The sequence below is a fragment of the Kribbella sp. VKM Ac-2569 genome (genome assembly GCF_004216905.1).
In the GTDB taxonomy this organism is placed as follows: Bacteria; Actinomycetota; Actinomycetes; order Propionibacteriales; family Kribbellaceae; genus Kribbella.
Map to the genome: position 1 here is coordinate 1,202,142 of NZ_SGXJ01000001.1, position 57,160 is coordinate 1,259,301.

General features: G+C 68.0%; 51 protein-coding genes and 2 tRNA genes (2 of these 53 only partly in view). 29 read left to right on the forward strand and 24 right to left on the reverse strand.

The window, feature by feature from the left end:
* Positions 1 to 766 carry the end of a valine--tRNA ligase gene (valS, locus tag EV649_RS05505; protein ID WP_130381124.1) on the forward strand. It extends 1,775 nt beyond the left edge of the window, so 766 of the gene's 2,541 nt are visible here — the last part of the coding sequence; its start codon lies off the left edge, out of view; it ends in the stop codon at positions 764 to 766.
* Positions 767 to 907: 141 nt separating this feature from the next.
* Complete coding sequence (locus EV649_RS05510; protein ID WP_241997726.1) at positions 908 to 1,627, forward strand: hypothetical protein; 720 nt, start codon at positions 908 to 910, stop codon at positions 1,625 to 1,627.
* A gap of 625 nt (positions 1,628 to 2,252) precedes the next feature.
* On the opposite strand, the gene EV649_RS05515 is transcribed toward EV649_RS05510, so the two are convergent.
* Positions 2,253 to 3,179: an AEC family transporter gene (locus tag EV649_RS05515; protein ID WP_130381126.1), complete on the reverse strand. Its 927-nt coding sequence runs from the start codon at positions 3,177 to 3,179 to the stop codon at positions 2,253 to 2,255.
* A 68-nt stretch (positions 3,180 to 3,247) separates the two neighbouring features.
* A complete protein-coding gene (locus EV649_RS05520; protein WP_198682314.1) occupies positions 3,248 to 3,775 on the reverse strand; it encodes a MarR family transcriptional regulator in 528 nt (175 codons plus the stop codon).
* A gap of 50 nt (positions 3,776 to 3,825) precedes the next feature.
* On the opposite strand from EV649_RS05520, the gene EV649_RS05525 reads away from it, so the two are divergent.
* The 8 genes from EV649_RS05525 (at position 3,826) to EV649_RS05560 (ending at position 12,600) form a co-directional block, all read left to right on the forward strand.
* Complete coding sequence (locus tag EV649_RS05525) at positions 3,826 to 4,278, forward strand: PPOX class F420-dependent oxidoreductase (protein WP_241997728.1); 453 nt, start codon at positions 3,826 to 3,828, stop codon at positions 4,276 to 4,278.
* Positions 4,275 to 4,736, forward strand: coding sequence for a nitroreductase/quinone reductase family protein (locus EV649_RS05530; protein WP_130381130.1), 462 nt, complete (start codon positions 4,275 to 4,277; stop codon positions 4,734 to 4,736). The genes EV649_RS05525 and EV649_RS05530 overlap by 4 nt, the downstream gene beginning before the upstream one ends.
* A gap of 76 nt (positions 4,737 to 4,812) precedes the next feature.
* Positions 4,813 to 6,090: a phosphodiester glycosidase family protein gene (locus tag EV649_RS05535; RefSeq protein ID WP_130381132.1), complete on the forward strand. Its 1,278-nt coding sequence runs from the start codon at positions 4,813 to 4,815 to the stop codon at positions 6,088 to 6,090.
* A 125-nt stretch (positions 6,091 to 6,215) separates the two neighbouring features.
* Entirely contained in the window at positions 6,216 to 7,271 is a 1,056-nt protein-coding gene (locus tag EV649_RS05540; RefSeq protein ID WP_130381134.1) for a LacI family DNA-binding transcriptional regulator, read from the forward strand.
* A 93-nt stretch (positions 7,272 to 7,364) separates the two neighbouring features.
* The gene (locus EV649_RS05545) at positions 7,365 to 8,744 is read left to right on the forward strand and encodes an extracellular solute-binding protein (RefSeq protein WP_198682315.1); all 1,380 of its coding nucleotides are present in this window, start codon (positions 7,365 to 7,367) and stop codon (positions 8,742 to 8,744) included.
* The gene (locus tag EV649_RS05550; RefSeq protein WP_130381136.1) at positions 8,741 to 9,682 is read left to right on the forward strand and encodes a sugar ABC transporter permease; all 942 of its coding nucleotides are present in this window, start codon (positions 8,741 to 8,743) and stop codon (positions 9,680 to 9,682) included. Before EV649_RS05545 ends, EV649_RS05550 begins: the two co-directional genes overlap by 4 nt.
* Positions 9,679 to 10,530 (forward strand): carbohydrate ABC transporter permease, encoded by an 852-nt coding sequence (locus tag EV649_RS05555; RefSeq protein WP_198682316.1) that lies wholly within the window; start codon positions 9,679 to 9,681, stop codon positions 10,528 to 10,530. The genes EV649_RS05550 and EV649_RS05555 overlap by 4 nt, the downstream gene beginning before the upstream one ends.
* Before the next feature lie 27 nt (positions 10,531 to 10,557).
* The gene (locus EV649_RS05560) at positions 10,558 to 12,600 is read left to right on the forward strand and encodes a beta-galactosidase (protein WP_198682317.1); all 2,043 of its coding nucleotides are present in this window, start codon (positions 10,558 to 10,560) and stop codon (positions 12,598 to 12,600) included.
* Here the strand turns inward: EV649_RS05560 and EV649_RS05565 are convergent.
* Positions 12,594 to 13,091: a hypothetical protein gene (locus tag EV649_RS05565; RefSeq protein WP_130381138.1), complete on the reverse strand. Its 498-nt coding sequence runs from the start codon at positions 13,089 to 13,091 to the stop codon at positions 12,594 to 12,596. The genes EV649_RS05560 and EV649_RS05565 overlap by 7 nt on opposite strands.
* Before the next feature lie 86 nt (positions 13,092 to 13,177).
* On the opposite strand from EV649_RS05565, the gene EV649_RS05570 reads away from it, so the two are divergent.
* Complete coding sequence (locus tag EV649_RS05570; protein WP_130381139.1) at positions 13,178 to 13,678, forward strand: sigma-70 family RNA polymerase sigma factor; 501 nt, start codon at positions 13,178 to 13,180, stop codon at positions 13,676 to 13,678.
* Entirely contained in the window at positions 13,675 to 14,277 is a 603-nt protein-coding gene (locus EV649_RS05575) for a zf-HC2 domain-containing protein (protein ID WP_130381141.1), read from the forward strand. The genes EV649_RS05570 and EV649_RS05575 overlap by 4 nt, the downstream gene beginning before the upstream one ends.
* A 1-nt stretch (position 14,278) precedes the next feature.
* Here EV649_RS05575 and EV649_RS05580 read toward each other — a convergent pair whose 3' ends face one another.
* The 4 genes from EV649_RS05580 to EV649_RS05595 form a co-directional block, all read right to left on the reverse strand.
* On the reverse strand, positions 14,279 to 15,520 hold the full coding sequence (locus EV649_RS05580; protein WP_130381143.1) for a hypothetical protein: 1,242 nt from the start codon (positions 15,518 to 15,520) through the stop codon (positions 14,279 to 14,281).
* A 2-nt stretch (positions 15,521 to 15,522) separates the two neighbouring features.
* Entirely contained in the window at positions 15,523 to 17,070 is a 1,548-nt protein-coding gene (locus tag EV649_RS05585) for an alkaline phosphatase D family protein (RefSeq protein ID WP_130381145.1), read from the reverse strand.
* A gap of 127 nt (positions 17,071 to 17,197) precedes the next feature.
* Positions 17,198 to 17,572 carry a DUF1304 family protein gene (locus tag EV649_RS05590; RefSeq protein WP_130381147.1) on the reverse strand — a complete coding sequence of 125 codons (375 nt, stop codon included), beginning with the start codon at positions 17,570 to 17,572 and terminating at the stop codon, positions 17,198 to 17,200.
* Complete coding sequence (locus tag EV649_RS05595) at positions 17,569 to 18,006, reverse strand: cupin domain-containing protein (RefSeq protein ID WP_130381149.1); 438 nt, start codon at positions 18,004 to 18,006, stop codon at positions 17,569 to 17,571. Before EV649_RS05595 ends, EV649_RS05590 begins: the two co-directional genes overlap by 4 nt.
* Positions 18,007 to 18,128: 122 nt before the next feature.
* On the opposite strand from EV649_RS05595, the gene EV649_RS05600 reads away from it, so the two are divergent.
* The gene (locus EV649_RS05600; protein ID WP_130381151.1) at positions 18,129 to 19,154 is read left to right on the forward strand and encodes a helix-turn-helix transcriptional regulator; all 1,026 of its coding nucleotides are present in this window, start codon (positions 18,129 to 18,131) and stop codon (positions 19,152 to 19,154) included.
* On the opposite strand, the gene EV649_RS05605 is transcribed toward EV649_RS05600, so the two are convergent.
* On the reverse strand, positions 19,141 to 20,040 hold the full coding sequence (locus tag EV649_RS05605) for an AraC family transcriptional regulator (protein WP_130381153.1): 900 nt from the start codon (positions 20,038 to 20,040) through the stop codon (positions 19,141 to 19,143). The two genes, EV649_RS05600 and EV649_RS05605, sit on opposite strands and share 14 nt — an antisense overlap.
* Before the next feature lie 121 nt (positions 20,041 to 20,161).
* Here EV649_RS05605 and EV649_RS05610 point away from each other — a divergent pair, with 121 nt between their 5' ends.
* The gene (locus tag EV649_RS05610) at positions 20,162 to 21,013 is read left to right on the forward strand and encodes an NAD(P)H-binding protein (protein ID WP_130381155.1); all 852 of its coding nucleotides are present in this window, start codon (positions 20,162 to 20,164) and stop codon (positions 21,011 to 21,013) included.
* On the opposite strand, the gene EV649_RS05615 is transcribed toward EV649_RS05610, so the two are convergent.
* From EV649_RS05615 to EV649_RS05630, 4 genes are read right to left on the reverse strand one after another with little or no spacing between them, the layout of a single operon-like run.
* Positions 21,010 to 21,837, reverse strand: coding sequence for a fumarylacetoacetate hydrolase family protein (locus EV649_RS05615; RefSeq protein ID WP_130381157.1), 828 nt, complete (start codon positions 21,835 to 21,837; stop codon positions 21,010 to 21,012). The two genes, EV649_RS05610 and EV649_RS05615, sit on opposite strands and share 4 nt — an antisense overlap.
* Positions 21,834 to 23,351, reverse strand: coding sequence for a hypothetical protein (locus EV649_RS05620; RefSeq protein WP_130381159.1), 1,518 nt, complete (start codon positions 23,349 to 23,351; stop codon positions 21,834 to 21,836). The genes EV649_RS05615 and EV649_RS05620 overlap by 4 nt, the downstream gene beginning before the upstream one ends.
* 30 nt (positions 23,352 to 23,381) lie before the next feature.
* The gene (locus EV649_RS05625; RefSeq protein WP_130381161.1) at positions 23,382 to 24,230 is read right to left on the reverse strand and encodes a carbohydrate ABC transporter permease; all 849 of its coding nucleotides are present in this window, start codon (positions 24,228 to 24,230) and stop codon (positions 23,382 to 23,384) included.
* Positions 24,230 to 25,111, reverse strand: a complete 882-nt coding sequence (locus tag EV649_RS05630; protein ID WP_130381163.1) for a sugar ABC transporter permease — start codon at positions 25,109 to 25,111, stop codon at positions 24,230 to 24,232. Before EV649_RS05630 ends, EV649_RS05625 begins: the two co-directional genes overlap by 1 nt.
* Positions 25,112 to 25,302: 191 nt before the next feature.
* Between EV649_RS05630 and EV649_RS05635 the strand changes: the two genes are divergently transcribed.
* From EV649_RS05635 to EV649_RS05665, 7 genes are read left to right on the forward strand one after another with little or no spacing between them, the layout of a single operon-like run.
* Positions 25,303 to 26,610 (forward strand): sugar ABC transporter substrate-binding protein, encoded by a 1,308-nt coding sequence (locus tag EV649_RS05635; protein ID WP_130381165.1) that lies wholly within the window; start codon positions 25,303 to 25,305, stop codon positions 26,608 to 26,610.
* A gap of 1 nt (position 26,611) precedes the next feature.
* Entirely contained in the window at positions 26,612 to 27,646 is a 1,035-nt protein-coding gene (locus EV649_RS05640) for a Gfo/Idh/MocA family oxidoreductase (RefSeq protein ID WP_241997730.1), read from the forward strand.
* Entirely contained in the window at positions 27,643 to 29,763 is a 2,121-nt protein-coding gene (locus EV649_RS05645; protein ID WP_130381169.1) for a heparinase II/III family protein, read from the forward strand. The genes EV649_RS05640 and EV649_RS05645 overlap by 4 nt, the downstream gene beginning before the upstream one ends.
* Positions 29,756 to 30,514 (forward strand): amidohydrolase family protein, encoded by a 759-nt coding sequence (locus tag EV649_RS05650; RefSeq protein WP_130381171.1) that lies wholly within the window; start codon positions 29,756 to 29,758, stop codon positions 30,512 to 30,514. Before EV649_RS05645 ends, EV649_RS05650 begins: the two co-directional genes overlap by 8 nt.
* Positions 30,511 to 31,308, forward strand: a complete 798-nt coding sequence (locus tag EV649_RS05655) for an amidohydrolase family protein (RefSeq protein ID WP_157996181.1) — start codon at positions 30,511 to 30,513, stop codon at positions 31,306 to 31,308. The genes EV649_RS05650 and EV649_RS05655 overlap by 4 nt, the downstream gene beginning before the upstream one ends.
* Complete coding sequence (locus EV649_RS05660; protein ID WP_130381175.1) at positions 31,305 to 32,672, forward strand: hypothetical protein; 1,368 nt, start codon at positions 31,305 to 31,307, stop codon at positions 32,670 to 32,672. The genes EV649_RS05655 and EV649_RS05660 overlap by 4 nt, the downstream gene beginning before the upstream one ends.
* A 42-nt stretch (positions 32,673 to 32,714) precedes the next feature.
* Positions 32,715 to 34,016 carry a glutamate-1-semialdehyde 2,1-aminomutase gene (locus tag EV649_RS05665; RefSeq protein WP_157996182.1) on the forward strand — a complete coding sequence of 434 codons (1,302 nt, stop codon included), beginning with the start codon at positions 32,715 to 32,717 and terminating at the stop codon, positions 34,014 to 34,016.
* A gap of 170 nt (positions 34,017 to 34,186) precedes the next feature.
* On the opposite strand, the gene clpX is transcribed toward EV649_RS05665, so the two are convergent.
* The 5 genes from clpX to EV649_RS05690 all read right to left on the reverse strand — a co-directional run bounded on the left by clpX (position 34,187) and on the right by EV649_RS05690 (position 38,898).
* Positions 34,187 to 35,485 carry an ATP-dependent Clp protease ATP-binding subunit ClpX gene (gene clpX / locus EV649_RS05670; RefSeq protein ID WP_130381179.1) on the reverse strand — a complete coding sequence of 433 codons (1,299 nt, stop codon included), beginning with the start codon at positions 35,483 to 35,485 and terminating at the stop codon, positions 34,187 to 34,189.
* 230 nt (positions 35,486 to 35,715) lie between these two features.
* Positions 35,716 to 36,327: an ATP-dependent Clp protease proteolytic subunit gene (locus tag EV649_RS05675; protein WP_130381181.1), complete on the reverse strand. Its 612-nt coding sequence runs from the start codon at positions 36,325 to 36,327 to the stop codon at positions 35,716 to 35,718.
* Between the two features lie 28 nt (positions 36,328 to 36,355).
* On the reverse strand, positions 36,356 to 36,979 hold the full coding sequence (locus tag EV649_RS05680) for an ATP-dependent Clp protease proteolytic subunit (protein WP_130381183.1): 624 nt from the start codon (positions 36,977 to 36,979) through the stop codon (positions 36,356 to 36,358).
* A 376-nt stretch (positions 36,980 to 37,355) separates the two neighbouring features.
* A complete protein-coding gene (gene tig, locus EV649_RS05685) occupies positions 37,356 to 38,747 on the reverse strand; it encodes a trigger factor (protein ID WP_130381185.1) in 1,392 nt (463 codons plus the stop codon).
* A 78-nt stretch (positions 38,748 to 38,825) separates the two neighbouring features.
* A tRNA-Pro gene (locus tag EV649_RS05690) sits at positions 38,826 to 38,898 on the reverse strand.
* A gap of 107 nt (positions 38,899 to 39,005) precedes the next feature.
* Between EV649_RS05690 and EV649_RS05695 the strand changes: the two genes are divergently transcribed.
* Positions 39,006 to 39,076, forward strand: a tRNA-Gly gene (locus tag EV649_RS05695).
* A gap of 197 nt (positions 39,077 to 39,273) precedes the next feature.
* Here EV649_RS05695 and EV649_RS05700 read toward each other — a convergent pair.
* The 4 genes from EV649_RS05700 to EV649_RS05715 all read right to left on the reverse strand — a co-directional run bounded on the left by EV649_RS05700 (position 39,274) and on the right by EV649_RS05715 (position 44,764).
* Complete coding sequence (locus EV649_RS05700) at positions 39,274 to 40,695, reverse strand: nitric oxide synthase oxygenase (RefSeq protein ID WP_241997732.1); 1,422 nt, start codon at positions 40,693 to 40,695, stop codon at positions 39,274 to 39,276.
* Positions 40,696 to 40,818: 123 nt separating this feature from the next.
* Positions 40,819 to 41,496, reverse strand: coding sequence for a DivIVA domain-containing protein (locus tag EV649_RS05705; protein WP_130381187.1), 678 nt, complete (start codon positions 41,494 to 41,496; stop codon positions 40,819 to 40,821).
* Positions 41,493 to 42,668, reverse strand: coding sequence for a globin domain-containing protein (locus tag EV649_RS05710; RefSeq protein WP_130381189.1), 1,176 nt, complete (start codon positions 42,666 to 42,668; stop codon positions 41,493 to 41,495). The genes EV649_RS05705 and EV649_RS05710 overlap by 4 nt, the downstream gene beginning before the upstream one ends.
* Positions 42,669 to 42,898: 230 nt before the next feature.
* A complete protein-coding gene (locus EV649_RS05715; protein ID WP_130381191.1) occupies positions 42,899 to 44,764 on the reverse strand; it encodes a hypothetical protein in 1,866 nt (621 codons plus the stop codon).
* Between the two features lie 141 nt (positions 44,765 to 44,905).
* On the opposite strand from EV649_RS05715, the gene EV649_RS05720 reads away from it, so the two are divergent.
* From EV649_RS05720 to EV649_RS05730, 3 genes are all read left to right on the forward strand, one after another.
* Positions 44,906 to 45,967 (forward strand): MoxR family ATPase, encoded by a 1,062-nt coding sequence (locus tag EV649_RS05720; RefSeq protein WP_130381193.1) that lies wholly within the window; start codon positions 44,906 to 44,908, stop codon positions 45,965 to 45,967.
* On the forward strand, positions 45,960 to 47,744 hold the full coding sequence (locus tag EV649_RS05725) for a hypothetical protein (RefSeq protein ID WP_241997734.1): 1,785 nt from the start codon (positions 45,960 to 45,962) through the stop codon (positions 47,742 to 47,744). Before EV649_RS05720 ends, EV649_RS05725 begins: the two co-directional genes overlap by 8 nt.
* Positions 47,745 to 48,091: 347 nt before the next feature.
* Positions 48,092 to 49,315, forward strand: a complete 1,224-nt coding sequence (locus EV649_RS05730) for a DDE-type integrase/transposase/recombinase (protein ID WP_130381195.1) — start codon at positions 48,092 to 48,094, stop codon at positions 49,313 to 49,315.
* Between the two features lie 233 nt (positions 49,316 to 49,548).
* Here EV649_RS05730 and EV649_RS05735 read toward each other — a convergent pair whose 3' ends face one another.
* Entirely contained in the window at positions 49,549 to 50,169 is a 621-nt protein-coding gene (locus EV649_RS05735) for a hypothetical protein (protein ID WP_130381197.1), read from the reverse strand.
* Positions 50,170 to 50,386: 217 nt separating this feature from the next.
* On the opposite strand from EV649_RS05735, the gene EV649_RS05740 reads away from it, so the two are divergent.
* From EV649_RS05740 to EV649_RS05750, 3 genes are all read left to right on the forward strand, one after another.
* Complete coding sequence (locus EV649_RS05740) at positions 50,387 to 51,610, forward strand: MFS transporter (RefSeq protein WP_157996183.1); 1,224 nt, start codon at positions 50,387 to 50,389, stop codon at positions 51,608 to 51,610.
* A 286-nt stretch (positions 51,611 to 51,896) separates the two neighbouring features.
* Positions 51,897 to 53,591 carry an ABC transporter ATP-binding protein gene (locus EV649_RS05745; protein WP_241997735.1) on the forward strand — a complete coding sequence of 565 codons (1,695 nt, stop codon included), beginning with the start codon at positions 51,897 to 51,899 and terminating at the stop codon, positions 53,589 to 53,591.
* Positions 53,588 to 55,462 (forward strand): ABC transporter ATP-binding protein, encoded by a 1,875-nt coding sequence (locus tag EV649_RS05750; RefSeq protein WP_130381203.1) that lies wholly within the window; start codon positions 53,588 to 53,590, stop codon positions 55,460 to 55,462. The genes EV649_RS05745 and EV649_RS05750 overlap by 4 nt, the downstream gene beginning before the upstream one ends.
* On the opposite strand, the gene EV649_RS05755 is transcribed toward EV649_RS05750, so the two are convergent.
* Together EV649_RS05755 and EV649_RS05760 are read right to left on the reverse strand one after the other, a co-directional pair.
* A complete protein-coding gene (locus EV649_RS05755) occupies positions 55,451 to 56,125 on the reverse strand; it encodes a hypothetical protein (RefSeq protein WP_198682319.1) in 675 nt (224 codons plus the stop codon). The genes EV649_RS05750 and EV649_RS05755 overlap by 12 nt on opposite strands.
* Positions 56,125 to 56,409 carry a hypothetical protein gene (locus EV649_RS05760; protein WP_241997737.1) on the reverse strand — a complete coding sequence of 95 codons (285 nt, stop codon included), beginning with the start codon at positions 56,407 to 56,409 and terminating at the stop codon, positions 56,125 to 56,127. The genes EV649_RS05755 and EV649_RS05760 overlap by 1 nt, the downstream gene beginning before the upstream one ends.
* Positions 56,410 to 57,013: 604 nt before the next feature.
* Between EV649_RS05760 and EV649_RS41075 the strand changes: the two genes are divergently transcribed.
* Positions 57,014 to 57,160, forward strand: partial view of a hypothetical protein gene (locus EV649_RS41075; protein ID WP_198682321.1) — the 5' portion only. The gene runs 99 nt beyond the window's last position; the window shows 147 of its 246 coding nt (coding positions 1-147); the start codon lies at positions 57,014 to 57,016; its stop codon lies beyond the right edge, outside the window.

Sequence of the window (57,160 nt, forward strand, 5' to 3'; positions counted from 1 at the left end):
GGAGAAGTTCGGATCGGACGCGGTGCGCTGGCGCGCCGCGATGGCGCGCCCAGGAATGGACTCGCCGTTCGACGAGTCACAGATGAAGGTCGGGCGCCGGCTCGCGATCAAGGTCCTGAACGCGTCGAAGTTCGTTCTCGGGTTCGGGGCGACCACGGTCGACCCGTCGGCGGTCACCGAGCCGGTCGACCTGGCGATGTTGCAGCGGTTGCGGGCGGTCGTGACCGACGCCACGGCGGCCTTCGAGCGGTACGACTACACCGGGGCGCTGGAGATCGGCGAGCGGTTCTTCTGGACGTTCTGCGACGACTACGTCGAGCTGGTCAAGGAGCGCGCGTACGGCGGTCAGGGTGACGCCGCTGCCGCCTCTGCGAAGGCGGCACTCGCGGTTGCGTTGTCGGTGCAGCTCCGGCTGCTGGCGCCGTACCTGCCGTTCGCGACCGAAGAGGTCTGGTCGTGGTGGCAGGAGGGCTCGATCCACCTGTCGTCGTGGCCGACTCCGGACGGGGATCTCGCGGTCGCGGAGCAGGAGCCCGAGGTGCTGGACGCGGTCTCCGAGGTGCTCGCGGGCATTCGCGGCGCGAAGTCCGAGGAGAAGGTCTCGATGAAGACCGAGGTCTCCAAGGTCGAGGTCACCGGGCCGGCCGCGCGGCTGGAGCTCGCCGAGCGCGCCGAGCCGGACCTGCGCGCCGCCGGGCGGATCACCGGCGAGATCGTCTGGCATGCGGACGACTCCGACACGGTCAAGGTCGTCGCGACGCTCTGAACACATGCCCAGGTGCCCGTCTCCTGCTGGGAGGCGGGCACTTGTGCGTTCGGAGGTTCGACTACGGTTTGTCATGATGTGGAACCATCGGGACGAGCCGACCGCTGCACCCCGTGACCCTGACGTCCGAGGAGCCAATCGATGAGCGACCCCACCAACCCGGCAGATCCCAAGAACCAGAGCGACGACGCCGGCGCGGACACCACCGAACTGGCCCCCGTCCCAGCGGTCCACCCGAACGCAGCCGAGACGGCGAAGGATGCCGGGGGGGCGGCTGTCGCGGCAAAGGATGCGCCGGCCGACGCGGGTGAAGAGCCGAAGAAGAAGGGGTCGCGGCGGTTCAAGGTTCGTGGGCCTTGGGTGACTGTTGGCAGTGCGGTTGTCGTGCTGATCGTGTTGGCGGTGCTCGGGTATTTGTGGGGTCTCGGGCCGCTCAGCCGACTGAACGCGGAGCGTGCGATCACCCCACCCGCCAACGTCGCGGGCCTGGACCGGATCACCGACCCCGAGATCCGCAGTCAGGCACAGCTCGATCAGACCCGAGACGCGTTGAGCAGGATCAACGACGGCAAGAAGGTGATGGTCGAGGCGTACGGCAGCCTCGAGGGCGACCGGTTCTACGTGCTGATCGCGCTCCGCGGCCGGGTCGACATCGACAAGGTCGTCGCGGACTCCGGCGCTAGCGCGGACAAGGTCAAGAAGATCGGCAACTCCACCTGCATCGAAGCCGCCGGCAACCTCCCGACCCAGTGCTACCGCGGCTCCAACACCCTCACCGTCATAGCCCAATCCGCCAACGAAGGCGTAGCAGTAGACCAGGTAGAACCCATAGCCGAAGAAGCCTTCAAAGCGATGAGGTAGCGGGTACGTCCTATTTGCGCCAGCGGCGAAATAGGACTCTCCTGTCCGATGTGTGGGTGGTGATCAGGCCGATCTGGTGACTGGGGACACGCAATGGTGAGTCGGCACCTGATATTGCCTGTCCCCAGTCACCAGCGCATGTCCCCGCTCCCCGCCGTCGTTCGCCGGTCAGGCTGCCGTCGTCCCACCGGTCGGTCAATAACCCGTCGAGCAGACGACGGGTTATCCCCTCGAATTATGGGTTCTCTACTGGTACGCGAGGGGAGAACCCCGCAAACGAGAGGATAACCCTCTGCTGATGGCGCTCCTCGGGCTCCGGTGTGGGCGGGTCGGTGCGGCTGTCGCGCGGAACGCCTGCCTTGTCCAGGATCGCGCCGAGTCGTGGCGTTTGGTTGGCCACTGGAACGTCGAGTCGTGAATCGAGGCTGCTGCTGGCCGCCAAGGTCCACGACTCGAGAACCACGGGTGCCTGCGGCACGGCGGTCGAGAGGTCGCCAGCAGCCCAAACCACCCACACATGCATCACAAGAGCCGGAAATAACCCGCCAGCGGCAACAGGGACAACCAAACTTGGTGCGTTCAATTTTGATTGTCTCCTGCGTGGGACCCTTCGCGCGGTTCTCGCTCAGGTGAGTAGGCCGGCTATGAGGATCATTACGGGGATTGAGAGCAGGGTGCTGAGGAGTACGGCGCTGCGGGCCAGGGTGCGGCTGGCTCGGTAGTGGACGGCGTAGACGTAGACGTTTTGGGCTGTGGGTAGGGCGGCTAGGAGCGTTGGGGCCAGTAGGGCCGTGCCGTGTAGGTCCAGGGCCCAGCGGGCGATGGCGTAGGCCGCGAGCGGTTGTACGAACGTCTTCAGTGCAACGGCTAGTACGACGTCCCGCCGTACGGTGATCGAGTCCTTGGTGCCTGCGCTCAAGCTGAGGCCGTATGCGACCAACGCGACCGGGACCGCCGCAGCCGCGACCAGGTCGATCGGTCGCATCACCATCTCCGGCAACCGCACGCCGAGCAACGACACCAGCAGCCCGAGCAGCGATGCCACCGTCAACGGATTGCGGAACGGCCGCGTAATGACGGTCCGCAGGGACACCCGCCGCCCGCTCCCCTGCCGGTCACCGTCCAGTACGGCGAAGGCCACCGGCGCCATGATCAGCACCTGGAACAACACGATTGGCGCGACCAACGCACCGTCCCCCAGCACGTACGCCGCCACCGGTACGCCGAGATTGCCCGCGTTGACGTACGACGACGCGAGCACACCGATCGTCGCCTGGGACCGCGTCCGTCGCCAGATCACCGCGGCGATCAACAGGAACAGCGCCTGCACCACGAACAGGCTGACGAGGTTGGTGACGAGCACCACCGAGAAGATCGTCCGCAGGTCCGCCCGCGCGACGGTCGTGAACAGCAGCGCCGGGGTCGCCACGAAGAACGCCAGCCGGGAGAGGACGAGCTCGTCGTCCTTCCGCAGTACGCCGAAGACGCCGACGACGTACCCGAGCACGGCCACAGCGACCAGTGCGCCGAAGGCACCGACGACGGCGGACATCTCAGCTTCTCAGCGGGGTGGACACCCGTCGATCGTAGGGGTAAGCGCTGTCCGAAACGCCTGGCGGCTCAGGAGCTGGACGGTGATGTGCGGCACCTCGTGATGATGCCGGCCATGACGACCCGGAAGTGTTCCCGATCGGCCGGGCTGAGCTGCCCGATCAGCTCGTCCAGCGCCTCGCCGACGTCCGCGTGAAAGGCCTTGGCTGCGCGACGGCCAGGCTCGGTCAGCGTCACCTGCACGGCCCGCCGGTCGCCAGGGACCGGCGAGCGCTCGGCCAGGCCGCGCTTCTCGGCGCGATCCATCAGACCGGTGAGAGCGGCCTTCTCGACGCCGAAACACTGCGCGAGCTCGGCCATGCCCTTGGGTCCGTCGAGCAGGACACACAGCAGTTTGGCCTGCACCGGCGTCAGATCGTGCCGCTCGGAGATGCCGGCGTACATGGCCTGCACCAGACCGGTGAGCTGCACCAGCCCGGTAGCGACGTCCAGGTCCGCGGGATCCAGGCCGGCGCCGTGCACCTGGGCGAACCCGGCGAACCGCCCGCCGCCCCGCCGGGCGCGGGCCGGTCCCGGGGGCGTCTGCGTCTCACTCACCTCTCCACGGTACATGGGATGTATAGTTAATGACGCATACAGTAAATGTCATGAACTATCGAGGAGATTCGATGTCCTTCAGCGACGAGGAGCTCGACTACCTGCGGTCCCAGCGCATCGCCCGGTTCGCCACGGTCGGGTCTGATGGGCAGCCGGACGCGGTACCGGTCGGGTTCGAGTACGACGGGGCCCACCTCTACATCGGCGGCGGCATGGACCCGCTGAAGACCCGCAAGTTCCGCAACGTCGAGGCGGGCAACACCAAGGTCGCCGTGATCCTCGACGACCTGCTCTCGGTCGACCCGTGGACCCCGCGCTACCTGCGGATCTACGGCACCGCCGAGCTCGTCGAGCGGACCGGCCAGTTCGGTGCCAGCAGCTATCTGCGGATCACGCCGGCGATCTCGTGGAGCTTCAACCTCGAAGGCCGGCCGTTCACGTACGACGACAAGGTCACTACGACCCGCACCGTGCACACCCCTGAGGCGGTGGAGGCCCGATGAGCTTCGACACTCGTCCTGGCACCCGAGGCGCGCGGCAGCCCGGCGGCCGGATCCTGCACTGGTTCAACAAGTTCAACGCCCGGCGCATCCGGCGGCGAGGCGGCGGCAAGTTCAGGGGCGGCGACGCGCTGGTACTGCGGACGATCGGGCGGAAGTCCGGTGCCGAGCGAGCGACGCCGGTCGCCTGGTTCACGGACGCTGACGGCAACCGGCTGATCGTCGCCTCCGCGGCGGGCGCGGCCGGCAACCCGGCGTGGTACTACAACCTGGCCGCGAACCCTGACCAGGTCCGCATCGAGGTCGGCGGCGAGGCGATCGAGGTCCGCGCCGAGCAGTTGCACGGAGCGGAGCGTGCGGACGCGTGGGAACGCATCACCAAGGCATCGCCCGGTTTCGCGGAGTACCAGAAGCAGACCGATCGCGAACTCCCGGTCATCCGGCTCGTCGAGCGGCGCTGAACCGTCACCTGGAAGATGCTGACAAGTCAGAGGGAGGTCTAGAAAGATTCCACCGCCTGCTCGGAGGATAGGCGGCATGACTACTTCCGCTCGAGTGTTCAAGGCCGCCCTCAGCACGGCCGCGGTGTTCGGCGTATTGGCAACCGGGTTGTCGACCGCCGGCGCCGCGCCGGCGCGCGAACAAGTGCAGGGCCTGCCGATCGGGGACGCTGACCTGGCCGAGACCCGCACCGTCCAGACGCTGGCGCGCGGCGTGACGCTGACCCGGATCGTCCGCGGCACCGACCCGGCGCCGGCCGACCAGATCAACACCACGCCGCGCGGCCCGTGGGTCGTCAATGTGCTCACGATCGATCCGCGGACGGCCGACGGCCAACTGAAGGCGACGTACGGCCCTGACCTGGCCCGCGTCGAGAAGACCTCGGACCTGGTGAAGTCCTCCGGCGCACTGGCCGGCGTGAACGCGTCGTTCTTCACCTTCACCGCGAACCCGCAGTACCCGGGCGACCCCGTCGGGCTCGGCCTCTTCGATGGCAAGCTGCTCAGCGAACCGCTCGCCGATCCGACCGAGGCCAACCTGGTGATCGATGCCAAGAGCAACAGAGTGGTGACCGGCCACCTGCGCTGGACAGGCACCGTCCGCAACCTCTTCACCGGCGTCGGGCTCCCGCTCGAGTTCCTCAACCACCCGCCTGTGGTCCCGACCGCGTGCGCGACGCTGCCCGACCAGACCACGTGCACAGTGCCGGGCGACGTCGTCCGGTTCACGCCCGAGTTCGCCGCGGCGACACCGGCCGGCGCCGGAGTCGAGGTCGTGCTCGACCGCCGCGGTTGCGTCGTCCGTACGTCGACCACACGCGGTACGGCGCTCAGCCCGAGCCAGACCTCGTTGCAGGCGACCGGCCAGGACACCGTCGCGCTTCTCAAGCTGGCAAAGGGCTGCCTGGGCACGGACCTCGCGGTATCGGACGAGGACGGCCGCACGGTCCCGTTGCGCAGCGGCCTGTACGGCGTGACGGGTCGCTACCAATTGACGAAGAACGGCGAGATCGTCGTACCGGACGGCACCGGCAGTTTCTTCGATCGCAACCCGCGCACGATCGCCGGTACGACGCGCGGCGGCAAGATCGTCCTCGCCACCATCGACGGCCGCCAGACCACGAGTGTCGGCACCACGATGGACGAGACCGCCGCGGTCGCCAACGCACTCGGCCTGTACGACGCCATCAACCTCGACGGCGGCGGCTCCACCGCGATGGCGCTCGGCGACGGCACCGTCGTCAACCACCCGAGCAGCACCGGCGGCGCCGAACGCGCGGTCGGCGACGCAGTCGTGTTCGTCCCCAACCACTGAACCGATCAATGATGTGACTCAGGTCACACGGGACGAGCCATTGACGTTCTGACTACGTAGACAGAGTCTGACTGCGTAGTCAGAACAGTCAGAAGCACGGCACAAACGTCCCGAGATGAGGCCCGATGACCGTGGCGAAACCGGGCTCCGAGGACGGTCGGGCGCGCCGTCGTCCCGGGAGTACGGACGTCGCCCGGCTGGCGGGTGTGTCGCAGAAGACCGTGTCCCGCGTCATCAACGGCGAGCCGTACGTCAAGGACGAGGTCCGGCTCCGGGTCCAGGCCGCGATGCGAGAGCTCGGGTACCGCCGCAACGACGCGGCGCGAGCGCTCAACTCCGGCCGCACGCAACGGATCGGCGTCGTCTGCCTCGGTACGGCGCTGTTCGGCCCGGCGACGCAGTTGGTGGCGATCGAACGCGCCCTCCGCACCACCGGCTACTCGGTCAGCATCGTCAACACCCTCGAAGGCGACACCGTCGCCGACGCGATCGAGCACCTGCTCGTGCAGGGGGTGGACGGCATCATCCTGTCCGAACCGATCGACGAGGGCGACGGCGCCCGGCCGATCGACGTCGACCTCCCGGTGCTGAGTTTCGGCCGCTTCCCAGGTCTCACCGCGAAGCCGAGCCTGGACACCGGCGCCGGCAACGTGGAGGCCGGCCGGACCGCGACCGAGCATCTGCTCGGTCTCGGGCACCGGACGGTCTGGCACGTCGCCGGCCCGCAACGCTGGTGGGCCGCCCGGGAACGGATGACCGGCTGGCGTCAGGCCCTCGCCGAGGCCGGCGCCCCGGAACCACCTGTACTGGAAGGTGATTGGCTCCCCACTTCCGGCTATGCCGCCGGCCGGGAGCTGGCCGCCGACGACGACGTCACCGCGATCTTCGTCGCCAACGACGACATGGCCATCGGCGTCCTGCGCGCGCTCACCGAGGCCGGCCGATCGGTCCCCGGCGACGTCAGCATCGTCGGATTCGACGACATCCCGACGGCGGCGTACCTGACTCCCCCACTGACCACCGTCCCGCAGGACTTCGACGTCCATGTCGCCCGCGGGATCGAAAGCCTCGTCAAGGAGATCGAGTCGCCTACCGGCGACCGGTCCCCCGCGCCGCAGCCGCCACCGCTCCGGCTGGTCATCCGTCACTCCACCGCCGCTCCACCCGAGCGGCACCGCTGAACGCACACGTCCGCCCTGAGGGGTGGTCCGCGCCGGCCGGCCGAGGCCGCGATCCCGGGTGAAGTCTGCTCAGATCCCAAGGAGTTGTTCCACGTGTTCCGTTTCCAGCACACATCCCTGCGGCGCCGGGTCGCGCTCGCCGCGGCACTCGTCCTGAGCGGCAGTCTCGCCCTGGCCGCCTGCGGCGGTGGCGGTGACAGCTCCAGCGACCAGCCCGCGGCCAAGACCGTCAGCCAGGCCGACATCGACAAGGCCATGTCCACACCCACCGATCTGACGTTCTGGACCTGGGTGCCGAACATCCAGAAGGAAGTCGACCTGTTCCAGAAGAAGTACCCCGCGATCAAGGTCAAGGTGGTCAACGCCGGCCAGGGCGGACCGCAGTACACCAAGCTGCGCACGGCTCTGAAGGCCAAGGCCGGCTTCCCGGACGCCGTTCAGATCGAGTTCCAGTACATCCCGACGTTCTCACTCACCAAGAGCCTGATGGACCTGCGCCCGTACGGCGCCGAAGGGCTGAAGGACAAGTTCGTCGGGTGGACCTGGCAGCAGGTGGTCGGATCCAACGGCGAGGTCTGGGCGGTCCCGCAGGACAGCGGACCGATGGGGATGCTGTACCGCAAGGACATCTTCGACAAGCACGGCATCGCCGTACCCAAGACGTGGGACGAGTTCGCCGCGGCGGCCCGCAAGTTGCACGCCGCGGATCCCAAGGTCTACCTGACGAACCTCGCGCAGAGCCAGGCCGGCGTGTGGCTCGGCCTGCTCTGGCAGGCCGGCGTGAAGCCGTTCGAGAACACCGGCGCTGACTCGGTCAAGGTCGATCTGAACGGTGCGGAGTCCAAGAAGATCGCCGACTACTGGAGCGGACTGATCAAGGACGGCTCGGTCTCGACCGACGCAGACTTCAACGACCAGTGGTACCAGGCGCTGAACCGCGGCAAGTACGCCACCTGGATCACCGCGGCATGGGGCCCGGTCTTCCTCGAAGGCAGTGCGAAGGCGACCAGCGGTAAGTGGCGCGCGGCACCGCTCCCGCAATGGGAGGCGGGCAAGAACGTCTCCGGCAACTGGGGCGGCTCCACGACCGCGGTCGTGCAGGGGACGAAGAACCCGATCGCGGCGGCGAAGCTGGCAGAGTTCATCAACACCGATCCCGAGTCGACCAAGATGTTCGCGACCCAGCAGTTCCTCTTCCCGGTGACGAAGTCCCTGCTGGCCGACACCTCGTTCGTCGACCGCCCGCTGCCCTTCTACGGCGGCCAGACGGTGAACAAGCTGTTCGCCGGGATCAGCGACACCGTGGACACGAAGTTCCAGTGGCCGCCGTTCCTGGACCAGGCCTCCAGCGACTGGGGCGAGACCGTCGGTAAGTCGTTCGCGAACAAGACCGACACCAGCGCCGCACTCGACCAGTGGCAGGACCGGACCACGAAGTACGCGAAGAACCAGGGCTTCAAGGTCGGGCAATGAGCGTCAACACGACCGATCGGCTCGGGACGCGGGCCCCGAGCCGGGCTGAGCCTCGCCGGCGGGGGCGTGGCGTGAGCCATGCCCGCACCGGGTACCTCTTCGTCGCGCCGTTCATGCTGGTCTTCCTGGGCCTGCTGGTGTTGCCGCTGGTGTACGCGGCCTACCTGAGCCTGTTCCAGGAGCGGCTGATCGGCGGCACGGTGTTCGCCGGGCTGGACAACTACACCCGGGCGCTGACCGATCCGCGGCTGCTGCACGGAGTCGGCCGGGTCGGGCTGTTCTTCCTGATCCAGGTGCCGATCATGCTCGCGATCGCGTTGTTCGCGGCGCTGGCGATCGACAGCGGGCTGCTCCGGGTGGCGAAGGGCTTCCGGCTCGGCATCTTCCTGCCGTACGCCGTCCCGGCCGTGGTCGCCACCCTGATGTGGGGCTACCTCTACGGCCAGGACTTCGGCCCGTTCGCCCAACTGGCCGACAAGCTGAGCCTGTCGCCGCCGAAGTTCCTCAGCAGCGACTGGATGCTCGGTTCCATCGCGAACATCGTCACCTGGGAGTTCACCGGCTACAACATGATCATCCTGTACGCCGCTCTGCGGGCCGTGCCGCACGACCTGTACGAGGCCGCCGCGGTGGACGGCGCCGGGGCGATCCGGACCGCGTGGAGCATCAAGATCCCGGCGCTCCGGCCGGCCCTGCTGGTCTGCCTGATCTTCTCGGTCATCGGCAGTTTCCAGCTGTTCAGCGAGCCGCAACTGATGCAGCGGCTGGCGCCCAGCGTCATCGACAGCGGCTACACGCCGAACCTCTACGCGTACACCCTGGCCTTCACCGGTCAGGAGGTGAACTACGCCGCAGCGGTCTCGTTCCTGCTCGGCGCCGTCATCGTCGTCGCGTCGTACGCCGTGCTGCTGGTCACCACCCGAAGGAGCCGGTCATGAGTAAACGCCGCAGCAGCGTGCTGACCATCTGCATGGTGGCGTTGCTGATCTACTTCCTGCTCCCGTTGTTCTGGCTGTTCGTCGCCTCGACCAAGACGGTGGGCGACCTGTTCTCGAGCTTCGGCCTGTGGTTCGCCGGCGACTTCTCGCTGTGGTCCAACATCCGCGCGACCTTGACCAACGGTGATTGGGTGTTCTCCCGCTGGATGGCCAACACCGTCTTCTACTCGGTGGTCAGCGCGGGCGGCGCGGCGTTCCTCTGCGCGCTCGCCGGGTACGGCTTCGCGAAGTACCGGTTCCGGGGGAACGCGGCGATGTCCGGGCTCGTGCTGGGCGCGATCATGGTGCCGACCACGGCCCTCGCGATCCCGACGTACCTGCTGTTCAGCAAGGCTGGGCTGGTGAACACGCCGTGGGCGATCATCCTGCCGTCGCTGGTCAGCCCGTTCGGCCTGTACCTGATGCGTGTCTATGCCCAGGACGCGGTTCCGGACGGGATCATCGAGGCCGCCCGGATCGACGGCGCGGGCGAGTTCCGGATCTTCTTCCAGGTCGCGGCTCGGATGCTTGCCCCGGGCATCGTCACGGTAGTGCTGTTCACGCTGGTCGCGACCTGGAACAACTACTTCCTGCCGCTGATCATGCTCAACAACCCTGATCTCTACCCGGTCACGCTGGGGCTCGCGCAATGGTCGTCGCAGGCCAGTGCCGGCGGCGGGACGACCGGTGCCGTGCTGTCCCTGGTGATCACCGGGTCGTTCCTGTCGGTGATCCCGCTGATCGCCGCGTTCCTGCTGCTGCAGCGGTACTGGCAGTCGGGGCTGGCCTCCGGCGGCATCAAAGCCTGATTCCCTTCTGAGTTTGGAGAAAATACTGTGCACGAACGGGTGCTCTTCGGGGCTGCGTACTATCACGAATATCAACCGAACGACCGGCTCGAGCTCGATCTCGACCTGATGGCCGAGGCGCGGTTCTCGGTGATCCGGGTGGGCGAGTCGGTGTGGTCGACGTGGGAGCCGGAGAACGGGCGGTTCGACCTGGACTGGCTGCAACCCGTCCTCGACGGCGCGCACTCCCGCGGGATCGCGGTGCTGCTCGGCACCCCGACGTACGCCGTGCCGCCGTGGCTGGCCCGGCTGTACCCGGAGATCACCGGCGAGCGTAAGACCGGTCAGCGGATCGGGTGGGGCGCGCGACAGGAGGTGGACTTCACAAACCCCGGCTTCCGTTTCCACGCCGAGCGGGTGATCCGCAAGATCGTGGAGCGGTACGCCGATCACCCGGCCGTGATCGGGTTCCAGGTCGACAACGAGCCGGGGAACGAGCTTCTCCACAATCACGGAGTGTTCCAGCGGTTCGTGGACAGCCTGCGGCACAAGTACGGCGACGTACAGAAGCTCAACGACGAGTGGGGCCTGGTGTACTGGTCACATCGGCTGTCGGACTGGGCGGACCTGTGGACGCCGGACGGCAACGTGCAGCCGCAGTACGACGTCGCGTGGCGGCGGTTCCAGGCCGAGCAGACCACCGACTTCATCGGGTGGCAGGCCGACATCGTCCGCGAATACGCGCGCCCTGACCAGTTCGTCACGACCTGCATCTCGTACGGGCGTCCTGCGGCGGCTGACGACGAACTGGTACGCCGTCTCGACGTGACGGCCGGCAACCCGTACTACGCGATGCAGGACGGCCTCCTCCATCCACAAACCGAGCAGGCGTCGCAGAGCTGGACCACGAACGGCACGTGGGCGCTGTACCAGAGCGCGGACCGCATGTACTCGTCGCAGCAACGGCCGTTCCTCGTCACCGAGACGAACGCGCACTCCATCGGCTTCCCGTGGGACAACCGACCCGCGTACGACGGGCAGTGGCGTCAAGCCGCCTGGGCGCTCGTCTCGCGGGGAGCCACGATGATCGAGTACTGGCACTGGCACACCCTGCACTTCGGCGCCGAGACCTACTGGGGCGGAGTGCTGCCGCACAACGGACTCCCGGGCCGCACCTATCGCGAGATCGCCCGTCTCGGTGCGGAACTGAAGACCGCCGGCTCGCTGGTTGCGGGTCTCACGCCGGACAGTGACGTGACGATGCTCTACTCGCAGCCGAGCAAGTGGCTCATGGAGAAGTACCCGCCGCTCTCGCACGAGGACGGCAGGCCGGACTACCAGTCGTACCACGGTCTCTTCGATCCCTTCTACCGCGGGGCTTTCGACGCCGGACTGCAGGTACGCATCCTGCACGTCAGTCAGTTCACCGGCTCGGTCGACGAGCATCCAGTGCTCGTCGTACCAGGGCTGTACCTCGCGGACGACGAACTGCTGAGCCGTCTGTTGGCCTACGCCGCGGCAGGCGGTCATCTGGTCGTCGGCCCGCGGACAGGTTACGCGGACCACGAGGCACGGGCTCGTACGGCGACGATGCCGGCCGGGCTCGCTGACGCGGCCGGTGTCCGGTACGACGAGTACAGCAACGTCGGCGCGGAGCTGCCGGTCCGGTCAGCAACCCTGGAGCTCGGTGACGAGGCCGCCGCGACCCGGTGGGTCGACGGCCTCCAGGTGGACGGCGCCGACGTACTCGCGAGCTACGAGCACCCACACTTCGGTCGATGGCCGGCGATCACCACGCGTGCCCATGGTGACGGCCGCATCACCTACGTCGGGACAGTTCCCAACGCGCCGTTGGCCACCGCCCTGCTCCGGTGGATCAAGCCAAGCCGTTGGCAGGACCTACCGAGCAGCGTGACGGTCACGTCCGCTACGGCTACGGACGGGCGCCGACTGCGCTTCGTGCACAACTGGTCGTGGGACAGCGTGAGCATCGACCTGCCAGACCCGGTGTACGACGTACTGGCCGACACCTCGCCCGGGGAGAAGCTCCACCTCGGGCCGTGGGACGTCAGGGTGCTGCTGGTTCAGTAGCCGTAGTTGCCGCCGTCCGACGACGAAGGAGGCTGGGTAGGGGCGGCGGCTGTGGTGGTTGCGGCGTGCCAGGTGAAGTCGACGCCGGAGAACGCGTCGGCGAGGTTGTTGCCCTTGGCCTCGCCGGCGGCGGTGTCGAGTTTGAACGTGTAGAGCGGCTTGCCCTGGAAGGTGAGCTGCTCTGCGCCGGTGTCGGTGCGCTTGATCGTGGCCAAGCCCTTCACAGCCTGCGCGTCGCCGGTCGCGGGCATCCAGAAGCTCAGGCAGCTGGCGGTGCATTTGATCGTGCCGCCGGCCTCCTGGTCGGCGAAGTACAGCGTCTTACCGGAGGCGTCGACCAGCGTCTGGCCGACGCCGCTGACATCCTTGACCGAGACCGCAGCCGCGGCACCACCGGCGTCACCGCCGGCAGGCTGGGAGTCGTCACCGCAGGCAGTCAGCGCGCCGAGCGCCGCCACCGTTGCTCCTAGCAACAAGATTGTGGTTTTCATCGAATCTCCTCTCCCGGCTAGATACGCGAGATCGGGCCCGGCGGTTCAGTTGAACCTTTCACCGCCGTACCGCGTAGTTCCTGGGTGTGGATGACGACACAGTGATCCGCGCGTTGTACGACAAGTACCGGCGGCCGTTGTTCGGGTACGTCCTGCGTTCCGTGGGCGACCGGCAGTACGCCGAGGACATCGTGCAGGAGACGATGGCGCGGGCCTGGACGCATGCGGCCGACCTGGACCCGGACCGGGCCGGGCGCTGGCTGTTCACGGTCGCCCGCAACCTGGTGATCTCCGGCCGCCGTCGGCAGAGCGCGCGGGTGACGGAGGTACCGATCGAGGATCGCGAGTTCCCGGCCCTCACCGACGACATCGACCGCGTGCTGCAGGTCTGGCAGGTGATCGACGTACTGCGGGGTCTCAGCACCGACCACCGGCAGGTGATCGTCGAGCTGTTCTACCGCCGCCGCACCGTCAACGAGGCGGCCGCTGTCCTCGGCGTACCGCCGGGAACGGTGAAGTCGCGCAGCTACTACGCGCTGCACGCGTTGCGCGCCGCACTGGAGGAACGAGGGGTGACCGGTTCATGACGTGCCCAGAGACGATGTCGATCGGCGCCTACGTGCTCGGTGCGCTCGAGGCGTCCGAGCGTCGCGCGGTCGAGGAGCACGTTGTGACCTGTACGGCGTGCCGCGAGACGTTGCTGCAGTTCGCGCATCTGCCGGGGCTGCTGCACGCCGTACCGGTCGAGGACATCGAAGCGGAGCAGCCGGAACCTGCGCCACTCCAGCTGAGCAGGAAGACGCGGCCGCGGTGGGTGCTGGCCGCGGCAGCAGCGGCAGCGATCGCTGGTGTCGCTAGCTGGGGCCTGCTGTCCGCGCCGGCGTCAGCAACGTGGACGGCGACGGACGGGGTTGGTGGCCTCGACACCACGGCGAAGCTGGTCAGCCGCGGCTGGGGCACGGACATCCAACTCCGACTGACCGACCTGCAGCCGTACGAGCACTGCATGCTCGTCGTCCACGGCCGCGACGGAACCGTAGAGACAGCCGGTTGGTGGGCAGCGAACGGCAGCTACCACGCACAGGTCCCCGCGAGCACGTCGATCCCGCTGGGCGAAATCGACCACCTCGAAGTGGTCGACGCAGGGGACACCGTACTGAGCACGGTGTCCCCCACGACGCACTGATTCACCAGCTGTTGTTGGAGATTCCGGTGCCCAGGTAGACCTGGTCGTACGTGTTTCCGTCGTTGTCGTCGGTGTAGGCGACCGCTACTTCGGCGTACGGCGAAACTGCGACTGTCATCTGCTCCTGCCTACCTGTGGCCACGGAGCTCAGCCGCTGCGCCGAGAGCCGACCCGTGTCGGTGCCGTCGGTGCCGAAGCCACGTACCCACACGTCCGGGTCAGCGCCGGCCACTGTCCAGCCAACAACGGTCTGCGACTGGTCGTCGATGCCGATCGATGGCCCCACACCAGCAGTCGCCACCTGTACGTCGGCGTACCCGGCCGTGCCCGCAGTGTTGAACGCACGCGTCGCGACGGTACCGGCCGACTCCCAGGCGACCGCGAAGTCGCCGTTGAAGTTGGCTGCCGCAGCTGGATGCGTCTGCTGACCTGTGGTGTTCGAGTTGGCCACCCGGCGCGACAGCGTGGCTGCGCCGTTCGTACGGCCCAGCCGGATCAGTCCGATGTTGTAGTCGCCGTTGGCGTCGCCGTCCTCGTCCCACACGACGACCGCGTCACCTGACGCCGACACGGCCACATCCGGGTTGTGGTGCTGGCCGGTCGTCTGCGAAGCGGTCACCTCCCAGGCGCGTGTGGTCGGCCCGGTGAAGCCGGCTGCCTTCACCGTTGCCGGCGTACCGGTCTGGATGTCCTCCCACGCCACGGTGAACGCGACAGCAGCACCGGACGGTGCGCCGTCCGGGTCGACAGCAACTCGTGGGTTGATCTGCTGGCCCGTGGAGCTGCTGTTGGAGTTGCCGGACGCTGTCACGGTGCCGGCAGTGTTCACGACGCGGTACGGGATGTTGTAGTACCCGTTGCCGTCCGGGTCGTCCTGCCAGACCACGACCGCGTTGCCCTTGTCGTCCAGGCCGACGTCCGGGTGCAGGTGCCGCCAGTTCGTCACACCGCTGCTTCCACCGGCGGACAGCTTCGTCTCGTACACGGCAGTGCCGTTGTGGAAGAGCCGCAGGTAGATCTCGCTGTGCACGTTGTCGGTCGCGTTGTCGGTGTCGCGGTCGTCCTCCCATGCCACAGCGACGTACCCGTTGCGGTTGATCGCGACAGAGGCAGCGTCCTGGTCGCCGGTGGACACACTGTTCGCCGCCACCCAGGTGGGAGCGGCAATGTGTGCGTCGGCGTTCGTCGCAGTGAAGGTGAGCACCGTCGCCGCGATCGCAGTCATAGCAAGCGTCTTCTTCATCGTCACACCGCCTGCAGTCCGGGCTGACCCTCTTGGATGACGAACGATTTCGCCGTACTCACCGCGGCGCCGTGCTCCGACACCTTCGCCACCGCACGGAAGTCGGCCCGCAACTGGGTCGGGCTGATCGTCGTCCGGATGTAGCCGCGACGGTTCTGGTAGAACCGCAGCCACGGGTTGTCCGCGAGGTTCGGGATCGTCGTGGCTCCGTCGCCGTCGCCGCTCGAGGTGACCGAGCTCGTCACCAGCTCGGACCCGATGACGGCCGAGTTCGCGTTGCTGTAGTCGGCTTTCAGGTCACTGGCCCAGGCGCGATGGACGTCACCGGTCAGGACGACGGGGTTGCGGGTTCCGCGGTCGATCCAGCCTTGCTGGATGCGGGCCCGCGAGGCTCGGTAGCCGTCCCACGAGTCCATGCTTCCCGCACCGGCCGAGTCGAACCGGCGCGCGAAGAACACCTGCTGTCCAAGGATGTCCCACGTGCCGTAGTGCTGGTTGAGACCGTCGAGCAGCCAGGTCTCCTGGGTGTTGCCGGGCAAACTGCGGCTGGCGAGGTCGGCGTCGGAGCACACCTTCCAGCCGTCGCCACAGGCCTGGTCGTTGCGGTACTGCCGCGTGTCGAGCATGTGGAACGTCGCGAGACTCCCCCACCGCAGCCGGCGGTAGAGCGGGATCGAGTTGCCGCTGTTCGCCTGCGCCGGCCGCAGCGGCATGTTCTCGTAGTACGCCTGGTACGCCGCGGTCCGCCGGGCGGTCCACTGCGCTGTCGTGAGAGACGGCGTACTGTCCGCCCGCACCATGTTGGCGTAGTTGTTCTCCACCTCATGGTCGTCAGGTACGACGAGCCACGGCGCGACGGCATGCGCTGCCTGCAGGTCGGGGTCCGACTTGTACTGCGCGTACCGGCGACGGTAGTCCGCCAGCGACACGATCTCGCTCGCACCCGCGTGCAGACGAGGCCTGCCGGCGGTGGCGCCGTACTCGTAGATGTAGTCACCCAGGAAGAGGATGAGGCCCGGGTTCTCCTCGGCCATGCGCCGGTAGACCGTGTAGTAGCCCTCCTCGTAGTGCGCACAGGAGGTGAAGGCCATCACCAGGTCACGCCCGTTGGTGCCCACAGCCGGAGCGGTGCGGGTGCGGCCGACGGGTGAGAGGTGGCCCTGCGCGCGGAAGCGGTAGAAGTAGTCGGCGTCCGGGCTGAGGCCGCCTGCGACGACATGGACTGAGTGAGCGGAGGCGTACTTCGCTGTCACCGTGCCGGACGCGACCAGCGTGCTGAAGGTGTCTGTGGTCGACACCTGCCAGTCAACGGCGACGTCGGCGTTCGCCATGCCGCCCTGGCCGTCGGCATTCAGCGGCGACGGTGCCAGGCGGGTCCAGAGCACGACGCTGTTCGCGTCGGGCTCGCCGGACGCGATGCCGAGCCGGAACGGGTACGGAACGGCGGCGGTGGCGGTGATCACGGACGACTGGGCGGCAGCCGGGAGGGCGCCGGCCCCGGCCGCGGCGAGTCCGCCGAGAACAAGGGTCCTGCGACTGATTGGGCTCATGAGGCCTCACCTTCACGGGTACTCAGGGCGGTAGGCCCCCGGATCGGTCGAACTGCGGGTGACCATTCGGGAACCTTGAGTGTGTGCGGTGCTCCGTGCCCATGATTGCGCAGAATTGGTAAATTTCCTACAGCAGGACGAGCAGCAGCAGTACGGCGGCCGGAACCCCTTCGAGCAAGGTGTTCAACCAGAGTCGCCGCTCCGTTGCGAGCAGGACGAGCGCGAGGAAAACGTGCTGCGCCGCGGTGAACGCGACCAGCGCCTCGCCCTGCGGAACATGCCCGGTCCGGGCGAGGACGACCCCGAGCGCCAGCGCGACACCGGTCGTGAAGTTGTAGAACCCGAGGTTCACGATCCACAACTTGACCGCGTCGAAGTCCCGGGGCTCCAGCAGGAACAGCGGATACAGCCGCGGATGGCGGTAGAAGAACGACTCCATCAGCCAGACCGAGGCCAGCATGACCGCGATGGCGATCGCGAGGATCTGTGCCGCCGTACTCATGCCGTCGCCCCCAGCCGGACGCCGTGCCGGCTGGTGATCTCGCCCAGCGCGGCGTAGTCGGCCGGATCGGCACCGGCCAGATCCGCGAAGAACGCGCCCATCCGGCCGGTCTGGCTGATGGTCAGGAACTTCGCCGACGGCGTCAGCACCGAGAACGTGTTCACGGTGCCGGCCGGGATGCTGATCGAGGCGCCGGGACCGAGGTCGTAGCCCTGATCCCCTGCCTGGACGAGGATCCGGCCCTGCAGGACGTAGAACGCCTTGCTCCACGACTCGCTGTGCGGCGGCGAGGCGTCGGCGCGCGGCGCGTCGATCTCGAACAGCTCGTACTGCCCGCCGGTGTGCTCGGCGCCGATCTTCACCGTCACGGTCGCGTCCGGGGCGGCGTACTCGACACCGCTGCCCGCATTGCTCAGATGCACTGTTTCGTTCATGACTGCGACGGTAGGAACCGGCGTACGACAGAGGTATCCCGTGCGGATGGGCTCGTCGGGACCGCCGGAATCCCCACATTTCGGGGATAGGCGGCGGTGGTACGTCGGCGCATACTGAGCGCATGTGGGAGGGCCGGGCGCGGGCCGCGCGCCGGGACATCGCGGCACTGGCGACCTCGGGTATGGGCGTCGCCGAACTGCACGCGGCCGCGATCGAGGTGGTCGAACAGGTCGTCGGCAGCGAGCTCACCTGCTGGGCCGGGATGGATCCGGGCACGCTGGTGATCAGCTCGATGACCAGCGGCGCGGCCCGCATCCCATCGGAGTACGAGCCGCGGCTGGCGGAGACGGAGTACGCCGGAACCGTGCCGAACTCGTTCGCCGAACTGGCCCGCACCTCACACCAGGTCGCGCGATTGTCGGACCTGCCGTACCGCGAGGTCGTCGGTCACCGGCGACTGAACGAGGTGTGGCGGCCGCTCGGGATCGAGCACGAGGTGCGGACGACCTTCGTCGTCGACGGGGACTGCTGGGGCGCGGCCGGGTTCGTCCGCAGCGGTCCCGACTTCAGCGATCGGGAGGTCGAGTTCCTCGGGTCGGTGGCGCCGGTCATCGGCGCGGCGACGCGGGTCGCCGTACGCACGGACGCACACGGGTACCGCGGAGGGGTCGGCCCGTCGATCGTCGTCACCGGCCCGACCGGCGAGCTGCGGGCGATCACCGCGGCCGCACGGACCTGGCAGGACGAGCTGGACGAGATCGCGCCGGGACGCTTTGGCGTACTGCTCCGGGCTGTCGTCACGGGCACGCGTGCCTCCGGCACCTTCCAGGCGCGGGTGCAGACCGCGTCCGGCGAGTGGGTTCTGATGCAGGGCAGCCGGCTGTTCAGCGAGATCGAGGACGAGATCGTGGTGACGATCGAGCCTGCCTCGGGTCAGCATCTGGTCGGCATGCTGCTCGCGGCGTACGGCCTGACGACGCGGGAGCGGGAGATCTGCCTGGAGATCATCTCCGGGCACACCACCGGCGCGATCGCCGACCGGCTGTCGATCTCGCCACACACGATCCAGGACCACCTGAAGTCGGCGTTCGCCAAGGTCGGCGTCCGCAGCCGCGGTGAACTGGTCGCGACCCTCAGGCCGGGATGACCTGCTTGCGATAGGTGCCGGGCGGTACGCCGAAGTCGCGCTTGAACGCCTTCGCGAACGCGAACTCCGACGTGTAGCCGATCTCCTTCGCCACCGTGGCGAGCGGGCGATCGCAATCCCGCAGCAGCCGCGCCGCGGTCGTCATCCGCCAACGGGACAGGTACGTCAGAGGAGGCTCCCCGACCGCTTCGGTGAATCGCCGCGCGAAGGCGGCCCGCGAGAGACCGACATCGGACGCCAGGTCGGCGACCGTCCACGCGGCGCCCGGCCGCTCGTGGATGAGCTCCAGCGACTGCACGACCGCGGGATCGGTCAGGGCCCGTGCCCAGCCCCGATCCGCCGGGCAGTCGTTGTTCTCGAACCAGGCCCGCAGGATCAGCACCAGCAACGCATCCACCAGCGCCGGCACCACGGCAGCCGCGCCGGGGCGCTGCGCGTCGAGCTCCTCACCCAGGATGCTGATTGCCGTATGCAACGAACGGTGGCGTCCCGGGTTCGCCGGTACGACGACCACGTCGGGCAGCCTGCTCAGCACCGGGTGCGGGCGCTCGCGGTCCAGCCGGTACGTGCCGCACAGCAGCAACGACCGCGCACCCTGACCCTGCGGCGGCTCCTCGACGGACGGGTCGAAATCGACCAGCGGCGAATCCGGGTGGTCGGCGATCGCGTGCTCGACGCCGCGTGGCATCAGGACCGCGTCGCCCGGGCCGAGCGGGATCGGGTCTCCCTCCGGCGGCAGCAACCACGCCGTACCTTGCAGGACGAGGTGGAAGGTGGCGCCGAAGGAGTGCACCATCCGCAGCCCCCACGGACCCCGGACGTCGGTGCGCCCGGACGTGGCCGGGCCGGTCTTCATCGCGGAGACAACATCGGCGAGCACATCCATACCTGTCATGATACGCGCAGCGGTCAAGACGATCGGATATAAAGGCGCGCTCAATGGACATAGATCCGCTCGCACAGACGGCCTACTGTCGGTGACAGAACACCAACGACTAGGAGTATGAATGAGCATCGTTGTCACCGCCGCCACCGGACACCTGGGCACGCTCGTCATCGACGGGCTGCTGCAGCGCGTCCCCGCCGATCAGGTCGTCGCGGTCGCGCGGAGCGCCGCGAAGGCGGCCCCGATCGCGGACCGCGGCGTCGAGGTCCGGGTCGCCGACTACAACGACCCGGACGCGCTGGCGAAGGCCTTCGGCGCCGGTGACACGGTCCTGCTGATCTCGGGCCTCGAGCCGAACCGCCGCGAGCAGCACCAGGCGGTCATCACCGCCGCCACGAACGCCGGGGTCGCGCGGATCGCGTACACCAGTGTGCTCGGCGGACCTGACGCCGACTTCGATCTGGCTGCCGACCACATCGCCACCGAGCAGGCGATCCTCGATTCCGGTCTGCCGTACACGTTCCTGCGCAACGGCTGGTACAGCGAGGTCTACACGGACCAGATCGCCGTACAGCTGGCCAACGGCGTCTTCGGCGGTGCCGGGGACGGTCGGATCGCATCGGCCGCGCGGCGGGACTACGCGGCGGCGGCCGCCGTCGTACTGACCGGCGAGGGGCACGAGAAGAAGGCGTACGAGCTGAACGGCGACTCGGCCTTCACGCTGACCGAGTACGCCGCCGAGCTGTCCAAGCAGTCGGGTCAGGACGTTGCCTACAACAACCTCTCCCCCGAGGACCTCACCCAGGTGCTGACCGGCGCCGGGATCCCCGCGCCGTTCGTCCCGATCCTCGTCGGCGTCGACAACGCCATCGAACGCGGCCTCCTCGCGGGCCGCGGCTCCGACCTCAGCCGCCTCATCGGCCGCCCGACCACGCCCATCGCCGACACCATCGCCGCCGCCTTGAAGGTCTAAGGAGCCGCGACGAGCTGGTTGTGCTGCTCGCCCAGGCCGTCTGCCCACACCCGCAGTACGTCGCCCGCGCGTAGGTACCGGGGTGGTTTCTGCCCCGCGCCTACGCCGGCCGGCGTGCCGGTGCTGATCACGTCGCCCGGGTAGAGCGTCATGAACTGCGTGATGTAGTGCACCAGGTGCGCGACGCCGAAGATCATCTCGGCCGTCGAACTGTCCTGCAGCGCCTCGCCGTTCACGTCCAGCCCGAGCTTGATCGCCTGCGGATCCGGCACCTCGTCCGCGGTCAGGATCCACGGACCGAGCGGGCAGAACGTCGCCGAGTTCTTGCCCTTGTCCCATTGCCCGCCGCGCTCGAGCTGGAAGTGCCGCTCGGACACGTCGTTCACCAGGACATACCCGGCGATATGCTCCATCGCCGACGCCTCGTCGGCGAGGTACGACGCCGTACGCCCGATCACCACGCCCAGCTCGACCTCCCAGTCGGTCTTCTCGCTGCCACGCGGAATCACCACGTCGTCCTGCGCACCGACCACGGTGTCCGGCGCCTTCATGAACAGGATCGGCTCGGCCGGCGCCGCCTGACCGCCCTCGGCCGCGTGGTCGGCGTAGTTCAGTCCGACGCACACGATCTTCCCGGGGCTGAGCGGCGCAGCCAGCCGTACCGCCTCGAACTCCACCGCCGGGTCGGTTGCCGCGGCGGCCCGTTCGCGCCAGCGGTCCGGGTCGAACGCCTCCGACGTACCCGGCAACGTCACCACCCGGCCGTCATCGGTGAGTACGGCGTCGCGCAGTCCGTCGTCGGTGTGGATCCGGAGCAGTCTCACTTGTTCCTCCAACCAGAGTTCTTCGCCCAGTTCAGGTAGGCGATACCCAATGCGTGCGAGCCTTGCACCGGGACGAGCTGTACGGCGTCGTACACGCGCAGGGACTGCTGATAGACAAGCAGATCCTGTTCGGCATAAGCACCCCAGCGTGCACACTGCACCGCGTTCGCCGGCACCGCGTCGCCGGTCCCGTCGACCCGGTACCAGACCTCGGTCGCCGACCGGATCAGCTTCTGCGTGAACGTCTTCGTGAAGCGCTGGATGTCCGTCGCGGGTCCACCGGCGATCCCCGCGTCGTACGCCGCATGCACGAACTCGGTGCTGATCGCGGCGTGGCTCAGATCCTCGATCTGCTTCGAGGCCGGGTACGACGGCGTGTACTCCGAGATGCCCGCGGTCTTCGGGTACCCGGCGTACAGCTGGCTGTACGGCGGCCAGTAGGTCCAGACGTAGGCGTCGCCAACGAGTCGTAGCGCGGGCTCGTACGCCTTCAGCATCTGCAGGACCCGGGTGCGGTAGCGCGGCTGCTTGGTCACGCGGAACAGCTCGACCAGCACCTGGCCGATGCCCTGGCTCTGGTTGTACGGCTGGATGGTCCCGTCGAACGGGATCGGCGCGCCCTTCGGCCACACGTAGTCGCCAGTGCCGTCAGCGCGCGACACCCACTCCGGGTCATGGAACGCCACCGCCGCGGTCGCAGCGTCCAGAACCTCCCTCGCGAACTCCTGACTGCGTCGGAGCTTCGGCGATTGCAGCACCATCCGGGCGTAGCGGGCCAACGGGAACGCGATCATGCCGGTGTGCACGGCGAACACGTAGTACTGCGATTTGAACGCGATCGTGGTCGCCGCCGGTGCGGGCGCGGCCGCGGGAGCCGTACGCAGATCGACTGCGGTCCAGCGCAGGGACGCGTTGTAGGCGTTGTTGACCGCTGTCACGACGTACGTCGGTGACGCCGGATCGAGGCTGACAGCGGGCAGCGTGACGACGCTGGTCGTGGCGGGGTTGCGGAGCACGAGGTCGAAGGTGCCGTCGGCAACGTTCAGGACCTCGGCTGTTGACTCGGCCGACCTGATTCCGGCCCAGCGGAGCTGGATCGCCGGAGTGCCGTTGCCGTCGGGGAGCACGCCGTGGCCGGCGGTGTAGTTGCCGGCCGTGCGCCAGACCTTTCCGGACCGGCCGGCGTAGTCCTGGACGCGCCGGGCGTGGTCGGTGGTCTTCATCAGGTGCCGGGCGCGGTCCTCGAACGTGCGCAGGTAGCGCTCGTCCTGGTAGGCCTCGTACATCCGTAGCAGGGCGAGCAGGAAGTAGGACTCGCCCCAGGCGTACAGACCGACCTCGTTGTCCTGGGCGTTGGACGCGAGATATCCGGCCTGCGCGGCGTCGAACGCGGCCGGAGAGTCGTAGACGAGTGGATCGGCGGAGGCCGACAGGGCCGGGAGACCGGCCCAGGCGGCGACCCCGCCGGCGGCGCTGGTGAGTAGGAGCGTGCGGCGGCTGAGCTCAGGGTGCATCGGTGCCTCACAAAGGAAGGAAGGGATGGGTCAGCCTTTGACTGCGCCGCCCATGCTGTTGAGGATGCGTTTCTGCAGCAGGAGAAAGACGACAATTACCGGGACGAGCGAGATCACAGTGCCGGCGGCGAGACCGCGGACGTCGGTGCCGGAGACGCCGCTCAGATAGGCGATCCCGAGCGCGATCGGGAACTTGGACTGGCTGGTCAGCACCACGAGCGGCCAGATGAAGCTGTTCCACACCGACACGAACCCGAGGATCGCCAGTACGGCGAGCGTCGGCGCGACGATCGGCACGCAGATCCGCCAGAAGATCGCGAACTCGTTCGCGCCGTCGACGCGGGCGGCCTCGACGATCTCGTCCGGGATCTGCGAGAACGCCTGGCGGAGCAGGAAGATCCCGAGCGACGACAGGATCGCGGGCAGGATCACCGCGGCGAACGTGTCGGTCAGCCCGAGCTCGCTCATCACCAGGAACCGCGGGATCAGCATCAGCTCGCCGGGCAGGAACATGATCGACAGGAACAGCATGAAGAACACGCCGCGGCCGCGGAACGCGATCCTCGCCAGCGGGTACGCCGTCAGCGCGGACACCACGAGGTACACCGGGACGGTGATGCCGACGTACAGCACCGAGTTCACCAGGAACCGCGCGTACGGGATCGTCGTCCACGCCTCGCGGAACCATTCGAACACCGGCGGGCGCGGGATCAGGTCGGGCGGGAACCCGAACACGTCCTGGCTGGCGGGTTTGGTCGCGGCGCTGAGCAGGATCAGGAACGGCCCGATGAACAACGCGGCGACCGCGATCAGCAGGACATAGAGACCGATGCGCCGTCCGTTGATCGGCGGCTTGGGCCGGTACAACCTGCGGGCCATCAGACGTCCCTCCGCCGGGTCACCAAGAGGTTGAAGCCGGCCAGGACGATCATGATCGCCCACAGCAGCAGGCCGACGGCGCTCGCATAGCCCATGTCGTAGTCCTCGAAGGCTTTCGACCAGATGTAGTAGCCGAGGGTGAGAGTGGAGTCGAGCGGCCCGCCGCGGGTCAGCACGTACACCGACTCGAAGGCCCGCATCGCCTCGAGCATGCTGAGCACGAGCGTGACCGCGAACGTGGGCCGCAGCGACGGTACGACGACGTTCAGCAGCCGCTGCCACGCGTTCGCGCCGTCGATCGTGGCCGCTTCGATCTGGTCCGACGGGACGGACTGCAACCCGGCCAGGTAGATCATCATGAACAGACCGGCGTTCTTCCACGCCTCCAGCAGGACGACGGTCGGCAGGGCCCAGTGCCGGTCGAGCAGGAAGTCGGTCGGCCCGGCGCCGAACAGGCCGAGCACCCAGTTCACGACGCCCTCGCGGTTGAACACGTACCGCCAGGTGACCGCCACCGCGACCATCGACGTGATCACCGGCAGGTAGTAGAGCATCCGGAACGCCTGAATCGCCCGCAGCTTGAGGTTCACCAGCATCGCCAGGAACAGCGGCGCGACCACGGTCAGCGGCAGGAACATCAGCACGAACAGCAGCGAGTTCCGCAGCGCGATCCAGACCCGCGGGTCGTGGGCCAGCCGGACGAAGTTGTCCAGCCCGGAGAAGCGCACCGGATGCACGATGTCGTAGTCGGAGAACGCGAGCTGGATCGCGATCACGGCCGGCCACGCGAACATCGCGGCGTAGAACAGCAGCCCGGGCAGCATGAACACGTACGGCGTGTACCAGTGCTGACCGACCACGCGGCCCCGGAGACCCGGCATGCGCTACTCCTCGTGTCTGAAACCAGGATTTCGGATACCAAGCTGACGGGAACCGTAACGCAGAACTCAGCGCCCCGGAAGCGGTAACTCCAGAAAATTTCCCCATCTTCCGTTGACTCGCGCGAGTTGATGGCGAACACTCTGGTGTCTGTAAGCCAGGTTTAGGACATTCCCCTCCTGAGGAGCCAACGATGGCCCGACTCCGACTCACCGCTGTTGCCGCCGCTCTCGTCCTCGCGCTGTGCGCCAGTTTGGCCGGCTGCGTGTCCGGCAGTCCGGCGGGCGGGAGCGACGACCAGAAACAGTCCGGCGACGCCTACTCCGGTGACGTCGAGTGGTGGACGATCAACCTGCAGAAGAACTACGGGCCGGATATCCAGAAGTGGATCGACGCCTACCAGAAGGAGCACCCGAAGGTCTCGATCAAGTGGGTCGACGTACCGGGTGCCGACATCACCACCAAGCTTCTGGCCGCGATCGCCAGCGGCAAGGTGCCGGACGTCGTCAACTTCACCTCCGCGACCACCGGCCTGTTCGCCGGCTCGATGGCCGACCTGAGCTCGCTGTTCAGCACCGACGACGTCGCCGCGTACCTGCCGAACCTGGCCGAGCCGTTGGTTGTCGACGGCAAGCGCATCGCGATCCCCTGGTACAACGGCGGCACGTCACTGGCGTTCTACAACAAGGATCTGCTGGCCAAGGCCGGCTTCGACGCGGCCAAGCCGCCGAAGACGTACGACGACGCGCTCACGCTGGCGAAGACGTACCACGACGCGACCGGCAAGTCGGCGACCAACTTCATGGCGTACTCGAGCGTCGTCCAGGCGAACGGCGTTCCGCTGCTGTCGGAGGACGGGAAGAAGGCCGCCTTCAACACCCCCGAGGCCCTCGCGCTGCTGGAGAAGTTCAAGCCGCTCTTCAGCTCGGGCGCGATCGCCCCCGGAAGCCTCAGCGAGAACCCGCGGGACATGCCGCAGTCGCTGGAGAACAAGGGCATCGCGTTCAACCCGGCCGCCGTGTCCAGCTCGCTGCTGAACGTCGAGAAGAACGCACCCGATGTCTACTCGTCGATCACGGTCGGCCCGCCGGTGACCGGTGCCGGCGGCAAGTTCTACATGCCCGGCCAGCAGGTGATGGGCATCCCCGCGAAGTCGGACAACCAGGCCGCCGCAGCCGCCTGGCTCAAGTACGTCGCCGCGCCCGAGCAGCAGCTCGCGTTGTGCAAGCTGGTGCCGATCTACCCGTCCTCGGTCAAGGCGCTCGCGGATCCGTTCTTCACCGAGATCTCCGGCACCACGCCTGCTGACCAGGCGCGGAAGATCCTGGTCGACACCTTCAAGCAGAGCATCGACGCGTCGATGGGGTCGGGCAACGACGAGCAGCTGCGGCAGCTGTTCGACGACCAGGTGCGGGCGTTCATGTCCGGGACCAAGTCGGCGAAACAGGCTTTGGATGACGCCGAGAAGGCGTGGAACGACACTCTGGCGAAGGGCAAGTAGCGTGCTGCGTATCGGTATCGTCGGGGCCGGGATCATGGGGCGTGGCAATGCGTTGTCGTTGTCCGGCCGGGCCGACGCCGAGATCACGGCCGTGACCAGCCGATCGGCCGACCCCGCCGCGCAGCTCGCGGACGAGATCGCCGAGCGCGGTGCGCCACGGCCGACGATCCATCCCGACCTCGGGGCCCTGCTGGCCGACGACGCGGTGGACGCCGTCGTCCTGACCACGCCGGACGACGTCCACGGCGAGATGATGGTCCGCGCCGCGGAGGCGGGGAAGCACATCCTGGTGGAGAAGCCGATGACGACGTCGGTCGCGGAGGCCGACGCCGCGGTGAAGGCGATCCGCGAGAACGGCGTGATCGCGATGTGCCTGTTCAATCACCGGTGGGTGCCGGCGTACGCGCAGGCCTACGAGTTGCTCGCGGACCTCGGCGACGCCGCGGTCGCGTACGCGCGCAAGGACGACACGATCTTCGTCCCGACCGAGATGCTGTCGTGGGCCGATCGCACGACCTGCGCCTGGTTCCTGTCCAGCCACGACATCGACCTGGTGTCGTGGCTGCTCCGCGACCAGGTACGCCGGGTCTACGCGACCGCGCGCTGGGGCAAGCTCCGGTCGCTCGGGATCGAGACGCCGGACGCGATCCAGATCCAGGCGGAGTACTCGCGCGGCGCGGTGGCGACGTTCGAGTCTGCGTGGATCTACCCGAACACGTTCCCGACGACGGTTGATTCGTACGTCGCGGTGGTCGCGGACAACGGTGTGGTGCAGCTGGATCGGCAGCGGGAGAACGTCGTACTGGCCAAGCCGGACGGCTACAGCTACCCGCGGAACATGCTGCAGCGGGTCATGCACGGCATCCCGTCCGGTGCGTACGCCGACGCGATCGCGCACTGGGTCGACTGCTGCCGCACCGGCCGGGAACCGCTGATCACGATCGAGAGCAGCCGCAACGTCACCGCCGTACTCGAGGCCGCCCACCTGTCGATCGAGACCCGCCAGCCAGTCGACGTCTCCATGCTGGTCGCATGAGCGAAGGACCTGAGAAGCCTCGGCATATCGACGGGCGCGTCAACCGGATCGGGACGGACGACCTGATCAAGGCGTTCGGCTCACCTGCCGCTGATTTGGCAGGGCTGCGCGCGTACGTGGGTGAGCAGCTGAGGCGGCCGGCTTGGCCGTTGCCGGAGTGGGCTGAGGCGACTCGGTCCACACCGGACGCCGTACTAGCAGCTGCTGCTCCACTACTGGACGGTGTTGATGTCACCGGACAGGGACTTGGGCGGTCGCAGCTGTATGGCTTCCACTACCTCGGCTGGCTCGCGCCTGGAGTGCAGGCGTGGTTGCTGACCGGTGACGAGCGCTACCTGCAGGCGTTCGAGCAACACCTCGATCAGTGGGTGGAGCAGCGTGACGCGGTGACCGGTGAGTGGCCGGGACTCGACGTCATCTGGTACTCGCTCGGGACGTGGGCCCGCTGCCGCAGTCTGCTGCCGACACTCGAGGTCCTGACCTCCTCGCCACTGTCCGGACGCGTGTGGGGCCGGCTGGTCGCGACACTCATCGGCGGAGCCCGCTGGTCGTACGACGAGCATGACGTCTTCCGGCACGGGAACTGGCAACTGGTGTGCGCAACCGAGCTCCTGCACCTCAGCGCCGTACTTCCGTCTCTCGTGGAGTCTGCGGCGTGGGCGGAGCGTGCGCGGCAGCGGATCGAGGAGCACCTGCTGCTGGACATCTATCCGGACGGCGGGCACTACGAACGCTCCCCTGGGTACCACCGGATGGTGTTGACAGCTCTGCAGACCGCAGCACGGATCGACCCGGCTGTTGCGGCACATCCCCGTTTTGCCGCGATGCACACGTGGATGTGCGAACTGGTGTCGTCGGGCGGCTGGCTACCGCATCTGCAGGACAGTGGGATCGAGTGGCCGGCAGCGTCGTTGCTGCGCGGCAGCTACCTGCTGAACGACCCAGTGTTCGCGCGGGTCGCAGCGCAATGGATGTCGCCGTCGGAGCTCGCTGCGGAGGTGGCCACGTTTCCTGCCGGACCGGAGCAGTGGCTGACGCCGGGTGCGGTGCCTGAGTTGCCGCCGGCGACTGTGCTGCCGGAGTCGGGGTACACGATCCTGCGGAGCCCTGAACTGCGTGCGGTGATCAACCACGGCCCGCACGTCGAGCACGAGTTGGAGTCGCACTCACATCGCGCCGTACTGGACCTGGTGCTCGACGGGTGGCAGCAGCCGTTGCTGTGGGAGGCGGGCGGTCCGCCGAGCTACGACGATCCGGAGTACCAGACGTGGTACCAGTCGGGCCGTGGCCACAACACGGTCCTCGTCGACGACCAGGAGCTGTCGACGGACCGTGGTGTGCTCGTCGATCCGCTGGTGGACACCGGTGTGCTCGCGGTCTTCTCGGGCCGTCACCACGGCAACGGCATCGAGCAGACCCGAACGATCGCACTGGTCCGCGAGAGCCCGTCGTACGTCGTCGTCACCGACCACGCGCCGGACGCGCACACCTTCCGTGCTTGCTGGCATGCGCTGCACCCGTGGCGTGAGGTGGGCCCGCTCGCGTACGACGCCTCTGCACCCGACGGACCGGGCTTGCTGCTGATCGATGCCGGTGATGCTGCTGCAGTCGAGCTGACCGAGGGTGTGGCTCGTCATCCGGTGCTGGAGCGTCGGGCGGCTGAGTACGGCCCGCTGCATTCGCTCACGGTGACGCGGTCGACCGGCGACTTCACGACGGTACTGGTGCCGCACGCCGGGGCTGAGCCGGGCGACGTGTCGGTGGATCGGGTCGATGGTGAGCTGGTGGTCGCCCTCGACGAGACGGTCGACCGGATCGGGCGGTCCACGTGGACACGGACCGTCGGCGGTCAGTTGTCCTGGGCAACCGGGTGGCGGGTGCGGACGCTGCCGGCACTCCTACGGGCGACCGACGACGTCGACGTACTGGCCAGGCCGACCGGCGACAAGCTCCACTTCGAGATCACCTGTTCAGGACGCTGCGGGCTGTGGATCCGCGCACGCGGCGAGATCAGGCTCAACGGGATGCTGGTCGACGCGGTCGCCGAGGACGAGTGGGCGCACTTGACTCTTCCGTACGCCGGGGCGTGGACTGTTGACGGGGTTCGCTATGAGTGACGATGTGACGAGCGGGTGGTTCGACGCGCGGATCGTCACCGGCGCGCATCCTGCCTCCCTGCTCCCACCCACCGACCGAGACGCGATCGCCGCGCACCTGGACCGCTACGCGCTGTCCGGCGCCCTGGTGAGCGCGATGGCGTCGTGGTTGCACGACCCGATCGGCGGCAACGCGGAAGCCTCCGCGATCGCGCACGACCTGGCCGACCGCGGCGTACTGGCGTGCTGGACCGCGGTCCCCGCGACGTCCGGTGAGCTCGACTCGCTGACCGCCCTGGTCGATCGCGCTGTGGACGACGGCGTCGCGGCCTTCCGCATCCACCCCGCGTCGCACGGCTTCTCCCCCGCTTTGCTCAACGACCTGTACGCCGCACTCCAGACCAACCGCCTGCCGTTGTGCGTCGATGCCGCGGAACTCTCCTGGCCGGACCTGAACACGATCGCGACCCGCTTCCCGGAGCTGCCGATCGTCGTGTCGAACCTCGGCTACCGGAAGCTCCGCGAACTCTGGGCCGCGCTTGTTGGCCACACCAACGTCTTCGTCGATCTCGTCGATTTCGCCGCGCACCAGGGCGTCGAGTGGCTCGTCGCCAACGACCTCGCCGACCGGCTGCTGTTCGCGACCGGTCTCGGGGTCCGTGATCCCGGCGAGAGCATCGTCCGGCTCGCATGGTCCGGTCTCGACGACGCGACGGTCCGCCTCGTCGGCTCCGAGAACGCGCGTCGGCTGCTCCAGGGAGTCCGAGCATGATCGGGCGCCGGCCGCCGCATCGGATCGTCGACGTGCACGCGCACCTCGGCCCGTACTCGCTGTTCTTCATCCCCGAGTCGGACGCCGCGACGATGGTCGCGGTGATGGACCGGACCGGCACCGACGTCACCGTGCTCGCGGCGAACCGCGCGATCCAGCAGGACGCGCACCTGGGCAACTCGCAGTCGCTCGCCGCGGTCGACGCGTACCCGGACCGGATCGCGGCGTACGCGGTCATCAATCCGTGGCAGGAGCCGGAGCGCGAGCTCGAGCGGCTCGCGGGCGACGACCGGTTCGTCGGCATCAAGGTGCACCCGAGCCTGCACCGCTACCCGGTCACCGGCGCGCGGTACGCCGCGGTGTGGGAGTTCGCCGAGTCCACCGGCTGTCCCGTGCTCAGTCACTCCGAGCACCAGTCGCCGTACGACGCGCCGCGGCTGTTCGAGGCGGTCGCGGAGCGCTACCCGGGTACGTCGGTGGTTCTCGGGCACGCCGGGATCACGCCAGCCGGGGTGGACGAGTCGATCGCGGCAGCCCGCCGGTACGACTCGCTCTGGCTGGAAGTGTGCGGCTCTCAGATGACCGGGCCGCTGATCCGCGCAATGGTCGACGAGGTGGGCAGCGGGCGGGTGCTGTTCGGTTCCGACTTCCCCTTCATCGACCAGCGCATGTCGCTGGGCCGCGTGGTCTGTGCACCGCTGACGGAGAGTCAACGCCAAGATGTTCTCAGCGGGAACGCCCGCAAGCTGTTCCGGTGGCGGCCGCTACCGGGAGAACGAGGGGTTGGCCAATGACGGAAGAGATGCAGCAGTCCGAGCCGGTGTCCGGCGAGCGGTTGCCGGCGGTGACGGTCGGGCTGTTCGGGCCGCGCCGGCTGGTCAAGACGATGTCGGAGGTCGGCCAGGAGGTCGCGGAGCGGTCCGTGCACGGCGTGCGGTTCCTGACCGGCGGGTACGACGACCTGTCCGAAGCCGAGGAGCGCTACCTGCGGCTGCGGGACCGGATCGACGCGGCGGTGTTCCCCGGCCCGTGGGCGTTCGACCTGGCGACGACCGGCCACTGGCTCACCGTTCCGTCGACCCACCTGCCGCTGACCGGCGCCGCGCTGTACGCCGCCCTGCTGCGGGCCTCGCTGACGATCAAGGACGTCGACCTGAGCCGGGTCAGCATCGACTCGCTCTCACTCGCGGACGTCTCCGAGGCGTACAGCGAGATCAGCCTGGACACCGCCCAGGTGTACGACGTCCCGTACGAGGGCCCCGAGTCCGTCGCGGGATTCGCTGCGTTCCACCGGGAGAAGTGGGAACGCCAGCACACCACGCTGGCGCTGACCACGATCCTGGCCGTGGAGCGTGAACTGCGCGCGGACGGCGTACCGGTGCTGCGGATCGCGCCGACGCGATCGAGCGTGCGGGATGCGCTGGAGACCGCCGTACTGCTCGGCCAGGGCACCCGGATGGGAGCGCATCAGCTCGCGATGATCGCCGTACAGGTCATTCCGACCGGTGCGTCGCGGGCAGAGTCGGGTGACTACTGGCAGCAGGAGCTGGCGCTGTCGACGCACCAGAAGCTGCTGTCCGAGGCCCGCCAGGTCGGTGCGTCAGTCACGCGCCGGTCCGACACGCTCTTCCTGGTCACCACGACGTACGGCGCTCTGCTGCGGCTGACTGAGCAGTTCGCGGTCGCGCCCTTCCTAGGCGCGTTGACTGCCCAGCTCGGCGTGCCTGTCGCTGTAGGCGCCGGCACCGGCCAGACCGCTCGTGCTGCTGAGGCAAACGCCCTCATGGCCGTTGAGGACTCGGTAGCGGCAGGCGGCAAGGTGGCCGTGTACCTAGACGGCAGCAGCGACCGGGTGGACCTCGAGCCCGGCCCTGCGACGACTGAGTCCGCACCGGTCGACGGGACGTCGCCGATCGACCAGCGGGCGCTGGAGATCGTCACGTCGATCGCCTCTGCCATGAGCTCGACTCCTGGTCGTCAGGTGGTCGTGGACGTCGAGAGCGTCGCCGCGATCATGCAGGTCACCCAGCGGACCGGCCGCCGGATGCTGAAGGAGCTGGTCGAGGCAGGTCTCGCCTGGCCGCTGCCCCCGGCTCGCTCGACCGCTGGCGGCCGGCCACGCCAGCAGTTCCGCTTACTCACCGAGAAGCTCGACTGACCTCTCTCGATTGACCTCTCTCGATTGACCTTGGAGAAGCCTGTGCAGACTCGCCGTCACGACCACGCAGACCGCCTGTACGCGCGCGCCCGACAGGTGATCGCAGGCGGTGTCTCCAGCGACGCACGGCGCGCCGACCGGCCGCTGTTCGTGGACCACGCCCGCGGCGCCGAGCTGTGGGACGTGGACGGCAACAGGTACCTGGACTACGTGCTCGGCCAGGGCCCGAACCTGCTCGGCCACGCCGCACCACTCGTCGCCGACGCGGTCTCCGACCAGGTACGCCGTGGCGTCGCGTACGCCGCCCAGCACGAGTTGGAGGCACAGGTCGCCGAACGCCTGTGCAGCATGGTGCCGGCTGCGGAACTGGTCCGCTTCAACACCGTCGGCTCGGAGGCGGTGCACGGCGCGATCCGGCTGGCCCGCGGCCACACCGGGCGCCCGAAGATCGTGAAGTTCGAGGGCAACTATCACGGCTGGCTCGACCCGGTCCTCTACAGCGTGCATCCGGACCTCGCGCTGGCCGGCGATGCCCGGCACCCCACCGCGGTCGGCGGTACGGCGGGCCAGCCGCGGCACGACGCCGACGACCTGATCGTCCTGCCCTACAACGATCTGCCTGCTGTCGCTGAGGTGTTCGCACGGAGTGGGGACGAGATCGCCGCGGTCATCCTCGAGCCGCTGCTCTGCAACACCGGCTGCATCACGCCGGCACCTGGTTATCTCGAAGGGCTCCGGGAGCTGACCGAGCAGCACGGATCGTTACTGATCTTCGACGAGATCATCACCGGGTTCCGGGTCGCTCCGGGCGGGGCCGGTGAGCTGCTGGGCGTCGTACCCGATCTGGCCGCGTTCGGGAAGGCGATGGCCGGCGGGATGCAGGTGTCCGCACTGGTCGGCTCGGCCGAGGTGATGGGGACGATCGCGGACGGGAAGGTCGCGCACGCCGGGACGTTCAACTCCCATCCGGTGGGGATGGCCGCCGCCGACGCGGTACTGCGTCATCTCGACGAGCACCGCGACGACGTGTATCCACCACTGACCGCGACAGGCCAACGGTTGATGGCCGGCCTGCGCGCGGCAGCTGCAAAGCATGGGGTGCCGCTGCTCGTGGACGGTCCCGGTCCGGTGCTCCAGACGTACATCACGGACCAGGCCGCCGTCACGGACTACCGCACGTTCGCTGCCTGCGACCGGGCCGCGATGACTCGCTTCCACGCGGGGCTGTTCGCTGCCGGCATCAGCATCGTCCCGCGCGGGTTGTGGTTCCTCTCCACCGAGCACACCGCAGACCACGTCGACGAGACTATTGCGGTAGCAGACTCAGTGCTCGCTGCGCTTTAGTCCCAGCAGGTGCCGGGGCGAACGGCTTGTGCGGTCCTGGTTGCAGGTCGCGCCGTGCCGGCGCCGGGGCGCGCGGCTAGTGCCCGGCTGCTCCTGTCGCGTCCGCCACGAGAAGGAGGCCGGGAACCCGTCTGGTGACGGTCCCGGCCTCCTGCTGAAGCGTGAAGCTCTTACGCGCTCTTCTCGCGGCGGTCGCGCTTGGTGCGCTCGATCTGGTCGCGCGGGATCAGCGTGGGGTTCACGTTCTCCAGCACGACCTCGCCGGTGACGACGACCTTCGCGACGTCCTCGCGGCTCGGCACCTCGTACATCACGTTGAGGAGAACCTCTTCCATGATCGCCCGCAGACCACGGGCGCCGGTGCCACGGAGCAGCGCCTGGTCGGCGATCGCCTCGACCGCGTCCTCGTCGAACTCCAGCTCGACGTTGTCGATCTCGAACAGCCGCCGGTACTGCTTGACCAGCGCGTTCTTCGGCTCGGACAGGATCTTGATCAGCGCGTCGCGGTCCAGCGGCGAGACGGTCGTGATGACCGGGAGCCGGCCGATGAACTCGGGGATCAGACCGAACTTGAGCAGGTCCTCCGGCATCACGTCGGCGTACCCGCCGAGCTCCTTCGGCTTCTCCGGCTCGCGCACGGTGTTGAAGCCGAGGGACTTCTTGCCGACCCGCTGCTCGACCATGTGGTCCAGACCGGCGAACGCGCCGCCGACGATGAACAGCACATTGGTCGTGTCGATCTGGATGAACTCCTGGTGCGGGTGCTTGCGGCCGCCCTGCGGGGGCACGCTCGCCGTCGTTCCTTCGAGGATCTTCAGCAGCGCCTGCTGCACGCCCTCACCGGAGACGTCCCGGGTGATCGACGGGTTCTCGCTCTTGCGGGCGATCTTGTCGACCTCGTCGATGTAGATGATCCCGGTCTCGGCCTTCTTGACGTCGTAGTCCGCGGCCTGGATCAGCTTCAGCAGGATGTTCTCGACGTCCTCACCGACGTACCCGGCCTCGGTCAGCGCCGTCGCGTCCGCGATCGCGAACGGGACGTTCAGCATCCGGGCGAGCGTCTGGGCGAGGTAGGTCTTGCCGCAGCCCGTCGGGCCGATCAGCAGGATGTTCGACTTGGCCAGCTCGACGGCCTCGTCCTTCGCGTGCCGGCCGGCGCTCGAGGCGCCCTGCCCGTCGCGGACCCGCTTGTAGTGGTTGTAGACCGCCACCGCGAGTGCCTTCTTGGCCACGTCCTGACCGACGACGTACGCGTTGAGGAAGTCGTAGATCTCGCGCGGCTTCGGCAGCTCGGTCAGACCGACCTCGGAGCCCTCGTTCAGCTCCTCCTCGATGATCTCGTTGCAGAGATCGATGCATTCGTCGCAGATATAGACGCCGGGACCGGCGATGAGCTTCTTGACCTGCTTCTGACTCTTGCCGCAGAACGAGCACTTGAGCAGGTCGCCGCCGTCACCAATGCGTGCCACCGGGGCAGATCCCTTCTATCCGATGCGCAATCGAACTGTGCAGAACATCATGGGCCGGGAGGGCGTAGGCCGCAGGAACCGGGACGATCGTCAGTACCCCGATCCGATTTCGACGGTACCCCGTCCGGGGCCGAAAAACCGCGCTCGCCACCGGGTTGTGACTACGCCGGTGGCGAACGCGTCCTGCTCTTGACAACCGGTCAGACCGGCCCGGCCTGAACTGAACCCGTTCAGACGCCGGCCGGGACCGGGGCCTTGAGAGACTCGAACACCTGGTCGATCAGCCCGTACTCAACGGCCTGCTCGGCGGTCAGGAACTTGTCCCGCTCGATGTCGCGGGACACCTCCTGGATGTCCTTGCCGCTCGCGTCGGCGATCATCCTCTCCAGCAGCGCACGCAGCCGGAGGATCTCGTTCGCCTGGATCTCGATGTCGCTCGACTGGCCGTAGGTGCCCTCGGTCGCCGGCTGGTGAATGATGATCCGGCTGTTCGGCAGCGCGAACCGCTTGCCCGGCGTACCGGCGGCGAGCAGCACGGCGGCGGCCGAGGCGGCCTGGCCGAGGCAGACCGTCGAGACGTCCGGCTTGATGTAGCGGATCGTGTCGTAGATCGCGGTCAGCGCGGTGAACGAGCCGCCCGGGGAGTTGATGTAGATGCTGATGTCGCGGTCGGAGTCCATCGACTGCAGGCAGAGCAGCTGCGCCATCACGGCGTTCGCGATCTCGTCGCTGATCGGCGTACCCAGGAAGATGATCCGGTCCTCGAAGAGCTTCGTGTACGGATCGATCCGGCGCATGCCGTACGACGTGCGCTCCTCCCACTGCGGGATGAAGTAGTTCATGTGCTTCCTTAACTGACGAAGTGGGAGATCAGGAGTTCGGGCTGCCCGAGCTGAGCTGGGCAGCGCTGGTGACCACGTGGTCGATGAAGCCGTACTCCTTCGCCTGGTCGGCGGTGAACCAGCGGTCCCGGTCGGCGTCGTTCTCGACCTGGTCGAGCGCCTGGCCGGTGTGCTCGGAGATCAGCCGGAACAGCAGCGCCTTCAGGTGCAGTGACTGCTCGGCCTGGATCTTGATGTCGGACGCCGTACCGCCCATACCGCCGGAGGGCTGGTGCATCATGATCCGCGCGTGCGGCAGCGCGTACCGCTTGTTCTTCGCGCCGGCGCAGAGCAGGAACTGGCCCATCGAGGCGGCCAGGCCCATCCCGACCGTGGCGACGTCGTTGGAGATCCACTGCATGGTGTCGTAGATCGCCATGCCGGAGTCCACCGAGCCACCCGGAGAGTTGATGTACAACCAGATGTCCGCGTTCGGGTCCTGTGCGTTCAGCAGCAGCATCTGCGCGCAGATCGCGTTCGCGTTGTCGTCGCGGACCTCGGACCCCAGGAAGATGATCCGGTTCTTCCGCAACTCCCGGTAGATGTCGTTTTCGTCTCCGCCGGATCCGTTGCCGCCCGCGGCGGTGGGGCTGGCTGCAAATGTCTCGTTCACGAACCCGACATTACTGGGCGAGAGCGACAGACCTAAGGCTGGGCCGGAGGTGTTCGCTCACGGCGCACCGTTCGTCTGCTCTGAGCGAATTCGGGCGCATTCACCAGCCGCACAGGACAACGGATCCGGACTCGTCGTCCGCTGCCTCGTCAGGTACTTCGCGGCGGTCCGGCAGCTCCGGCTCCCGCCGTACCTCAGGCTCCTGCAGCAGCGCGGCCACACCCGCCCCCTCCGCGTTCGACCCACAACACTCCGGAAATCGTTTCACCGGCCACGCTAGGCCAGGTTTCTTACGGTCGCGTCGCAATCGTCCGGCGAACATGCGTACGGCCCGGACCCACCCTGAGGGGATCCGGGCCGTACGGCGAGACGTTGCTCAGGCCTGCGCGGGCTCCGCGACCGGGGCCTCGGCGGCCTCGTCGGCGGCCGCCTCCGGGTCGGCGTACGAGCCGTCCGGCTGCAGGGTCTTCAGCTCGACCGTGTTGCCGGAGGCATCGGTGACCTTGGCGTTCTCCACCAGGTACGCGAGCGCCTTGCCGCGGACGACCTCGGACACCAGGCTCGGGACCAGGTTGTTCTCCACCGCGTGCTGCGCGAACTGGTCCGGGCTGACGCCGGAACGCTGCGCGTGCCGGACGATGTGCTCGGACAGCTCCTGGTCGTTGACGCTCAGCTCCTGCTGCTCGGCCACCAGGTCGAGCACGAACTGCGCCTTGATCGCGTCCTCGGACCGCTTCTTCAGGTCCTCGTCGAACTCGTCCTGGGTCTGCTCCTCGCCCTCGAGGAACTGCTCCATGGTCATCCCGGAGTACCCGAGCTGCTGCTCCAGGTTCTCCTTGCGGGCGGCCAGCTCGTCGGTCAGCAGGCCCTCGGGGACCGGCACGTCAACCAGCGTCAGGATCTTCTCCAGTACGGCGTCGCGCGCCTCACCGGCCTGCTCGAGCCGCTTGCCGCGCTCCAGCCGGGTCTGTACGTCGGTCTTCAGCTCGTCGGCGGTGTCGAACTCCGACGCGGTCTGCGCGAACTCGTCGTCGAACTCCGGGAGCTCCTGCTCCTTGACCGCGGTGACGGTCACCTCGACGTCGACGTCCTCGCCCTTCAGCGAGCCGCCCACGAGCTGGGTGACGAAGGTCTTCTTCTCGCCGGCGCTCAGGCCGAGGACAGCCTCGTCGAGGCCGTCCAGCAGCTGACCGCTGCCGACCTGGTACGACAGGCCGGTGGCCTGCGCCTCCTCGACCTTCTCGCCGTCCTTGCTGGCCGACAGGTCGAGGGTGATGAAGTCGTTGTCGCCGACCGCGCGCTCGACCGGGTTCAGCGAGCCGAACCGCTGGCGCAGCGACTCGATCTGCTCGTTCACCTCGTCGTCGGAGATCGCGATGTCCTCGACCTCGGCCTCCAGGCCCTCCAGGTCCGGCAGGGTGATCTCCGGGCGGACCTCGACCTCGGCGGAGAACTGCAGGCTCTCCTTGTCGTTGAACTCGGTCACGTCGACCTCGGGCCGGCCGATCGCCTTGACCTGGTTGTCGCTGACCGCCTGCGAGTACAGCTTCGGGAGGGCGTCGTTGATCGCCTCCTCGAGCACCGGACCGCGGCCGACGCGCTGGTCGATGACCTGCGGCGGGATCTTGCCCTTGCGGAAGCCCGGCACCACGATCTGCTGGCCGATGCTCTTGTACGCCGCGTCGAGGCTCGGCTTGAGTTCCTCGAACGGCACCTCGACGATGAGCTTGACCTTGGTCGGGCTCAAGGACTCGACGGTGCTCTTCACGGTGGCGGTTCTCCTTGATTCGGTGACATTCACAGCACGCGCGACACCCCGCGCTGCAGCGGTGCTACAGGGGGTTTGTCGGGGCGACAGGACTCGAACCTGCGGTCTCCTGCTCCCAAAGCAGGCGCGCTAGCCACTACGCTACGCCCCGCAGTGACCGGTCGAGTGTAGTCGACCGGAACCAGTGCTCGCGCCACCGGGGTCCCAGCACCACGGTTTTGAGTCCGACCCACCTCATGTGGAATCATGTCCAAGCACGCGGGTGTAGCTCAATGGTAGAGCCCCAGTCTTCCAAACTGACTACGCGAGTTCGATTCTCGTCACCCGCTCGGGCGAGAGGGCGAGGTGTGCCTGCGGAAAGCGCAGGCTTCCTCGCCCTCTTCTGTTGTGCGCCTTCGCTTCGCTCGGCGCGGGCGGGGGCTTCGCCACCCGCACCCCCTGGCGTGGGTCGGGTTGGGTGCGTCGGCCCCGGGGCGTGGGTCGGGTTGGGTGCGTGGGCCGGGTGTGGGTTGGGTTGGGTGGGGGCTCAGGGGAAGGCTGGGGGGCCTCCTCTTAGGGCTCGGCAGGTGGCTTCTGGGTCGTTGACGAAGTTCGGGACCTGGTTGTCTGTCTCGTAGTAGCGGTGGAAGACCGGGGTCTGGGAGCCGGACATCGGCGGGACGATCCAGCTCCAGTCGGCGGGGCAGCCGCGGCCGGCGCGCTCCTCCTTCTCCAGGTGGATGAGGAACCTGCGGGACTCGGTGTGGTGGTCGGTGACCGTCACGCCGTTGGTGTGGAACGAGTGCAGGACCGCCCGGTTGATCTCGACCAGGGCCTGGTCCCGCCACAGGGTCGCCTCGTGCGAGGTATCGAGGCCCATCCGCGCCGCGACCTCCGGGACCAGGTCGTAGCGGTCGCTGTCGCCTAGGTTGCGAGCCCCGATCTCTGTGCCCATGTACCAGCCGTTGAAGGGCGCGGCCGGGTAGGAGACACCGCCGATCACGAGGCGGTTGTTGCTGATCACCGGGACCGCGTGCCACCGGAGTTCCAGGTCCGCGAACCACTTCAGCTCGGGGTGCTCGAGTGGGACCTCGTGGACCGCTTGCCCGGGCAGCTGGAACATCCGCGGCCCTTCCTCGACGGTCTCCACGACAAGTGGGAGTACGTCGAAGGCTCCTTGTCGCTCGGGCGGTCGCCAACCACGCTGGATCAGTTTGCTCGTGAACGCGCGGTAGCGGGGATCCCCCAGCGCGCGACCGTCCGGTTGCTCGTACCCGGCGTACCGGATGAGCTGCTCGTTCCAGATCCTGGGAGCTGGGCGGGACGGCGTCTCGGGAGCGAAGACGCTGATCATCGGCCGGATCTTGCCGCCGTTGTGCGCCGTACTGAGATGCTCGAAGCAGTGCGCGGCGACGCTGCTTGCGTCGGACACCGTTCTCAGATCGCGCACCTGCAGGCTGCGCCAGTACAGGCGGCCGATGCAGCGTTTGTTGTTGCGCCAGGCGACGCGGGCACCGAAGACCAACTCCTCGGCGGTGTGCCAGTAGGTGCCGGTCGTGTCGATCTCGCGCATCACCTCGGCCATCCGGGGCTCCAGCGGCCCCACGTGTGGGTCCTCGCCGTAGAAGAGCTCGAGGAACTCCTTCGCCGCGGCACGCACCGTCTCGACATCGAGATCCGGCTCGGACCGGCTCACTGGCGGGTGACCAGGCACTGGCGGGTGACCGGGCACCGGCGGGACCGTCACGGGCCGTCGTGACGCCGTACGTCGGGCACGTCGGGCGGTGCCCCACCGCGCGCCGGCGACCTGGAGCAGCTGCTCCGCGCCGCCGACCGCGACGACATGGCGGACGCAGATTCCCACGGCGAGTAGGAGACCTGCCAGGCTGAGCGCGATCGCAACTTGGGTCGGGACGCCGATCGGCGCCCACCGGCCGAGTTCGAGCGCGCCGAGGGCGGCGCCTGCCACGGCCAGTCCGAGGACTGCGAGTGGCAGAGCCAGGGGCCGGCGGCCTCGTGCCGCCCGCCGGCTTGTCGGGGCTTCCGCGCGGTGATCCTCCGTCCGGGCGGGGTTCGGAAGAGTTCGCACGGGTCAGTCCGAGCCTGGAGACCTCGGACCGCTACCGTTCGGGCCCCCGTGCCCGTTACTGTTCGGATGCCCGTTTCCACGCCCGTTCTGGAGGCGGACCTGCCAGTCGCTCAGGTCGTCGAACCAGGCATCCTTCTGGCGGGGCGCCTGCTCGCCGGACTGGCCCGAGCTCCCGAGCCGCTCGACCTCGGTCGAGAACGAGTCCACGATCGACTGCATCCGGGTCTGCGCGTTCTGTGCGTACGAACGGACCTGCTGTCCGGCCGTGTCCATGGCCTCCTCGACGATCCGGCGCTCGTGTGCGCGCGCCTGGCCGATCCGCTCGCGGGTGTCGCGGCTGACGTCCTCGACCATCTCCTCGGCGACCAGTTGTGCCTGGCTGAACAGCTGAACGATCTGCTCGTTCACGCGCTCGCCGACCTGCTCGTACTCGTCCAGCTCCCCTTGCACACGCTTCACTTCCGCCCGGGTCCGCCGCAGCTCCGCCTGGAGCCGTTCGTTCTCGGCGCGGCACTCGCTGACCTCTCTCGCGGTCGCGTGCACCTGGTCGGCGAGCAGGTCGATGTACCCGTACACCTGGTCCGAATCGAGGCCCCGGAGCCTACGCCGGAACGTTTCGCCCCGGATCGCATCGGGGGTCTGGTAGTGCGGAGAGCCGTGGCGGTGCTTTCCGTTGGTCACTGGTTGTCTCCTGACCTGGTGAGCGCTGGCGTGCCCGTGTGCTCATCCACGGGCGCGTAGTAGAAGTGCTCGTACTTGATGTGCTCGGGGTCCATGCCGGCGCCTGCCAGTCGCTCCAGCGTGTGCGCGACCATCTGCGGGCCGCCGCACACCATCGCGGTCCGCCCGTACAGGTCCTGCCGGGCCGCGACCATGCCGACCTTCCCGCGCGTTCCGGGATAGGACGCGTCGTCGGACACAACTTCGGTGTAGTCGAACCAGGGCCGCTTCTGCGCCATTTCACGCAACTGCGGCCGGTCGTAGAGGTGCCAGGGCATCCGGACCCCGTGGAGCAGATGGACCCGTGGGGCGGTGCGCGACCGTTCCCACTCGTTGTCGATCTGTTCGAGCACCGCGAGCAGCGGGGCGAGACCGGTTCCGCCGGCGACCATCAGCACGTCCCGTACGTCGCCTGCGCGCCGGGTCAGCCGTTCGCCGACCGGGGCGCCCAGCTTCACGGCGTCGCCGACCTTCAGCGACCGCACCACGGCCGGGCTCACCTGGCCGCCGTCGATCTGCTGCACGTGCAGGTCGATCGAGCCGTCCCGGCGCGGGGCGTTGGCCGGACTGAAGTACCGCCACAACCGGGGCCGTTGCGGGATCTCCATGGAGACCGACTGGCCCGGGAGGAACTGGAACTCGCGCCGCGGCCGGATCGTCAGCAGCGTGAGGTCCATGGTCCGCCGTTCGACCGCGACCACGTCGGCGTCCCACCAGTCAGGGGTGGACTCCGAGGAGGTCTCCGCCGCCTCGACCATCATCCGCGCGATCACCTGGTAGGCCGCCGTCCAGTGGCCGGCGAGCTCCTCGTCCCAATCGGGCCCGAGGAAGTGCTTCAGGGTCGCGCACAACGAGGCTCCGACCGCGTCGTAGTGCTCCGCGAGTACGGCGTACTTGCGATGATCGCGTCCGAGATGCTGCAGGTACGCGGCATCGTTCTCGATCTGATCGGCATGGCTGACGATCCGGCCGAGGGCGCCGACGAACTTGTCCCGCTGGTTCGACATGTTGAGCGGGAACATAGGCCGCACCTCGGGATAGGACACGAACAAATGCGAGTAGAAGTACAGCGGTACCTGTTCTCCGTGCTCTGTCACCCGGTCCCAGCTGCGCTGGAGGGCGTTGGCATCCATAAGGGTTCGCTATCCGGCTCGAGAAGGCAGCTCCTCGAGTGATGCGGTCGGCCCGTCAGTGGGCACCAGGTATTGCCGATCGTCGGCCGAGTCGGCCGACGGACACTGCGTTGACAAGGGTTCCCTCCCAGTCCAGTCCCCGAGTCGGTCCTTCGTGGTGTCTCCCGCCCGCAACCTACCCGCGGCCAACGGCTTGAAACCGCGAACCGGACTGAGACGTGCCGAAATTCCTACGGGGCCCGGAGAAAGGCGATGCCGTCGATGGCGGCGGGTGCCGTCGAGGTGGAGATGATCTTGAGAGGCCCTGTACGGAAAGGGGTTGCAGGGAGGTAGGTGACGACGCGACTGGTGGTGGCTGCGGCCAGAGAGACCGTGCCGATCTTGATGTTCGCGTGGTAGATGTCCACGCGGCCTTGGCCCGGGCCGTGAATCGCTACCAAGGCAATGCGCAGGCCGGCTTCGGTGGCCTTGGTCAGGTAGGCGCCGTTCGCCTTGAGGATGGTCGTGGTGCCTTGGAACGCCAGCGTGCTGGTGGAACGCGTGACAGTGCCGGCGGAGGTCAGGGCGCGGTCGTCCTCTGGCGCTACCGAGCAGATCGGTGCGGACCAGGCGGAGAGGTTCCCCAGGTAGTCGCGGGCGCGCACCATGAAGCACTCGTCCCAGCCGAGTCGCGGCGACCAGGTGATCCCGGTGATGCGCGTGTTCTGCCAGACAGCGGGGTAGATCCACTTGCCCAGCGCGGCACCCGGTGCGGCCACCTTGTAGACGACGTCGTACGACGCGATGTCGGTGTCGTCCTTGTAGGCCCAGCGCACTGTCGCGGACCCGCTCAGCTGCACGCGGTCCCCGATTCGCCACGTGACCAGCGACGGCGCCGTACCGTCCACTTCACTGCAGTACGACGTACTCCAGGCACTCAGGTTGCCGGCGTAGTCGCGTGCACGCACCTGCCAGCACGTGTCAGTGCCGATCGGTGCGCTCAGACTCGCCCCGGTGGTCTTGAGCCCCTGCCACGCGGGCACCTGGTTCCAGGCGCCGTACGGCGAGGTGCGGTTCGGGCGCTGCTGAATTCGCAGGTCGTAGCTGTCCACACCGGTCGCAGGCGAGTTCGGGTCCTGCGGATCGTCGTACGCCCACTCGAAGGACAGGCTGGTGTTGTCGCGGACTCGATCGCCTGCGGATGCACTGGTCAGTACGGGCGCGACGGTGTCCGGGTGCTGCTGCGGGTCGGCGGTCAGCCAGGACAGGGTGATCACGCGGGGCTTGCTGGTCGCGTCGGCGTACACGATCTTCGCGAGACCGGAGCCGTCTGCGCGGAAGCTGGGGGTGGTGGTGCGGATCGGCCCGTAGCGCCGCTGTCCCAGTGCCGGGTCGTTGAGGTCGGTGACCAGCAGGTCGGAGCCGGACGCCTGCACGGTGAATCCGTTGCCCAGCTGGGAGTCCGCGGCCACAGTCAGATTCCGCGGCGGCTGCGGCCCGCTGACGTCTACAACCTGATTGCAGCCGCTCAACACCGCCCAGCGGCCGTTGACGTCGTCTGGGCCGACGGTGCACGCGCTGGCGACCAGCACGGTCTTCACGACACCGGTAGCCAGGTTCTTACCGTCCAGGTGACCCGGCTCGGTCACCTTCCACACCGTATCGCCGGACATGGCGAACGGCGGGGCGACGTCGGCCAGTTTGGTCTTGCTGGCGACGTTGTACACCTCTGCGGTCGCAGCAGCCGGTGCACGATGCGAGACGAGCTTGCCGCCCTTCCCGAGCACCACGTCGTCCGCGGCGGGGAACGTGAGGCCACCGACCTTCGCAGTACCGCCGTCGAACGTCAGTAGCGCAGCTCCCTCGACCTGCAGCGGCTTGCCGTCGTTCGAGCCTCCAGAGGCTGTCCACGTGGTCCCGTTGTTACTCGTCTCGTAGACAGGGTTCGAAACGACCACGCGGGCGCCCGACATACCGACATCCACCGCCGTACGCCCGGGAACGAGGACACCCTCCCCCAGGTGCTGCGGTGGATCGGCAGCCATCACCTGCGACGCCGTCAACGGCAGCAGTACGACGGCACACACCACGGCCGCCTTGACACGTAAGCCCAGCACGAGAGACCCCCCCAGTACTCCGATGACCTCGCGCCGCACCCTAGTCAGTAACCACCAGTAACGGAAGCCACGTGGAAAACCGGGTGACACACCGTGACCTCGAGAGGATCCTGAAGGGCTGACCAGCGACGAAAGGGACTGATGCAAGCGGGAATCACGGTATCGGCAGCCGAACTGCCCGAAGTACTGCTGCACGTGGCAGTGGTACGCCCGGTCTTCCTCTGGGGCGCACCGGGGATCGGGAAGAGCAGCCTGGTACGGGCGTTCGCGGAATCGCTCGGTCTGGAGTGCGTCACGCTCCTGGGCACGCAGCTCGCGCCGGAGGACCTCATCGGCGTACCGCAGATCGTCGACGGCCGCAGCCGGTTCGCACCACCCGTCGCGATCGCCCGCGACGAGCCGTACTGCCTGTTCCTCGACGAACTGAACGCCTCCTCGGCCGAGGTGCAGAAGGCGTTCTACTCGCTCATCCTGGACCGCCGCATCGGTGAGTACGAGCTGCCGGAGGGGTCCGTAGTGATCGGCGCCGGCAACCGGGCCACCGACAATGCCCTGGCCCGTCCGATGGCGAGCGCCCTGGTGAACCGGCTCGTGCACATCCACCTCCGCGCGTCCGCGACCGACTGGCTGCAGTGGGCCGGTACGGCGGGCATCCACCCATGGGTCCTCGACTACCTGCGCAACCGTCCCGACCACCTCTGGACCGCGCCTCCGAAGACCGAGGAGCCGTTCTCGACGCCGCGCAGCTGGCACATGCTGTCGGACGCCCTGCACTCGTACGGCGACGACGTGTCCGACGAGACGCTCCGGGTCCTTGCCTTCGGCACCTTGTCCGCGGCGCACGCGTCGGCGTTCCGCGCGTATGTGAAGACCGTCCGGCACGCGTTCGGGCTGGACGCCGTACTGAAGGGTGAGACCGGCTGGCCGTCCGCACCGGAGGACCGGGACCTGCTGTACTTCCTGGCCGAGACGTTCCGTGCCCGGCTGATCAAGGAGCTGGCCGCTGACAAGGCGTCGGCGAGCCCTGCCGCTCGTCAGCTCGCGCACCGCGGCAAGGCGCTGCTGGTCGAGCTGGCGGAGATCTCGCTCGAGGTGGCGCAGGTGGTGATCGCAGCCGACGACGACGGCCGCCCGGTGCTCCCGACCTGGTTCCTGGTCGAAGTCAGCCGCGACCTGCCGCGGCTGGTGGCGGCACGTGCCTAAGCGGAAGAAGGCACAGCGGGACCCGGCGTGGGAGGCGATCCAGGCTGGCTGGGCCATCGTCGCGCGGCACCCGCTGTTCGCGCCGATGGCGGACTGGGCGCACAGCCCGCTCCGCGACGACAGCTGCCCAGCAGACGGCTGGGCGACGATCGACTCGAACGGGCAGATCCGCACGCACCGGACGCGCCGCGCCATCCCAGAGGAGTGGGCATGGATCTTCGCGCACCTACTGATCCACCTGGGCCTCGGCCACGCCGAACGGGACCTGCCAGAAGCTGACCAGGCCGCGAGCGCCGCAAACGACGTGGCGGTCAACCGCTACCTCCAGTCGCTCAAACTCGGTACGCCGGTCGTTGACCTGCCGCCAGACTTCCCCGCAATGGAGGAGGACGCGCTGGCGCGACTGTGGCGGCGCGCCGGCGTACCGGCGGAGTACGAGCGTCTGGGAGTTGCCGGTCACGCCCGTGACGTCCAGACCGCCCGCTGGAACGGCTGGGGCAAGCCGCCGAACTGGGGTGAGCTGTTCGCCGCAGGCCTGTCCGCCGCGGCTGCTGCGGCTGTCGAGGTTGCTGGCGGCGCACGCTCGTCGCTGAGCGCAGGCGGCGGCGGCCGCGACAAGTGGGACCTGGCCCTCGGCTGGTTCGTCTCGTCGTACCCGTTGCTCGGTGCGATCGCTGCGAGCATGACGGTCGTTGCCGAGGCCGAGCTCGCTCGCGGCTGGGACATCCGGGTCGCGGCAGTCAACGCGTCCGCCGGCGAGATCTACGTGAACCCGCTGACCAGTCTGACGCTGAGCGAGTGGCGGTTCGTCATGGCGCACGAGATGCTGCACGCCGCTCTGCGACACGGTGAGCGCGTCGGCGGCCGTGACCCGTACCTGTGGAACGTGGCCGCCGATCTGGTGATCAACGGCTGGCTCCTGGAGATGGGTGTCGGCACCCTGCCCGACGGTGGGCTCTACGACCCGGCGCTGAAGGGCATGTCCACGGAGGAGGTCTACGACCGCATCACCACGGACCTGCGCCGCTACCGCAAGCTGGCGACGCTGCGCGGCGTCGGCCTGGGCGACGTACTCGGTCACCCGCTCCCGCACTCCGGTGAGGCTGCACGGGGTGCCGGTCTGGACGACATCTACCGACGCGCCCTGAGCACCGGACTGGCGTACCACGACCCAGCGCGCGGCACGCTGCCTGCTGGACTGGTCGAGGAGATCCGTGCGCTGGACCACCCGCCTCTCGCCTGGGACGCACAGCTGGCCCGCTGGTTCGAGGAGCACGTCCCCGCGGTCGAGAAGACCCGCACGTACGCACGGGCCTCCCGACGCCAATCCGGTACGCCGGACATCCCACGCCCCGGCTGGATCCGCCCGGTCGAGCTGGAACGACTCCCGACGTACGGCGTCGTTCTGGACACCTCGGGTTCGATGGATCGCGAACTGCTCGGCAAGGCACTCGGAGCGATCGCGTCGTACTCACGCGCTCGCGACGTACCGGCCGCGCGGGTGGTGTACTGCGACGCCGCGGCGTACGACGCCGGGTACGTGCCGGTGGACGACATTGCCGGCCGCATGACGGTCCACGGTCGAGGCGGGACCGTTCTCCAGCCCGGTGTGGACCTGCTGGAGCGGGCGGACGACTTCCCGATCCACGGCCCGATCCTGCTCATCACGGACGGCCAGTGCGACGTCGTCCGGGTACGGCGGGAGCACGCGTGGCTGATCCCCCGCGGCGCATCCCTCCCCTTCACCACCAGGGGTCCTGTCTTCCGGGTGGAGTGAACAGGCTCGGCCGGCGGCGAAAGGCCGTCGTCAGGCGACTCCGATAGTGCCTCGTCAAGGAACGTTGGGTCATATCCCTCATAGGCGAGGCACAGCGCCGTGACCGCTGACCACTACTCGACGAACTCGCCACCACTCGAGCGGGACATCCTCAACCCACCGCGGCGTTCCTCCCCAAACCGGTTCGGGAGCGTCGGAGCTCCTCCCCAAACCGGTTTGGGGAGCGTCTGCACACGGAGCGGGGAGTCCTACCTCCCGATCCGGGTATGTGTTCTGAAGGGACATGTCTGACAGAGGTGTGTAGGGACATGTCGGACACCTGATGGTTGTGGCTCAGTGTGTGGGTCATGGCGGATCTGGTGGTTCCGATGGAGGTTCGGTTCGCGATCGGCGCGTTTGCTGCGCTGGATGATTCGTCGGTCTCGGTGACGGAGTTGTGCCGGCGGTACGGGATCAGCCGGGACACGTTCTACCGGTATCGGGCGCAGTTCGCGGCGGAGGGTTTGGAGGGGTTGTTGCCGCGGTCGCGGCGGCCGCGGCGCAGCCCGAACGCGACCCCGGTCGAGGTGGTCGAGCGGCTGCTGGCGATGCATCGCCGGTTGGCTGCCGACGGCTGGGACGCGGGGGCCAGGAGTGTGCGGGACTGGTTGCTGCTGGACGGGGCGGTGGGTGTCCCGTCGGCGCGCACAGTGCACAAGATCCTCACCGAGCACGGCTGTGTCACGCCGTCACCGGGCAAACGTCCGCACAGCTCTTACAAGCGGTTCGAGGCCTTGTCACCGAACGGGATGTGGCAGACCGACGCCACGGCCTGGTGGCTGGCCGCCGGCCACGGTGGCAGGCAGGAGGTCGCGATCGTGCGGGTGATCGACGATCATTCCCGCAAGATCTTGGCCACCGTGGCCGCGGTCAGCGAGAACGCCGTCTCGGCCTGGGCATGCATGAAGATCGCGTTGGAGCGACACGGCAAGCCCGCGGTGGTGCTGTCCGACAACGGGCTGTCGTTCAGCACACGCCGCCGCACCGGCGGCTACTCCGACCTCGAGGCCAAACTGGCCCGGATCGGGGTCTACCACGTCACCTCCTCGCCCTACCACCCGCAGACCTGCGGGAAGAAGGAACGCGACTGGCAGCCCCTGAAACAGTGGCTCAACGCCCGCCCCGCGGCCGCCGACCTGACCGAACTGCAACGCCTGCTGGACAGCTACGACATCATCTTCAACACCCGCCGCCCCCACCAGGCCCTCGACGGCCAGACCCCCGACCAGCGCTACCACGCCAGCACCAAGACCGGCCCCGACCCGGACCAGCCGCCGGCACCACGCACCACCCTCACCACGGTCAAGGCCTGCTCCAAAGGACGCCTCACAGTCGGCGACGGCTACCGGATCGCGCTCGGCCGCGAATGGGCCGGCACCCAACTGCACATCCTCCGCGACGGCCCGCACGTCGTGGTCTTCCACGACCACCACCTGATCAAGCACATCCAGCTCGACCCAGACATCAAAGACATCCCGTCCGGCCTGCCCCAAGGACGCCGCCCCACCAAACCCCTACCCTCGAACACCTAACACAAGCCGTGTCCGACATGTCCCTTCACACCCTGTCCGACATGTCCCTTCACATCACATCCCGATCCGGGTAGACAGGACTCCCCAAACCAGTTTGGGGCTCACAAGCACGGTTACGCCGCCGCGCGGGCGTACGACGCGGACGGCCGAGCTGGACCGACCTGCGACCCGAACTACTCCTGACGGGGCACTAGAAAGGAAGTTCGCCCGGCATCAGCACGCGATCAGTGCAGTTAGGCGACCTTCCTCCAGGCCGCGCAGTTGCTGGTTTCGAAACCCTTGTCGGTCTTCTTGATCGTCACCGTCTGCGGACCGTCGCTCAGATTGTTGGCGAGGATGGCGTCGAGGTCGCCGTCCAGGTTCTTCAACCGCGCCCAGTAGCAGCCCTCACCGCCGGTCGACTTGTACTTCCCAGGCTTGATGTCGACGCCGACCTCGTAGGTGCCGTCGCCCTCGAACGTGGCTGCGGCTTCGGGCGGCGCAGCCGTCACAGTCTTGGCCGGCGGAGCAGGCTTCGTCACCGTGACCGGCGGCGCCGTCACCGTGACCGGCGGCGCTGTCACGTTCACCGGAGGCGCCGTGACCGTCACCGTCGAGCCTGGTGCCTGGACGGTCTCGGTGGCCGTCGCCTGCGGTGTGCCGGCTGACGTCGATGCCGTGCCGCCGCTCGGTGCGGCGCCGATGACCAGACCCAGTACGAACGTTCCCGAGGCCACGGCCCACGGGACCCAACGACGGCGCTTCTTAGGCTGCGGCGGCTGCGGGCCGGGACGCATCGGCCCCTGCGGCGGCGGCTGCTGCGGTGGCAGCTCTTGCTGCGGATAGAAAGGTTGCTGCGGAACTTGCTGCGACATGGTCGCTCTCCCCCCATGTCCCCGAGGTCCCCGGGGATCTCCGGCCACCGTAACCCTCCGTGATCGACGCTGCCCTGGTCCGAAGGTCCTCTCGATCCGGCCAGAGGTCCTGATCCGGCCACCGCGGTTGTCGCACTGTTTCGCCTGGAGTGAATTGCGTCTGCTCCGGGCGAACAGGTGTAGTCGAGTGGCTCTGCTGAGTGACAGGTTCACAGGCATGGGATGGGTCGTGAGGGGCGAGTTCCGGAAGCTGTGGATCGGGCAATTGGTGTCCGCGTCGGGCAGTGCGGTCACCACTGTCGCGCTGCCGCTGGTGGCTGTGGTGACCCTGCAGGCGTCGGCCGTGGAGATGGGTGCGCTGTCGGCGTTGACGATCGCACCGCATCTCGTGTTCGGGCTGCTGGCCGGCGTCTGGGTCGACAGGTGGTCGCTGCGTCGCGTCCTGATCTGGACCGACGTCGGACGGCTCCTTCTGCTCGGCTCGGTGCCTGCGGTGGCAGCACTGGGCTGGCTGCGCATCGAGCAGCTGTACGTCGTCGCCGTACTGACCGGAGTGCTGACTCTGCTGTCCGACACCGCGTCGCAGACGATGATCCCGGCGCTGGTGCCCCGTGAGGACCTGATGCGGGCGAACAGCGCGGCAATGCTCAATCTCAACCTCGCCTCCACACTCGGACCGTCCGCAGCCGGCTTCCTCGTACAGGTGCTCACGGCACCGTTCGCGATCCTCATCGACGCCGCGTCGTACGTCGTGTCCACGATCGCGGCATACCTGCTCCGCGAGCCCGCCCGGGTACCCGCACGACCACGGTCCGAGGTGCGGCTGTCGGCCGGCCTGCGGGTGCTCTTCGGCGACCGGATGCTCAGACCGCTCGTCGTCTCGGCAGGATTCGCTGCCATGGCCGGCGCGATGCAGGGTCCGCTCGTGGTTCTCTTCCTGATCCGTGAGCTGCACAGGTCACCGGCGTTCGTTGGGCTGTCCATGACCACGTTCGGAGCTGCTGCGGTGGCCGGAACCTTCCTCGCCCCCGCGTGGTGCCGCCGGTTCGGCCTCGGTCACTCCTACCTGTCCGGTGTGTTCCTCGCGTCACTCAACGGGGTCGCCCTGTTCACCGGTGTGACGCCGGTGATCCTCCTCGGACAGGTACTGGCCGGACTCGGTATGTCCCTGTTCGCCGTCCCGCAGCGCACCCTGCGCCAGGCGCTCGCGCCGCCGCACCTCGTGGGGCAGGTGACCGCGTCCTGGCGCACTCTGGTCATCGGCGGGCAGACGGTCGGCGCAGGCGTCTCCGGCGTGGTGGCCACCGCCATCCACATCCGTCCCACCCTGCTGATCGCGGCCGCCGGCATGCTCGCCGGTCTCCTGGTCGCGGCCTTCTCCCCGCTCCGCGGACTGCAGGATCTGCCCGAAGAGGAACCGGTCGAACGATCGGTCACGTAGTACTGATTGCGGATCGTGATAGGTGGAGGTGGGGTTCCCGCGTGGGCATTGGATGGGCTATTGCGTTTCATCGGCAGGGAATGGAATTCGCGCGACAAGCGCTTACCTACTGAGCGATACTGGAAAGTGCGCCGTTTTCAGGTCGCAAAACCCCTTTGACTCGAAGTAGATGGGAAGTGCGCCCGTCCAGATGCCTTCAGAGCACACTGTCCAAGCGCCGTCGATCGCAGCCCCTACCACCCGTGCCCCAGAACGCAGCCGCAACCTGTGGCGGCTCCGTCCCTACTTGAAGCCACACCGTTGGCGCCTCGCGGTGATGTTCTCCACCGCCATGCTGGGCGTCGGCGTCAGCCTCGCCGTTCCGCTGGTCACCCGAGCCATCATCGACGGTCCGGTCACCCGCCGCGAGCTGAGCATGCTGGTGCCGCTGGCACTGCTGGCCCTCGGGCTCAGCATCTCCGAGGTCATCCTGGTCTGGATGCGTCGCTGGGCGCAGTCCCGGACCGTCAGCGACCTCGAGGCCACGCTCCGGCACGACCTGTACGTCCGTCTGCAGTCCCTGCCGATGGAGTTCCACACCCGCTGGCAGAGCGGTCAGCTGCTCTCCCGCGTCACCACCGACCTGTCCACGATCCGCCGGTTCATGGGCTTCGGTCTGCTGTTCCTGGTGATGAACATCCTGCAGCTGGCCGTGGTCACGGTCTTGCTGCTCCAGCTGTACTGGCCGCTCGGCCTGGTGGTCCTGGTGGCCGCTGTGCCGATCGTCATGGTGTCGCTGAAGTTCGAGAAGAAGTACCTGCGGATCTCCCGCAAGGTCCAGGACCAGCAGGGTGACCTGGCCACCCGGATCGAGGAGTCGGCGCTCGGCTTCCGGGTGATCAAGGCGTTCGGCCGGCGGCCGCACGTCCAGGGTCAGTTCGACGACGAGGCGACCACGCTGTACGACACCGAGGTCGAGAAGGTCCGGCTCGCGTCGCGGTTCTGGAGCTTCCTCGGCGTCATCCCGAACCTGACGCTGGTGATCGTGCTGCTGCTCGGCGCGCTCGCCGTCGGCCGGGAGGCGATCACGCTCGGCACCCTGGTCGCGTTCATCACGCTGATGCTGTCACTGGTCTGGCCGGTCACCTCGCTCGGCGCGATCCTGGCGATGGCGCAGGAGTCGATGACCGCGGCGGACCGGATCAGCGAGATCCTGGACACCTACTCGGTGATCAAGTCCGGCTCGGAGGAGCTCCCGAACGCGCGTGGTCACCTGCGTTTCGAGCACGTCGGGTTCCGGTTCTCGGACGACTCCACCGAGGTGCTGCACGACATCAACCTCGACCTGACCCCTGGTACGACGCTCGCACTGGTCGGTGCCACCGGGTCCGGCAAGACCACTCTGACCGCACTGGTCCCCCGGCTGTACGACGTGACCGCCGGACGGATCACCATCGACGGGCACGACATCCGGGACCTGTCCCTGGTGTCGCTGCGGACGGCTGTCGCGTCCGCGTTCGACGACCCCACCCTGTTCTCCATGAGCGTCCGGGAGAACCTGACCCTCGGCCGTCCGGACGCCACCGAGGCGGACGTCCAGCAGGCGCTGGACGTCGCTCAGGCGCAGTTCGCGAACGACCTCCCGTGGGGCCTGGACACACGCGTCGGTGAGCAGGGCATGTCGCTGTCGGGTGGTCAGCGGCAGCGGCTCGCACTGGCTCGTGCAGTGCTCGCCAAGCCCGCCGTACTGGTGCTGGACGACACCCTGTCCGCTCTCGACGTACACACCGAGGCGCTGGTCGAGGAAGCACTGCAGAACGTGCTCTCCGAGACCACCGGCATCGTGGTCGCGCACCGCGCGTCGACGGTGATGCTGGCCGACCAAGTGGCCCTGCTGCAGAACGGCACGGTCACCCACGTAGGAACCCATCACGAGCTGCTGACCACGGTCCCGGCGTACCGGCACCTGCTCGCAGCGGAGGAAGAGGAGGTGCACGCATGACGACAACGCAGACACCTCCTCCCGACGAGGTGAAGGACGAGCAGGAGCCGGAGGAGCAGAAGTGGCGGGGGCAGTTCGAGGAGGACCCCGACCGGGAGATCTCTCGTGCGACCAGCATCCGGCTGAAGGAGGACTCACGGAAACTGCTGGGTGAGCTGCTCCGGCCGTACAAGAAGGTCATCTGGCTGCTGGTAGCGATCGTGATCGTCGAGAACGCGGCCCGGCTCGCCGTGCCGTACCTGGTCCACCTGGGCATCGACAACGGCATCCCGCCGATCCTGGCGGGCAAGGGCTCCCAGGAGCTGGTCACGATCGTCATCGCCGTCCTGGCGTCGGCGTTGCTCCAGGCCTTTGCGCGGCAGCTGTTCCTGATGCGCTCGGGCCGACTCGGTCAGACCATCCTGCTCGGGCTGCGCAAGCGGGTGTTCGACCACTTCCAGCGGCTCAGCCCGGCGTTCCACGACAAGTTCACCTCGGGCCGGGTGATCTCCCGGCTGACGTCCGACGTCGGCGTCATCGACGAGATGCTGGCGAGCGGGTTCGACAGCCTGGTCACCGCGGTGCTGACGCTGGTCGGCACGTCGATCATCCTGCTCACGCTCGACGTGAAGCTCGGTCTGCTCGCCCTGCTGTCGTTCCCGGCGCTGCTGCTCCTGACAGCCTGGTTCCGGAAGCGGTCCGCGGCGGTCTACCGGCAGACGCGGGAGGCCGTCGTCCTGGTCATCGTGCACTTCGTCGAGTCGATGACCGGCATCCGCGCGGTGCAGGCGTTCCGTCGGGAGCCGCGGAACGAGGAGATCTTCCACGGCGTCAACGACCGGTACCGGAAGGCGAACCTCGAGGCGTTCCGGCTGAACGCGGTCTTCATGCCGGCGATCAAGGGCGTCGGCAACATCACCATCGTCGCGATCCTGGCGTACGGCGGTTACCAGGCGTACCACGGGCACGTGACGGTCGGCGTCCTGACCGCGTTCCTGCTCTACCTGCGGCAGTTCTTCGAGCCGCTGCAGGACATCACGCAGTTCTACAACACGTTCCTGTCCGCTTCGGCGGCGCTGGAGAAGCTGTCCGGCGTGCTGAGCGAGACGCCGGACGTTCCGGAGCCGATCCAGCCGGCCAAGCCAGGTCCGGCGCACGGTCATCTGGAACTGCGGAACGTGCGCTTCGAGTACGTCGACGGCGTACCGGTGCTGCCCGGTCTGCAGCTGGACGTGCCGGCCGGTCAGACCCTGGCCTTGGTCGGTACGACGGGTGCCGGCAAGACGACCATCGCCAAGCTGGTGGCACGGTTCTACGACCCGACGAGCGGTCACCTGCTGCTCGACGGTGTCGACCTCCGGGACCTGGCCGAGGACGACCTGCGTGAGCGGGTCGTGATGGTGACGCAGGAGAACTTCCTGTTCACCGGCTCGGTCGCCGACAACATCCGGTTCGGCAAACCGGGCGCGACGATGGAGGAGGTCGTCGAGGCCGCGAAGGTGATCGGGGCGCACGACTTCATCACGGCGCTGCCCCACGGGTACGAGACCGCGGTCGAGAAGCGCGGTTCCCGGCTCTCGGCGGGTCAGCGTCAGCTGGTCGCGTTCGCGCGGGCGTTCCTGGCGAACCCCGCCGTACTGATCCTGGACGAGGCGACGTCCAGCCTGGACATCCCCAGCGAACGCCTCATCCAGCGGGCGCTGAAGACGATCCTGGCCGACCGTACGGCGATCGTCATCGCGCACCGGTTGTCCACCGTCGAGACCGCCGACCGCGTCCTGGTCCTGGAACACGGCCGGATCATCGAGGACGGCCCTCCCGGCCACCTCATCACCATGGACGACGGCCACTACGCCGGACTCCACCAGGCCTGGGAAGAGTCACTGGCCTGACGGCTCTGGGCGCGTGGGGTCCTCCTCACGCGTCCAGTCCGTTGTACGGCGGGCCGCATTCGTCTCCTGTACGACGGCCCACGCGTCGGCGACCGGTCCGACGTGCCGGAGCTTGTCCGGGTTCACCACCGCACGGATCGCCTGGATCTGCCCGTCGACGATGTCGAGGGTCCACGTGTTGACCACTCTGCCGTCGCTATCGCGGAAGATCGCGCCCGGCTGACCGTTCACCAGCTGCGGCTCCACAACGCCACCGATCTGCGCGAAGGGTCCAGCCAGCGCAGCCAGCATGCCTGCCACGTTGCGGGCGCCGGCCACGACACCTCGGCCCCACTGCGGCGCCTTGCCGCCCGCGTCGCCGACAAGCTGCACGTCCGCGGCCAGGAACTCCATCAAGTTGCCGACAGCACCCTCTTTGAACGCCTCGAAGAACCGCACCGCCAGCTCCTCCCGCTCTCGCTGGTCAGCTGCGAACCTGGGGCGCCCCGCGTCCATGTGCCGACGGGCACGGACCACCAGCTGACGGCACGCCGCCTCCGAGCGCCCCACGGCCGATGCCACCTCCGCGAAGCCGAACCCGAACCCGAACCTGCCGAGGATCCGATCGGTGATCGAGAACAGCAGCGGTCGCAGCTCCTCGAACTCCTCGTCGCGTGTGCGCATCAGGCCAGCTCGGCCTTGAAGCCCTGCCGCCACGACGGGTACTGCAGCTCCCAGCCGAGCTCTCGCTTCGCCTTGGCGTTCGAGAAGCCGCGTCCCTCGGTCATCATCACCACAGCCTGGTCTCCCGCCAGCCGCCGCGCCAACCACACCGGCACGCGCAGCGGCGGCTTCGCACCGGCGCACTCCGCCAGGTACGGCAGCCAGTCGCTGGCCGGCAGTTGGGGCGGGTCGTCGAGTTCGAGCAGGGACTGCGCTGGCGTGTGTGGTTTCCGGACGAGGAGCACGTGTCGGCATCTTCGTTCTTGCGGGATCTGGCTGCCTCGGATTGTTCGCCGGCGACGCTGCGCAGCGACGCCTACGACCTGCTGCGCTGGTTCCGGTTTCTGCACGACCGGTGGACAGCATGGGAGCACGCTGAACGGACTGACGTCCGGGAGTTCGTCGAGCGGCTACGCGACTCGCCGGTACCGCAGCGGTTGAACCGGCGAACTGGTGCAGCGGCGCCGGGGTCGGTGACTCCGATCACGGGCAAGGCGGTGCTGGGCACGAAGTACGCCGCTCGCACGATCAACCATCAGCTGAGCGTCTTGTTCGGATTCTACGAGTGGGCGTGTGCGGCTGATCTGGGTCCGTTGATCAACCCGGTGCCCGCACAGCGAAGCCGCGCCGCGCGCTGGTGTCGTTCTGGCTGTCCAGTGGTGCCCGGGCCGGCGAGCTGCTCGGGTTGTGTCTGGATACCGACCTGGACGCCGGCGCGAACACGATCACGGTGGTCAGCAAGGGCAGCCGCCTGCGGGAGACGATTCCGGCCAGCGTGGACTCGTTCGTTTGGCTGGCGCTGTATCTGCGCGAGGAGTGCCCGCCCGTCACGCCGGGTGGACCGCTGTGGTGGACCCGGCAAGGCACACCACGGCAGCACGGCTGCTCGCTGATCCGGCGTTCACGCTGTTCGACGTGCAGACGATCCTGCGGCACGCCAGCGTGTCCACGACCCAGATCTATGCCCAGCCACGGCTTGAGGATCTGGTCACCAAG

What these genes read in the sequence shown, in the direction of transcription:
- EV649_RS05510 (WP_241997726.1), top strand. Translation starts at nt 908, where the DNA reads ATGAGCGACCCCACCAACCCGGCAGATCCCAAGAACCAGAGCGACGAC.
- EV649_RS05515 (WP_130381126.1), bottom strand. Translation starts at nt 3,179, where the DNA reads ATGTCCGCCGTCGTCGGTGCCTTCGGCGCACTGGTCGCTGTGGCCGTG.
- EV649_RS05525 (WP_241997728.1), top strand. Translation starts at nt 3,826, where the DNA reads ATGAACTATCGAGGAGATTCGATGTCCTTCAGCGACGAGGAGCTCGAC.
- EV649_RS05530 (WP_130381130.1), top strand. Translation starts at nt 4,275, where the DNA reads ATGAGCTTCGACACTCGTCCTGGCACCCGAGGCGCGCGGCAGCCCGGC.
- EV649_RS05535 (WP_130381132.1), top strand. Translation starts at nt 4,813, where the DNA reads ATGACTACTTCCGCTCGAGTGTTCAAGGCCGCCCTCAGCACGGCCGCG.
- EV649_RS05540 (WP_130381134.1), top strand. Translation starts at nt 6,216, where the DNA reads ATGACCGTGGCGAAACCGGGCTCCGAGGACGGTCGGGCGCGCCGTCGT.
- EV649_RS05550 (WP_130381136.1), top strand. Translation starts at nt 8,741, where the DNA reads ATGAGCGTCAACACGACCGATCGGCTCGGGACGCGGGCCCCGAGCCGG.
- EV649_RS05555 (WP_198682316.1), top strand. Translation starts at nt 9,679, where the DNA reads ATGAGTAAACGCCGCAGCAGCGTGCTGACCATCTGCATGGTGGCGTTG.
- EV649_RS05565 (WP_130381138.1), bottom strand. Translation starts at nt 13,091, where the DNA reads ATGAAAACCACAATCTTGTTGCTAGGAGCAACGGTGGCGGCGCTCGGC.
- EV649_RS05575 (WP_130381141.1), top strand. Translation starts at nt 13,675, where the DNA reads ATGACGTGCCCAGAGACGATGTCGATCGGCGCCTACGTGCTCGGTGCG.
- EV649_RS05580 (WP_130381143.1), bottom strand. Translation starts at nt 15,520, where the DNA reads ATGAAGAAGACGCTTGCTATGACTGCGATCGCGGCGACGGTGCTCACC.
- EV649_RS05585 (WP_130381145.1), bottom strand. Translation starts at nt 17,070, where the DNA reads ATGAGCCCAATCAGTCGCAGGACCCTTGTTCTCGGCGGACTCGCCGCG.
- EV649_RS05590 (WP_130381147.1), bottom strand. Translation starts at nt 17,572, where the DNA reads ATGAGTACGGCGGCACAGATCCTCGCGATCGCCATCGCGGTCATGCTG.
- EV649_RS05595 (WP_130381149.1), bottom strand. Translation starts at nt 18,006, where the DNA reads ATGAACGAAACAGTGCATCTGAGCAATGCGGGCAGCGGTGTCGAGTAC.
- EV649_RS05600 (WP_130381151.1), top strand. Translation starts at nt 18,129, where the DNA reads ATGTGGGAGGGCCGGGCGCGGGCCGCGCGCCGGGACATCGCGGCACTG.
- EV649_RS05605 (WP_130381153.1), bottom strand. Translation starts at nt 20,040, where the DNA reads ATGGATGTGCTCGCCGATGTTGTCTCCGCGATGAAGACCGGCCCGGCC.
- EV649_RS05610 (WP_130381155.1), top strand. Translation starts at nt 20,162, where the DNA reads ATGAGCATCGTTGTCACCGCCGCCACCGGACACCTGGGCACGCTCGTC.
- EV649_RS05620 (WP_130381159.1), bottom strand. Translation starts at nt 23,351, where the DNA reads ATGCACCCTGAGCTCAGCCGCCGCACGCTCCTACTCACCAGCGCCGCC.
- EV649_RS05625 (WP_130381161.1), bottom strand. Translation starts at nt 24,230, where the DNA reads ATGGCCCGCAGGTTGTACCGGCCCAAGCCGCCGATCAACGGACGGCGC.
- EV649_RS05630 (WP_130381163.1), bottom strand. Translation starts at nt 25,111, where the DNA reads ATGCCGGGTCTCCGGGGCCGCGTGGTCGGTCAGCACTGGTACACGCCG.
- EV649_RS05635 (WP_130381165.1), top strand. Translation starts at nt 25,303, where the DNA reads ATGGCCCGACTCCGACTCACCGCTGTTGCCGCCGCTCTCGTCCTCGCG.
- EV649_RS05645 (WP_130381169.1), top strand. Translation starts at nt 27,643, where the DNA reads ATGAGCGAAGGACCTGAGAAGCCTCGGCATATCGACGGGCGCGTCAAC.
- EV649_RS05650 (WP_130381171.1), top strand. Translation starts at nt 29,756, where the DNA reads ATGAGTGACGATGTGACGAGCGGGTGGTTCGACGCGCGGATCGTCACC.
- EV649_RS05655 (WP_157996181.1), top strand. Translation starts at nt 30,511, where the DNA reads ATGATCGGGCGCCGGCCGCCGCATCGGATCGTCGACGTGCACGCGCAC.
- EV649_RS05660 (WP_130381175.1), top strand. Translation starts at nt 31,305, where the DNA reads ATGACGGAAGAGATGCAGCAGTCCGAGCCGGTGTCCGGCGAGCGGTTG.
- EV649_RS05675 (WP_130381181.1), bottom strand. Translation starts at nt 36,327, where the DNA reads ATGAACTACTTCATCCCGCAGTGGGAGGAGCGCACGTCGTACGGCATG.
- EV649_RS05710 (WP_130381189.1), bottom strand. Translation starts at nt 42,668, where the DNA reads ATGGATGCCAACGCCCTCCAGCGCAGCTGGGACCGGGTGACAGAGCAC.
- EV649_RS05720 (WP_130381193.1), top strand. Translation starts at nt 44,906, where the DNA reads ATGCAAGCGGGAATCACGGTATCGGCAGCCGAACTGCCCGAAGTACTG.
- EV649_RS05730 (WP_130381195.1), top strand. Translation starts at nt 48,092, where the DNA reads ATGGCGGATCTGGTGGTTCCGATGGAGGTTCGGTTCGCGATCGGCGCG.
- EV649_RS05735 (WP_130381197.1), bottom strand. Translation starts at nt 50,169, where the DNA reads ATGTCGCAGCAAGTTCCGCAGCAACCTTTCTATCCGCAGCAAGAGCTG.
- EV649_RS05740 (WP_157996183.1), top strand. Translation starts at nt 50,387, where the DNA reads ATGGGATGGGTCGTGAGGGGCGAGTTCCGGAAGCTGTGGATCGGGCAA.
- EV649_RS05750 (WP_130381203.1), top strand. Translation starts at nt 53,588, where the DNA reads ATGACGACAACGCAGACACCTCCTCCCGACGAGGTGAAGGACGAGCAG.
- EV649_RS05755 (WP_198682319.1), bottom strand. Translation starts at nt 56,125, where the DNA reads ATGCGCACACGCGACGAGGAGTTCGAGGAGCTGCGACCGCTGCTGTTC.